Origin of the sequence: Streptomyces agglomeratus, from assembly GCF_001746415.1 — a bacterium.
Taxonomy (GTDB): domain Bacteria; phylum Actinomycetota; class Actinomycetes; order Streptomycetales; family Streptomycetaceae; genus Streptomyces; species Streptomyces agglomeratus.
The window spans coordinates 686,905-741,474 of sequence record NZ_MEHJ01000002.1 but is presented as its reverse complement, the minus strand read 5'-3'; the positions used below and the strand labels follow the sequence as shown (position 1 = coordinate 741,474).

The following is a 54,570-nucleotide window of genomic DNA, read 5'->3' as shown; positions in this document are numbered from 1 at the left end:
CCGGCGTACTCATGGACGGCGACGACATCGACGGTGGCTCCAGCGGCAGACCAGCCGACCGCCTGGGCGCAGCTGTCGAGCGAGCAGCAGGAGCGACTGACCAAGCTGGGCTTGAAGCCCGTTGAAGCTCCGTCTCCGGCCCCGACGGCCAAGCGCTCGGCGAAGGGCCCGAGCAAGGCTCAGCAGGCGTTCCAACGCGGCTGACGGCCCTCGCCCAGTGGACCGAGAGAGAGGGCCAGCGGTCGGTTCCTCGCGGCCACAGCGAAGAGATCGCGGTCGCCGGCGAGACGGAGCCGGTGGCCGTGAAGCTGGTGTGTGGTCTCCAACACCAAATCGAGGCGGGACAAACTCACCCAGGACCAGCTCGACGCACTGCGGAAGCTGGGCATCGACTGGATCTGACGTCGTCGGCCAGGCCCCCGCTGGCGGCCCTCTCGGCCCGAGTCCACACCCCTCCCCCACCTCCCGGACCACTCCACGCGAACGTCCCACACACCAGGTGACGGTTGGTAAAGTCCGTCACCCTCACACGCCAGAACGCCCCTGAAACCGTGGTGAGGGCAGTCAGTGGCAGCGTGCTCCGCCGCACGCTGAGAGCCCCTGAGGTGGCGCGCCCTTCCAGGAATTCGCCCGCCGAAGGAAGCAGCATGGAACACGTACTTGATGATGATCCTCTGTCGGGATCGTTCCTGGCGGAACGCCACCTGCGGCCCCATAGGCGAGCGCGGCTCATCCAGGATGACAACTACTCCCAGTTCGTGGCAGTCGTCGAGCGTACGAACCAGGTATGGGGTGGGGCCCCGGACATTCTGGTGCCCATGACCGCAGATGGGGAGATCCACGAGCCGTATGAGCACCTATTGCAGCAGAGCGAGTTGGACACGCTGCAGCTGCCAAGAGGCGCAGCACTCAGCGAAGCGGCGAAAGCCGCGCTAGAACAGACTTCCCGCCGCCTAAATCTCCCACTGGGCAGCGGGGGTAGCGAGATTCCGGTCATGCTGATCGCTGCCGCTCGAGAGCGCAAGCAGTTGCGTGAGGTGGTGACTGCAACGGTGCCGCCGGACGACATCTGGCACACGAGTTACCTCACCGTATTGGGTGCTCTGCCGCCTTTGCCTGATCCGGAGATGCTGGTCCGCTACGGGGCTCGTGAAGATCTCAGATTCGACGAGATCATCGACGTCCGCTGGGAGAACGTTGCCGAAGGTAGTCTCGGCAATCTGGCGGAGAGGCTGACTGAGGGTGGTCACCCCATCGGACTGAGCCGACTCGGGTTGCATACCCGTCCCCTCAGTACTCAGCAGCACGCCCTAGATGGATGGACACCTGACTCCACGGTTTGGGCCCGCCAGAACGGCGGCGACGTGGTGGTGGTCTACCAGGCAGGGAGTGTGGCAGATGCCTGCCTGCTATGGAATCTGCGCCTGCAGCACGGATGGCCTCGGCAGTTGCCACTAGGCGTACCGGGTGCCTGGACCAAAGACGGTGAGCTCGACGTAGAGGCGACAGCAAGTCGCCTTCGCGAGTTGGTGTCCCAAGTCAATCTGCGGGGCTTGCTGGCACACGGCTTGCCAGCGATGTGTTCCTCCAGTCTCAGTCCTGGGGAGCTGCGCAGTATCGCCTCCGCCGCTCAGGGTGGCCCCGGGGACGAAGAACCTGAGGTGGTCACGGCAGCCGACGTGCTGGTGCCCACGCTCCCGCCAGTACGCACGACCAGCCAGGTAGTCGCTCTTGATCACGGGCGGGGGCACTTTGTCATCCGCCAGGAATCTGACGTCGAATGGCTCACCTGGAGCCGTCATCGCTCGTTGCCTCTATGCGCCACCGTCATCCTGCCCAACCGGCCGGTGGTGCGATCGACAGCGCTGCGGCGCCCGCATGCTGCGCAGTACAGCGGAGGGGGCTACGTCGTCCCCGTCAATGCGAACGACGAAGTGCGCAGCATCCAGTGGCCTCAGAAATGGACGATGTTGCAGGCCCGTGCTCACGACTGTGGGCTCGAAGTAACCGAGTCGGCCAACGGCCGACATGCACTGGCGCTGACCCGTATGGTCCGCAGCCCAGCGTCACTCCGCTGGTTGTGCCACAGAGGCCTCCTTGAACTGCTGTATAAGAAGGCAGCGAGCACGTCCATGAGCTGGTTCAAAGAGCGAGCCACACGCCTGGCACGGCAAGTCGCAGCCTTGCAAGACGATCCAGCTGCCGCGGCAGCTACGTTCATGAACGAGATCGCAAAGATCAACGTCTCGCACGACGCGGAGACCTCCGGCACCCTGACCTTCAGCGAAATTGCCCAAGTACTCAAGCCGAAGACCGTCGCTGAAGCATGGCTGAGCTGGGCCGAACGCACCGGACTCCTGCGCCGGGTAGTGCCCTTCACATGCAGCACTTGCGGCTACAAACTGCTACAGCAACTGGAGCACGCACAATTCGATCCACCGTGTCCACGGTGCGGGAGGTCGATCAGCCACCCTTTCAAGAGCAGCGCCGTCAGCTTCGAGTACCGACTCGCCGAACCCCTACGCAGAGCCATCGATGACGACTCCGTCTACCACGCGCTCATCATGCGATGGCTTGTCGCCGTCCTCGGTGACCGCCGCAACTACCTGGTGGGTGCACACCCCGGAGTCGAATTCCGCAGGGCCGGCCAACTCATCGGAGAAGCGGACATCCTCGTCCTGCTGGCCGACGGAAGCATGATCCCAGTCGAGGTCAAGCGGCATGGGGCAGCCTTGACGACTGAAGAGGTCAGAAAGCTCCGCATCATCGCTGACGCCCTCGGCTCACCCACAATCATGCTCGGTGCCGGAGACAGTCGATCAAACTGCCCCGCCGACACCCTCGCCCTGGACACGGACGATGGACAGTGCCGCATCATCACGCAGGAGTACTGGCTCAACCCCACGCCGCACGCAACCTTCGGGTGGGCAGATCTTCCGCACCCCGCCCCTGCGACGGTGCCAGACGTAACCGCACATGAAGACAACTTCGCCAACCAGCTCGTCGATGCGGAACGCATCAGTTTCGGGGATGTCGATCCCGTACGAAGCTTCTGGTAGGAGGGCAACGCCCTTCCTACCACGACGCAGGCAACTCAGCCGTCCCACGTCGCACGCAAGTCCATGTCGTAAATCCCCAGCTCAACGACAAGAAACACACTCGATGCACCGGTAAAACGGACGAGGCCCACGGAACTGCCGGTGATCTGGGGCGGCCGTGGGCGGCGATCCACGACAACACCCGGATCCCCGCCGACTTCCGGCTCTACCTGACCGCGACCCCGCGCATCCTCGCCGCGGCCCGCCCGCAGAGGAGCGCGGACGGCCAGGAGGCGGAGATCGCGACCATGACCGACGACCCGGAGGGCACGTACGGGGCGTGGCTCGCAGAACTCGGGCTCTCGGAGGCAATCGAGCGGGAGATCCTCGCCGGGTTCGAGATCGACGTGCTGGAAATCCGCGACCCCTCGCCGATCCTCGGGGAGTCCGAGGAGGCGCGGCGGGGCCGGCGCCTGGCCCTGTTGCAGACCGCGCTCCTGGAGCACGCCGCCGCGTGGAATCTGCGCACCGTCATGACGTTCCACCAGAAGGTCGAAGCCGCCGCCTTCGCGGACAAGCTCCCCGAGACCGCTGCCGAGCTGTACGTCGCCGACGCCTCCGACGCCGACCTGGCGGCCGCGGCCAAGCTGCCGAAGTCGTCGATCGACGCGGAGTTCTACGAGCTGGAGGCCGGCCGCCACGTCCCGCCGGACCGCGTGTGGTCGGCGTGGCTGTGCGGCGACCACCTCGTCACCGAGCGACGCGAGGTCCTGCGGCAGTTCGCCAACGGCATCGACCCGACCGGGCGCCGGGTCCACCGCGCGTTCCTCGCCAGCTGCCGCGTGCTCGGGGAAGGCGTGGACATCACCGGCGAACGCGGAGTCGACTCGATCTGCTTCGCCGACACCCGCGGCTCCCAGGTCGAGATCGTGCAGAACATCGGCCGCGCGCTGCGGCTCAACAAGGACGGCTCCACCAAGGTGGCCAGGATCATCGTGCCGGTGTTCCTGGAGCCCGGCGAGGACCCGCAGGACATGGTCGCCAGCGCCTCGTTCCGCCCCCTTGTGGCGGTTCTCCAGGGCCTGCGTTCGCATGACGAACGTCTGGTCGAGCAGCTCGCTTCCCGGGCGCTCACGAGCGGGAAGCGTAAGGTCCACGTCCGGCGTGACGAGAACGGGCGGATCGTCGGGGCCGGCGGCGCGGGTGACGGCGAGGACCAGGAGGACGACACGCAGGCCGCCGCCGAGGCGGCGCTGCTGCACTTCTCCAGCCCGCGCGACGCCGCGACCATCGCGGCGTTCCTTCGCACTCGGGTGTACCGGCCGGAGTCGCTGGTGTGGCTGGAGGGCTACCAGGCGTTGCTGCGGTGGCGGAAGGAGAACGAGATCACCGGCCTGTACGCCGTTCCGTATGACGTCGAGGTCGAGGTCGGCGTCACCAAGGACTTCCCCCTTGGCCGATGGGTCCACCAGCAGAGGAAGGCGCTGCGGGCCGGGGAGCTGGAGGAGCGGCGCAAACACTGCTGAACTTGCCGGAGGCCGGGATGGTGTGGGAGCCGGGCGAAGGGGCGTGGGAGAACAAGCTCGCCGCGCTGCGGTCCTACCGGCGGGCCACCGGACACCTCGCCCCCGGCAGGACGCCATGTGGGGCGAGGACGACGAGATGGTGCCCATCGGCCAGCACATGGCCAACCTCCGCCGCAAGGGCGCGAAAAACGGCCTGGCAAGGACCCGGAACGGGCCGCCGTACGCGCGGCGCAACTCACAGCGATCGACCCCGACTGGAACTGCCCCTGGCCCCTGGACTGGCAGCGCCACTACCGCGTCCTCGCGGAGTTGGTCGACGCCGACGGCGTCCTGCCGGCCATCGAACCCGGAGTGCTGTTCGAGGGCGACGACCTAGGCAAATGGCTGGAACGGCAAAAGCAGCCGGGCACCTGGGCGCAGCTGTCGACCGAGCAGCAGGAACGGCTGTCGCAGCTGGGCGTGCAGCCCACTGAGACCCCGCCTCCCGCCCCGGCAGCCACCAGCTCGGCGAAGGGCCCGGCCAAGGCGCAACAGGCATTCCAGCGCGGCCTGGCCGCCCTCACGCAATGGGTCGAACGAGAAGGCGCCCACCGGCCGGTGCCAAGGGGCCACTGCGAACAGATCACGGTCGACGGCGAGGCGCAGCCGGTGGTCGTCAAGCTGGGCGTATGGATTTCGAACACAAGATCGCGGAGGGACCGGCTTGATGCCGAGCAGCTCGCCGCCCTCGCCAACCTCGGACTCGACTTGAAGTCAGGCTGGCGAATCGCAGCCCCCGAAAACGCCAAGCGGTGATTGCTCGTATGCTGTGGTCGCTTCAGCTGCTTCTCCTCTCAGTTGCCGAACTCCGCAAGGAGAACGGTCAGTTGCGCCGATTCCATCCGGTACCGGTGCACATCCGCCCTAGTCATAGGGCCTGAGAAGAAGGTGAGGCAGTGATGACCACGGACATGAACAAGCAGCCCAGCGGGTGGTCTGGTCCCGAGAGGTGGACCGTTTGGCTGGCCGCGGCGAGCTTGGTCGTAGGGGTCATCGCAGCAGTAGGGCAGTTCTTCCAGTAAGGAGGACTGTGCGGCATGAAGAGCGGTCGTACGGGTTTCGCATACGCAGCGAGCCCGGCCCCAAGGAAGGCGACCGGGCTCATGTAGCTGCGCTGGGGGTCTGCCTCATGCCCGAGGCAGACCCTCTATCACATCTGCGTCGAGCGTATCGAGTGACCACTTAGATGACAACTAAGTGGTCACTGCCCCCGGGCACTGCCCACACCACGAACGGTCAGGGCGCCACAGGGTGGGGAAACTGAACGCTTCACCCGGAGCGCACTCAGCGAGGAGATCAGGTGCATTCTCACTCGTCGCGGCGACTGACCTCGCACTTGTCGAGGAGACGGGCAAAGTAGCTGTAGGCAGCCAGACGTTCCATGCCTTCCTGCTCGCTCAGCTCGTCGCGGGTGTGCGTTGTGACGTTCCTGACCGTGAGATTGAGTCCGGTCGCAAGACTGTTCAGCGCCTTGGCCAGGGGCTCCAGGCCGCCCCGCATACTCCTGTTCGTCTTGTCCGTGGGATCACCGGGCCACGCGAGCTTGGGCCTACCAATCTCGGGTTCGCCCGCCGAGAGAGTCTGCTGCCAGAACACGGTGTCGTCCACGTCATTACGGCCCAGCCGTGTCTTCCAATGCACTGTCAGCGCCTCCGACGCCTCCCGCACCGCGACCCGGTACTGGTGGGTCGTCCAGTGCGCGGCGGCCGCCGTCCAGATGACCGGATGGAGTTCGGACGGGGCGAACCCCGGCGTCGCGGAATCCAAAGCCGCTTCGGCTTCGTCGATCATCGTGCGTAGACGGCCCCGGACCCTGGCCGCCGTAGTGCGGACCTCCTGCGGTGTGAACAGCGCCTTCGGAGTTCTCGATCGGATCGAGGACTCCGATCCCGCCGACCACGATCTGCGCACCCGTGACGGCGACAGACCGCGCAGCTGCACCTGCAGCTTCCGCCACGTCGAGCTCAAGCCTGCGGACCGTCGCCTGATCCTGCCCATCCTTGGTCCGGACAGTGGGATAAAGACCGCGAGAGCTGAGGTGATCCGACTCTATTTGAGTCTCCATCCAGCGCTCGAAGATCTGCTCGAACCTCTCCACGGCGTCAAGTAGCCGCTTCAGGTAGTCGGCACTGTAGGGCGCCACGCGCAACCCCCTCCTCTGGTCGTGTCGGGCCTGCTGTCGAGAGACTAGAAGGGCTCTCGGCAGCTGCTCCGGGTAGGGCCCGCCCTACCGACGTCCTCCGACGATGCTCCACGGGAAATCTGGTGTTGAGGATCAAGGCCACCCATAACCGGCAGAGTGTCGGCGGGAACTACCCACGAGAACAGGACCTGTTGACTGCTGGGCCGCAGACGGACCGGGCCGGGGGAAGAAGCCGGGCCGGTAGGGGGAGGCGCATGGTTACGCGATCGGCTCCAGATCGCCGGGGGTCGGGTCATGAGGGCCGCCGATGCCGGCGGCGTCGAGTTCATGAAGATCCCGGTAGGGGTCCTCGAATGCTTCGCAGCGAGGTCCGTGCTCCTCAGAGAGGCACACCCACGTGCCAGGCTAGGCCGGGTGCCGGTTGGTGAGGGATTCACCGCAAGCCGCGCAGCCGACGGCGGGCAGGCCGTGAGCACGGAGGATGGCGACAGCTTCGGCGCCTTCGGCGATGTTGTGGCCGGTGGAGTGCCAGCTCAGCACCTGATAGAGATCCCCAAGCGGGTGGAGCTCGTCGTACTCGCGCCAGGTATGGAAGCCGGTGGCGGAGAGGCGGCGCCGGAAACCGAAACGAGGAGCGAGGCCGTTGCCGCGCTCGACCACGCACTCGATGCCGGTCAGGTCGGTTCCCTCGGGCAGCAGATGCGGCAGCGTCTGAAGAGTCGCGGCCGTGGCCGTCTCAGGGTTGCAGTGGTTGAGGTAGGCGGTGACCAACGCGTCACGAGCCTGGGTGCTGGGGTACAGGACTACCTCAATAACGGGCTTGCCCTCGAGGAGGACGACACGCTGGACGTAGGCAGTGTGTTCCGACGTGAACAGGGCGACAGTCTCACCGTTACTGGCGGCCTGCACGGCGGCGGTGACAGTCGGGTAGGCGCGGTAGAAACGCACCCACTCCGAAAGAGTGTCCGGGGACGCCAGGTACTCGGCGATCTCCGGGGGGACCTCAGTCATGCGGTGTTCCTCTCGGGCAGGGCGCGCAGCAGACGACTCAGGGTGTCCCACCACGGGGTGTCCGCGCTGGCTCCTGGCCAGATTCGTACCGCTCGTCGAGCGCCAGGGCGGCGCTCAGATATGCAGCGACCGGACGGGCCGCGCAGTTATGCAGCGACCCGACGGGCCGCGCAGTGTCGGTGGGCCTCGAACTCGTCGGCGGTGCCAGCTCTGCAGCTCCCGCCACCGCCGACGCTTGCCGAGAGTCACCTCGGCGTACTGCCAGCGCCACCGGGTCCGTCCGACCCTTCCGAACAGTGGGAGCCTGGCTCCACGGGGACGCGACTTCAGGCAGGCCTCCAGTGGGGGCAGTGTCCGTGGGTGGCACCAGCCTGAAGTTATGAGGACGGCGGCCTTGCCCGGCCTGCGAAGCAGGGACAAGGACCGCCGCGCGCGAGTCCGCGCCTAACGCCCCTTCTGGTGGTAGGCGACCAGGGGCGCGCCTTACAGACCGGTGATCACCTGCTCGTATAGCCAGGCCACGAATTCGACTATCCCGTGCGCAGCCTCGTCGGCGAAGCCGGCCAGAAGAGCCTGGGGTATGCCGGCGAGCAGGGCATCGCGAGCGGTGCCGCGGCTCCTAGCTCGGATACGCGGCGGGCTTTCGTCCTGCGCACTGTCGGCCATCGACGGGTCGCTGTTGCCGGGCGTGTGAGTCCCGCGCCGGGGCCATCGCGCATCGACCGGACGGTTGGAGCGACGGTCAGTCAGGTACTTCGGTGAGGCGAAGGGGAGCGCAGCGATGCGCTTGAAGAGTAGCCGGACGAACAGGGTCGAGAGCTTGACCATCTGGTTCTCCTTGCGGTGGGAGGTGCGGGGCAGCCGGGAGCGGATGGAACTTTGGGCGGAACATGGGCTCGGGAGCGATCACGCAGCGGTGACGCGGCTGCCGAGCGGGAAGTGTCGGGTCGGGGATCGTCCGTACGGACCCGATATGAGGGGGAGAGTGCCCAGGGCGATATGGCGAAAACCGCTGGACCATTTGGTCGGTGCCGGCGTCGGGCCCTAGTACTGCTTGCGGACCGGGTCGAAGGTCCAGTTGGACGTCTCGGTGTCCACGAAGATGATCCGGGCGTCCTGGTACTGCTTGTCGTCGTCGGCCCAGACGTAGTAGTCGCCGTACGGCCCCTCGGGATCGCAGCGCGACTCCTGGAACCACGGATGCTGGTCGCTCGTGTGGTTCATGACCAAGTCGATGATCACGCGCGACCGCGCTGGTGGGCGGCATCCACGAACTCCACGAAATCGGCCAGGTCGCCGAACTCGGGGAGGACGGAGGTGTAGTCGGAGACGTCGTAACCGCCGTCTCGCCGCAGGTAGCCGTCCCGCCGCCACGCCAGAGGCGTCTGCGCGGCCAGATCCAGGGTCGGCGCCACCACCAGCGTCACCTCGCGCGCGAGAGCGATCCGGATCGCGACCAGCGTCTTGGCCGTGCCTGTCGCGGAAATGTACTGCGCCCGGGTACCGGGGCGGCGCAGATGACGCACCGCCGCATCCCTCCCCCGCACCTGATCAGGAGATAGAGGCCACGCGGGCACATGGGACAGGAGGACGTCGGCAGCGGCGGCACTCACCGGCCCATCATCACCCACCCCCCAGGACCGCTGCGGCCATATGCGGTAGGGCCACCCACGCCCACGGCGCCAGAGCGTTCCCGGCTCTGCCGGAGGGGCAGTCAGCCACCGGATTCACCGTACTCCGACGCTAACGGTGTCGGGCCTCACGGCCCCGCAGCAGGACGCGGTACGGCGTCGCCCTGGTGGGCTTCCATGGAATGCTGGACCAGGGCGAGCAGGCCGTCGAGCTGGGCGGGGATGACAGCGTCGGCCGGCGGACCGGCCCGCTGCCGAGACAGAGTCAGCCGCAGTCGGGCCACCGCGTTGCGGTAAAGACGCTGCCAGGAGCCCATATCCCCGGTGAAGCCACAGCCGCGTACGAACGCCTCGACTATCTCCCACTTCGGCACGCCGTTGCCCGACGCCGCCGTGGACAGGGCCGCGGCGGAGTAATGCGAGCGCGCCGACAGGTCCTTGTAGGTGAGGTTGGAACCGCGCCGGAGCGCCCGCAGTTCGTGGGCGAGCTCCGCCACTTCCATGGGTGTCTCGACAGGGATCTCTTTCTCAGGACGCGCCATGGCGTCCCTCCTGCATCGCCGATCGGAGGGTTCGGCCATGGACCCGGGTTACGAACCGCTGCGCGCTCCGGTGCAGATGCCGGTGTCGTGCATGCTGCGGTTCGGCGGCCGCCGTCCGGGCCGGGCCGACCTGGTCCACGTTGGCGGCGGCGGCCGTACGGCGCCGAGTGCACCGTGCGTAGCCCTGGTGCCCGGCGTGGCGAGCACGGCGGACGCCTCGCTCCGCGCCCTCGGTGCTGCCCTTGGCCTCGGCGTGCTCTGCCTCGCCGCTGTCCTCGTTGCCGTAAGCACTGCAGGCCCGGGCAGCGCCCTCGGTGGCGTCGGCCTCTTCGAGTCCCTCGACCTCGACGTCCTCGGCACTGCTCTCGGCGGCGACGACCTGGAGGAGACCTTCGCCTACGGTGCCCCCGACGAACGTGCCGATCATCGCGCTTACTTCGGGATCGAGGCCGAGCGCATGAGCAAGGAAGCCGGTGCCGGCACCGGCGGCGTTCGCCGTGGCGGCGGCGACGAGAATGCGGCAGCGCTTGGCAGTGCGTATCTTCATGGGTCTCCTGTAGCGGGTGAGGGGCCCAGCCCCGGAGCTCGAGTGACCTCCGTAGCGCGGGCCTGGGTGCGGAGCAGTAGAAGCCGTGACCTGCGGGGCAGCAGATACGGCCAGTCGCCGATGGCGGGGAACGCACCCCGCCGATGAGTTCGACCGGGTGGCGGCCGTTGCCCGGGGTCGCGGTTCTTGGCGGGCGTGTCCTCGAACGTGCCGTGGACGGGCTCATTGACGATCATGATGTGGGGGACCCTCCGATCGGCGGGGACGGTCGCAGAACGACGATGTGCGCGGGCGTACGGCCCGGCTCGAGGCGCACATAGTTCGCCCTGCCTCAGTGGTAGGTCTCACCGGTGAGCTCCTCGCCCGGGACGGAGTTGGGCCAGCCGAGGCCGAGTTCCGGCATGTCCAACGAGACCGTGGCCTCCTGGACGAGGTGAGGGTCGAGGTTGACGACCACCACAACGATGTTCGAACCGGAGCGCTTCGAGTACGCGATGACCGCGTCGTTGTCGGCGTGGTGGAAGTGCAGATCGCGCAGCTGCTGAAGCGCCGGGTGCCGACGGCGCACCCGGTTGAGGGTGGTGATCTGGGGATGTGATCGATCATTGGCTCACCTGGGAGCTGTGCGGCCGCGGACGAGCGCGGCTCGCGTTCGGGGGCTCTCTGGGGTCTGTCCTTTTTATCCGCCCCATTGGCGACTGGCGGGGTGCGGGCATCACCGCTCCTGTCCACGTTCACTCGGGTGGACCGACTTGGACCGACTTGGGGCCCACTGGCATGCGTACCGGAGGAGCCTTCCCTCGGACCCCGACTGCGCAATCCGGCGCTTTGTTAACTACCGCCGCGTAAACGGTCCGACAAATGACGGCCCCGCCCATTCCAGGCGGGATCGCCCGTTCTCCGGTGTGCGGAGGTGATATCCGGCCAGTCTTCCTGCAGCAGACGGTGCGATGAGCCGAGACCTTGCCCGTGGCCGCCTTCGTGCTCAGGTCCTGCTGACGCCCGCCGGGTTCGCCGACGGGTAGCCGGCCAGGTAGACCGCCGCCGCGCCGGACGCGCGCGGGATCGCCATCGACGTGCCGGAAATCGACTGCGTCGCCGTGTCACGCGTGTTCCAGGCGGACGTGATCGTCGCACCGAAGATGTCGAGCCGCGGACCCCAGTTGGGGAAGCTCGCGCGCGTGTCCTTGGAGTCCTGAGCGGTGACGTCCTGGAAGTCCCAGCCGCTGCTCGCCCGGCCGCCGAAGTCCTGGTGGGACGCGCGGATGCCGATGTCGATGACGTACGCCAGCACGCCGCCGCCGGCGCTGTCGGGGGACGTATAGGACGTGTCCAGGGGGAGGGCGGGCTGGTCGATCCGGTCCAGGCCCCAGACCGGGTTGGTCTGCGTGACGCTGAGCCACACCTTGGTGTCCTGGACCACGGAGGCGACGTTCGGGTCGGCCGCGAGGCGCTTGGCCTCCGCCTCGTCCACCTTCACCGCGTAACCGTTGAGCGCGGTGCTGTACGTGTGCTTGATCTTCGCCCCGTACTGCCGCGCCAGCTTGCCGCCGACGGAGACAGCGTGGTGGCCAGCACGGCTCGTACCTCGAAGGCGGGGTGGTCGCCCTGCTGGAGGTAGGCGTGCAGGATGTCCGGGGTGTTCACGAAGAAGTTCGGGCGCATGTACGAAGCCGCGTCGCCGGTGAGCTCGGTGAGGTACTCGGTGAGTTCCTGCTTGGTGTTGCGCCAGGTGAAGTACGTGTACGACTGCTGGAAGCCGATCGCTCCGAGCGTGTGCATCATCGCGGGGCGCGTGAACGCCTCGGCGAGGAAGATGACGTCGGGGTCGGTGCGGTTGATGTCCGCGATGACCTTCTCCCAGAAGACCACCGGCTTGGTGTGCGGATTGTCGACACGGAAGATCCGTACGCAGTGGCTCATCCACAGCCGCAGTACCCGCAGCGGCTAGCCGACCAGCCCGGGCATGTCGGCGTCGAACGCGATCGGGACTTCTTCGGCGGGTTCTCCGCGTACGTGATCGAGCCGTCGGCGCGGTGGTGGAGCCACTCTGGGGGGCTCCTTGACCCAGGGATGGTCCTGCGAGCACTGCAGCGTGAAGTCGAGAACGTCTCCATGCGCAGGCACGGGCGCGCGACGAAGGCGTCGAAGTCTGCGAAGGCAGGTAGACCACGTCGAAGCCCATCGCGGCCACGGCGGGCAGCCGCTCGGCGGCCGTCTTGAACGTGCCGCTCTTCCACTTCCCTCTTTTGTCGGTACGTGCGCCCTCCGAGCGCGGGAAGAACTCGTACCAGGACCCGAAGAGCGCCCGCTCGCGCTCCACCAGCAGCGGCATCTCGGGCGAGGACGTCACCAGCTCGCGCAGCGGGTGGCGGGAGAGCGCGGCGTCCGCCTCCGGGCCGAGCGCGGCGGCCAGCCGGACGGCGGGCGGCTTCGTCGTGTCGCGCAGCGCGTCCACGGCGGCCAGGACGGCCTCACGCCCGTCCTTCTTCAGCACGCCGGACGCGGCCCGCTCGTACAGCTCCGCGCCCTCCGCGAGGACCAGCTCGGTGTCCTGGCCCGCCGGGATCTTGATCCGGGCGTTGTGGCGCCAGGTGGCCACGGGGTCCGACCATGCCTCCACGGCGTACGTCCACTGCCCTCGGCCAGAGGCGTCACGCGGGCCCCCCAGCGGTCGGTGCCCGGCGCGAGTTCGCGCATCGGGGTCCAGGGGCCCTCCCGGCCCGCCGGGTCACGCAGGACGACGTTCGCGGCGACGGCGTCGTGGCCCTCGCGGAAGACGGTGGCGGTGACTTCGAACGTCTCACCGGCCACCGCCTTCGCCGGCCTTCTGCCGCAGTCGACGGCAGGACGTACGTCCAGGACAGGGATGCGACCGATCATTGGCTCACCTGAGGGCTGTGCGAGAAGCCCCCCGCCGAGGCGAGCAGGGCGACGAGGACCAGGAGCAGCAGGACGCCAGAAGCACGAGGTGGAGGGCGGCTCGAATCGGAGCCGCCCCTTCGACGCGAACCTGGCGGCCAGCCCCGTACCGAGGGCCTGCGAGACGCGGAACCGCCCCGAGTGGCCACGGCCGCAAGCGGCGCGTGCGCGGCGCGGTGGCCGCGGGCGAGCGACTGGCGCCGAAAGACCTCCACGGTCACCAGTCCACGTCCCCGTCCGCGCGGGCGGTGACCCATGGAAGACATTCGGCACCGTCCACCCTCGAAGGTCCCACGACACAGAAGAAGCGAGGAGGAGAACGGCCGGGCGGGCAGGCGGCCGGGCGGGCGGATCGATCGCTACAGTGGATGCGGTTGCCCACAACACAACTTTGATCATGCTCTGGGTCATTGTCAGTGGTCGGCGGCAGACTGGTGTAATGAAAACGACGGCCTCTGCCCGGCCTGCGAAGCAGGGACAGAGACCGCCGCGGGCGATACCCGCACCTCGCGCCTCTTGGTGGTAGGACACCAGGGGGCGCGTCGCGTTTTACAGAAGGCTGACGACCATCTCGTACAGCCACACCACGAACTGAACGAACCAGTGCGCGGCCTCCTCGGCGAGACCAGCCAGAACGGCCTGGACTACGCCGGCGAGCAGTACATCGCGAGCGGTGCTGCGGCTCTCACCCCGGGCACGCGGCGCGCCTTCGTCCTCCGAACCATCGGACATCGGCTTGTCGCTGTCGCCGGGCATGTGAGCCCCCCATCCGGACCGTCGTACATCAACCGGACGGCCGGGGCGACGGTCCGTCAAAACCCGGCCCTCCAGAAGCTGCACAAGCCCCCGAATGGGTCAGCACAGAGTATCGGCACCCAATGACAACCCGACCGGATCACAATCCCCAGGTGAGGGTTGCCTCGGCGCCCCGCCTGCAGCAGAGTCCCACCTCAACAACCCACAGCGCACATCACCAGGGGCCTCTACCTGCGGCACAGCGAACTGTTGCCGTCTTCGCGGGCCGTCAGCATGCAGTTCTTGTTCTTGCCGACTCTGGGCAGTACGGGGCCCATCTCCCCGATGGCCGAGTGCCTCACCAGCCGATAGAGCCAGCGGGTTCGTCGATGGAGTCGTCGATGAACTCCGTCGACGAATGCATTCGTCTTGGCCAGCATCTCCGGAGTGCAGCTCGAACGAAGGCTTGGCCACCACCCTGGTGAGCGGCATGTGGTCGGTCACGGATGACACGCTGAAGTCGCTGCAGCGCTCCTCCACGTAGACGTTCTTGACCGTGCACACGGTCTTCGTCACCCTCACCGGGTCGTCCGAACTTGGGAAGCATGTCGGTGACCTCGCCCTGGCCCTCCCTGATCGCCACAGGTGCCGCCCTCCACGGCAGGTGATCGCGTGACGATCGACCAGGTGACGTACGTGAAGAACACGTAGCCCTTGGCGTAGTCGAACTTCCCCACCGCGCGGATCTGACCGGCGCTGCCCGCCTGCATCAGGTTCAGGAAGAGCATGCCGCTGGTGTAGCGCTCGACCGCCACGAGCAAAGGTCGGCCTCCAGCGGGTGGTCTTGGCGTGGTGGCCTCCTCGACCCAGGACCTCCTCTCCTCGTCGCGCTTGAGCTTTGTGCCCGCCTCTGTTTGCCGACTCGTCCTCGGCGAACAGCTCCACCTCGATGCCGCAGCCGGACGTGGAGCACCTCGGAACGCAGCAGCGGTCCGGGGTACCCCACGAGCTCCTGGGGAACTACCTCCAGCCGTTTTGTGCGCCTCGTCCACGACGGAACGCCGGCCGCGAACCCGGGCGGAGACGTCACCGGCGAGCCGGCTCGGGCCGCCCAGGCCAGCCACACGTCCTGCCCTCCGCTCAACGGGCAGCTTCGGGTGCCGGGCAGGCCCGGCCGGGGAGGCGCTTTACAGGGCGCTTCGCAGGGCGCCTAACAAGGCGCTCTACAAGGCGCCTTACAGGGCGCTTCACAAGGCGCCTCAACGTCTGTGGCGGGGGGGCGGAGTCGCAGGTCACGGCGCTGGTCAAGGGGTCTGCGGCGCGGCGACTACTTCTCTGAGAGGGGTCGTTGAGAAGAGAATTAAGACCCGGTGCCGTACGTCTGCTTCGACTGGGAGTGAGCCCTGCGGCCCGCAGCGGCGCCGAGCCTGACGCCGTGGTCGGGTTCGCCCGGCGCCGTGGACTGCAGACGCCACGCGTCAGGGGTGCGACGAAGCCTCGGTCGGCTCACAGCGCCGTGATGACGAACGTCAGCAGCGCCAGGGACAGGGTGCCACTGGCCCCGAAGGCCACGGCGCCGCGCAGCATGGCGGTGGCATAGGTGGCTCCGTCGAGGCGTGCAAGGAATCCGGCGGCTGCTCCCACGAGCGTGCAGAAGAGCGCGACGACTGCCAAGGACAGGACCAGGAGCATCAGGTGGCTGGGTGAGGTGTTCATGCCTTCTCCCGAAGTGATTGACGACGACTTCGACGAATTTCGCGGTTCTGGTGTTCACCGGGGTTCAGGCCGAACAAAGATGAATGAAGACGGTCACGCGAGAGACGGAGAAGCAGGACATGGGGGAGGTGCACGAGGATCCGTTGGCGGAGCTCGCACTGCGGTTACGCACGCTCAGGGCCCAGCGGGGTCTGCAGATGGGCGGGTTGCAGCAGCGGACAGGACTGGGGCGGACTACGGTCAGCCAGGCGCTGAACGGACAGAAGGTCCCTTCCGAGGCCACACTGGTAAGCCTGGCGAGGGCGCTGGGTACGGATGCGGAGCCGTTGCTGGCGCTACGTCACGCCGCCGAGGTCTTACCGCAGAGGCGTGAGGACTACCCAATCAGCACTGCTCGCCGGCTACGGCGGCCAGCGGTTCAGCCCTCGTTCCAAGAGCGCTACCTCCGCTACGTGGCGGAGCGGCATTCTCAGCTGACCGTCGTCGGGCTGGACCTGAGCCGGCCGGAGCGCGCGCGCTGGCCGATGGACGCGGCGTACTTGAGTTTGGAACTGGCGGAGCGGTCGGAGGGCTGGCCTGCGCACAGCGAGGAGGCGGACCGGCCCTCTGGCGTGTTGAAGCGTGCCGAGCATGCGCTGGCCGCCTGCCGGCGGGTGCTTCTGCGAGGGCTCGCCGGCAGTGGGAAGACGACGCTGCTGCAGTGGCTGGCCGTCGCGGCGGCGCGCGATGAGCTGCCGGATGAACTGGCTGACTGGCGGGGGCAGATTCCGTTCTTCCTGCCGTTGCGGACGCTGGTGAGGCGTGGGCCCCTTCCAGAGCCGCATGATTTCTTGTCTGCGGTCGGGACGCCGCTGGCCGCCTCACAGCCTGAGGGCTGGGCCGATGGCGTGCTCGCCAAGGGTGAGGCGCTCGTCCTCGTCGACGGCATCGACGAAGTGCCCCAAGAGCAGCGGAGTGCCACACGGGGCTGGCTCGAGCGGCTCCTGGCGGCTTACAGTGACGCGCATTTCGTGGTCACTACACGGCCGTCCGCTGTGCCGGAAGGCTGGTTGGCCTCGTCGCGTTTCACCGAACTGTCGGTGCGACCCATGAGCGCTGGGGACACGGGAGTCTTCGTTCGCCGATGGCATGCCGCCGCACGGCACAGTACGCCCAGCGAGGCCGAACGGTCGCAGTTGCATGACCTCGAGGCAGTGCTCCAAGTGACAGTTCGTGCGCAGCGTGACCTGTCGCAGTTGTCCAGCACTCCCCTGATGTGTGCGCTGATCTGCGCACTGCACCGGGACCGCCGCGGGCACCTGCCGCACAGCCGGATGGAGCTCTACGAGGCAGCGTTGTCGATGCTGCTCGTACGGCGTGACCTCGAGCGCAGCATCGACGTCCCAGAGGGCATTCAGCTCACCGAGCACCAGAGCATCCAGCTTCTGCAGCGTCTGGCCTACTGGCTCATCCGTAACCGCCAGAGCGAGATGGACCGGAGCACCGCGCGAGCCCTGATCGGCGACGCACTACCCGCCATGCAGGCCGTTGCCGAGCAGGGCAGTGCCGACCAGGTCCTGACCCACCTGGTCGGCCGCAGTGGACTCCTGCGCCAGCCCACCGTGGACACCATCGACTTCGTGCACCGCACTTTCCAGGACTACCTCGGCGCCAAAGCCGCCATCGAAGCCCACGACTTCCCGCTGCTGGTCAACAACGCTCACGACGACCAGTGGGAGGACGTCGTACGTATGGCCGTCGCCCACGCCCGGCCGGCCGAAAGCGCTGATCTGCTACGCCGCCTCGTGAAGCGCGGTGATGTCGAGAACGAGCACCGGCCCAGGCTCCACCTCCTGGCGGCCGCCAGCCTTTACTACGCCACAGAAATCGAGCCCGATACTCGCAGGCTGGTCGAGCAGCGCGCCCGCGTCCTGATGCCACCTCGCTCCCGGGACGAGGCGAAGGAACTTGCCGCGCTCGGACCGGGCATCCTGGACCTTCTGCCGGGGCCCCACGGCCTGGAGGGCGATGAGGTGGGTCCCGTCGTCGAAACTGCGGCCACCATCGGGGGCGATCACGCCTACGCCTTCCTCCACCGCTTCGTACAGTCCCTGCCGCGCCACGCATCGGCACCGTTTGAGCTGCTCAACGGCTGGCAGCATTTCGACGCCGACCAATACGCCCGCGAAATCATCCTGCCCCTCCAAGATCGCCTGCCTAAGATCATAGAGGTACACAACAATGGCCAGCTAAACGCCTTGCGTCTCCTGCAACCAATCACCGATATCGCCTTTCGTCAGGCATTCACCGAAGGTGAGATAACGGAACACCTCTCACCCGAACACACCGAAAGGCTGGAAATATACTCCGGCCAACTGCTCACAAACTTGCAGTTCGTTCGCAGATTCCACAACCTCAAGGAACTCGCCCTCTCCGAGTGCACGCAACTCGCACACATTGAAGACCTTGCAGGCATTCCACTTCCCAACCTGCGCCTCCTCCTGATGCCGGACGCATTCTCATTCGACGCACTGGAATACCTGCCCGAACTCACCGCCCTGTCCCTCTACACCCGCCTGCCCTGGGCGAGCCTTGCGGATCTGCCAGCACCGGGAAACCTCACTTCACTCGCCCTGGGTGCTTGGATCGGCACACGTCTCGCCGGCGTCTCCAGATGGCAGCAACTGCGAGAACTGGTAATCAACACTCCCCCCAATAAGGGAGAATGGAAAGAGATTGCCACACTTCCCCACATGAGGGAACTCTACGTATCAGATTTCGATTTCAACCTGGCCGCCCCCATGCGCAGCGTCACCCGCCTCCGCATTATGCCGAATGCGGAAACCCAACTGGATCTAGTCCCGGATCTCTTCCCCAACCTCGAGCAGTTCTTCATCAACTGCCGTGGGACACAAACCACCACCATCGACATCACCCCTCTGAGCAAAATCGACGGAATCCAGATCTCCATCGGAGACTCGAGCAACGTTATCGGCCTCGAGCAGTTCGACCCGGCCGCCGTCAAGCTGTACCCACGACCCCGAACAGCGAGCACCTGAACCGTCCCTCACACCATGGCAGCGACCTTCCCGGCCCGGCCGCCGTGGCAGGCATCCTGCATTTCGACACCCCTGCCTGGACCCGGAACCGTAGAGCAACGCTGACCTGCAACTTCTCGCGGTCCAACGGCTGGGCAGGCGAAAGCCCCCGGCCGGATCGTGACGGCCACGCCGGGGGCTCCTTCGCTCTGCCGATCCAGACGTTGCCACTGATCCGGCGGCTCACCGAGACCGCCGCGCACCGGCTCACCTGAACGGCATCTCCGCACAACCGCTGCCGAGCCTCGCGCACCTGTCCGTTTGGGGCTTGATTCCTCATCCTGCTGGAGGTCGTCATGCCACGCCCCGTCTGGAGCGGCGCCATCTCGTTCGGGCTGGTCACGATCCCGATCAAGGTCCTGCCGGCCACCGAGAACCACAACATCAGCTTCCACCAGTACCACCAGGCCGACATGGGCCGGATCCGGTACCAAAAGGTGTGCGAGCTGGATGGCAAGGTGCTCGACCAGAGCGAGATCGGACGGGGCTACGAGGTCACGAAGGACACCATCGTCGAGGTCACGAACGAGGATCTCGACCAGATGCCGCTGCCGACGGCCAAGGCGATCGACGTGGTCGCGTTCATGCCCGCCGACAGCATCGACCCCCTGCGCATCGCCGAGAGCTACTACCTGGCCACCGCCCGCGCCCGCTCCGCGAGCCGGTCGATGACGTCGGCGCCGTAGGCCCGTATCGCTGAGTCCCGCCACCGCTCGCGCAGCTTGGTCAGCGACAGCAACTCCGTGCGCTTGGGCGGGCGCGTCTGGTCGGCGGCCTGGCAGCCCAGCGCGTAGGAGGCCTGCTCCCCCGGCGCGTGCCCGTGCTTCTCCTCGTACCTGGCGGTGAGGACGGGCAGTGCGTCCTCGATCTGCTGGCGGCGGATCGACTGCCAGCCGATGAGCCGCTGGTTTATGCCCGCGACCTCCATGACCGGCCGACGTCCGGGCGTCACCTCGCACGGCTCCCAGGCCCACCCGAACCGGACGGACACCTCCTCCATGACCGGACGGACACCTCCTCCATGAATAGAGGGTGTAGAGGGTGTCGGCCGCGAAGATGTGGGCCAGCATCGAGTCCGCCGACAGGTTGCCCCGCGTTCCCTTGCCGTCCGGCCGCCGGGCGCGGATCGAGATCATCGCATGATCGCGGAGAAGGGGCTTCGACTCTGCGGCTCTGGACTCGTAGTGCCGGAAGACCGCAACGATCAGCCCGTCCTTGACCGGGGCGCGGTGCTTGCCGCCGCCTTTCCAGCGGATCTGTGCGACCGCATCCTCCAGCCACGCCAGCGTCTTGTCCCGGGCGATGTCCTGGCACAGCTCCAGCACCCGGCGTGTGGGGTCATCAACCAGCGCCCACGCAGCCTGAGCAATTGAGGGCGCCCGGTACACCAGGTCCATAGCGAGCCACGGCGACTTGATGTGCTCGATGGGCCCCCCAGCACCGTCGCCCGTTGAGGTGCTCCCTCCCGCTCCGGCGGTGTCGCCTACAGCGAAGGGGTCGAGCAAGGCGCAGCAAGCGTTCCAGCGGGGCCTGGCGGCCCTCACGCAATGGGTGGAGCGGGAAGGCGCGGACCGGCCGGTCCCCAGGCCACGGCGAAGAGATCACAGTCGACGGCGAGACCGAACCGGTGACCGTCAAGCTGGGCGTATGGATTTCGAACACGAAATCGATGAGGGATCGGCTGGATGCCGACCAGCTCGCCGCGCTCGCGAAGCTGGGCATGGATTGGGCGAGGCCGGTGACGGTCCCGCAGGCTGCTCGGGACGGCCTCTGACCGCCTTCTTGCGCCGTGACCGGACCTCGGGCCTCTTGGATGTTCGGGGTCCGGTGCTGTGGCCGTGGTTCGGTCGGTCTTCGCAGGTCAGGGGTGCAACGCGGACGCTGTTGCACCCCCGTGTTGCGGGGCGGTGTTGCACGAGGCGCTGTGAGCCGCCGTGCGGTCGGGCCCACGCGGGCTACCAGCGGCGCAGGTCTTTGGTGAGTTCGCGGTACCACTCGGTGCGGCGCGGCACGTACTCGTCGGGCGCCGGTCCGAGCGCGACGACCTGGTCTGTGATCCCGTAGGTGACTCGGTAGGCCAGGACCTGGGTGGCGAGGTCCATCCACTCCTGCGTCTTGTGTGCCGGCGGCACGGGACCGAGCATGGTCACGAACCACATGGGCAGCAGGGCGCGGTCGCGGATGGCGTCGGCCAGACGGCCGCGCAGCAGCCAGTTCAGCTTCCGCTCCGCCTTGTCGCCCTGCTCGATCAGCGACGCCTTCGCCTGCCTGAGAGTGTCGTCCTGGGCCAGTGCTGCCTGGGCGGCCTGGGCGGGGCCGGCCAGTTGCCGGGCCCGCTGATCGTGGCTCTCGGCGAGGGTGCGGGACATGCCGAAGTCCATGACGGCCTGCTTGAACTCGCGGGACGTGCGCGGCTGAGTGGCCAGGATGCCGGCGGCCTCCACCACCGTGTCGCGGTGCTCGTCGCGTTCGGCGATCGCGCCTTCGTACGCGCGGACCTTGAGGCGGTGGGCCTCGCGCTGGTGTTGGGGGAGCAGGCCGGAGCGTACGTTCCAACCGTGGTTGGCGGTCCTGGCCAGCTTCATCCATTCCGGGTCGATGGTGTCGAGGTCGGCGTGTGGGGCGCCGCCCGCGGCAAGCAGATGCGCTTCGAGTGCCTGGACGCGGCCGGTCAGCCGCTTGAGGGATTGATCAGTGTCCTGGATGTGGTCGCGTACGTCGTCGTCCAGCTCGGTGAGGTCGTTGCGGACGGTGCTGAGGTCGTCCTCGAGGCTGCGGATGTCGCCACGGATGTCGCGCAGCTCGTAGTCGAGGTCTTCGACCTCCCCCAGCTTCGAACGCAGCGAGTGCAGCTCGTGCTCCATACCGCCGGTCCGGGTCTCCAGGCTGCGGACCTGGTAGCTGTAGTCGTCGCTCACCGCCGCGCCCCCTTCGCGCCCGTGTCCGTGCTGTCCATGGAGGACCCGGCGACAAACGCCCAGCCCACGGCGGCGGCGATGATGAACCACCGGCTGATCACGCTCAGGCTGATGAGGGCCATCAGGAGCGCGACCACGTGCAGTGCGACGGCTCCGAAGCGACGGTCGCGGTGCTGTTCGGCATCGACCTTCTGGAAGCAGCCGGCCAACGTTCCCACGAAGTGCGGGACCAGCAGGACCAACCACCAGCTCGAGCGGTCGAGGACGAAGACGAGCGCGATCAACCCCGCGCCGACGGCCGCCTGGCCGCGCCAGGACCACGTCACGATGCGCTCACTGCGTCTGCGATCGGGTTCGGCCAGACGCTCGGGGATCGTCTTCTCGAACTCCACCAGCTTGCTGGTGACGTTAACCAGCCGGGCGTACTCCACCGCGAACTGGTCACCGTCGGAGTGCTTCAGCACCTCGGCATGGCAAGCACCGGCCTTCTGCTGAAACTGCGCGAACTGCTCCTCGATCTTCTGCTCGGCGCTGACCACCGAACCACCCCCACCCGCAATGCGACGACACGCCGACCGGACACTTCCCACCGGCAGCCACCGCCAGCCATCAAACTGATCGACCGTACCCGCAGCTGTCCAAGACCCGCCGGGCAATCAGATGCAGTGGCCGAAAACCATGCCGACCCACGCCGTACATCGGAGCCGAGGCCCGTGGTCGCCTGGGTGAAGTTCTCGAAGTGCCGGAGCCGGCTACCGCGTAACGGCCGGGGTCGCAGCGTCGTTGGGCGGTGCGACCCCCGAGCCGGGCCCCAGGGACGTCATGGCTGATCCCCCGGGGCCCCTGGCGTGTCCGGTTTACCAGTAGCAGCGGGTCGGGCCCGGTTCCTGGGGGCGGGCAGCAGCACGTTTCTCGTCCGCGATCCGCTGCTGGTCTCGCCGCAGAGCGTCCGCTCGGGCCTCGGGGGTGACGGCTGGGCCGAGGGTGATCGCCTCGGTGCCGGTCACCAGGGCCAGCGAGTACCGCAAGGGCGATTTGCTGGACCGCGTGGGCAGGTGGAGACGGGCCACACCGGCCGGGAGCTCGGCACGCAGCGCTCCGTGCCAGCGGATCCACAGCGCGGGGCGGCCGCGGAGTGCTTCGTCTCGGAGCTTGTCCACGGCGGTGCTCTCGTCCGCGCGGTCGATTTCCACGGCGATCGGTGGGCCGTCTTTGCGGATCACGCGCAGGTCCAGGTAGGCAGACCAGGGCGGCGACCAGTAGGCGATGCAGCCTCCGTTCTTCAGGCGGGGCGGGTCGATGTAGCGCATCTGCGCCTCTGCTCTGCACCCCCACCCTGACGCTCCCACCCACTGCACCACCGCCCGGGTGATGGACTGGGTCGCCTCCTTGCCGGTCAGGCCGCTGAAGGAGAAGCCGGTCTCGGCGCGACCGTGGTTATGTACGGCCCCGGTTCCTGGGTTCAGGTCAGGGTGATAGGGCGGGCTGAGGAGCAGGTGCAGGTGCAGGTGCAGGTGCAGGTGCAGGTACAGGCGCAGGTACAGGCGCAGGTACAGGCGCAGGTACAGGCGCAGGTACAGGCGCAGGTACAGGCGCAGGTACAGGCGCAGGTACAGGCGCAGGTGCAGGCGCAGGTGTCGGCGCGGGTGTGACAAGCGGGTGGTGAAAAGGGGTGAACATCTGCCCTCCAGGGGCATGTCGAGGCTCGCGTCAGGCGAGCCAGTGGCAAGGTCACCCGCATGCCAGACGCGGACGAACTCTTGGAACGCATTCGCACCGCCAAGGACTGGGCTACAAGTGAGAGCGGTGCGGAGCGCACGCAGGCCGAGCAGCTTGGCGGCGAAGATGGTGCGGCTCACCGGTCTCTCGCAGTGACCTACCTAGCGATCGCCCTCGTGCTCGACAAAATTCTTCAGCCTCCCCAGCACTAGCGGCCCGCCCGGATCTGCTCACGCGCAGGCTTGCGGTGTAGATGGTCGGCGACGAGCCCCTGGGGCTGCGGGGTGCCGAAAGAGGTGGTGGCGGAGAGGAGGGCGCCGGGACCGTGGTCGCGGTGATGCTGTTCAGCCCAGTCCCGGGCCACGGGCTGCGACCACAGAGGTCCGTTGGCGCCGTGGGCCTGTGGTTCGGGCATCTTGTGGTCCTCGTACTCGGGGACCGGAAGGTCGTCCTCAGCGATGTTCGCGATCTTCGCCAGCCCGGCGCGGTCCACCAGGAGGCCCGGCTCCAGCTCGGGAGCCTTCAGGTCGACGACGCACTCGTCCAACGGCCGTGCGTCCGGCACACGCCGGCGGTGCTCCGCCCACAACGCCAGATGATCACGCCAGTTCGGCAGGGCAGTCTTGGGCGCGGTGAACCCGGCGATGGTGGCGATACTCGCCTTGCCCGGGTCGGCGGGGTGGACCAGGAGGTCGGCGGCCGTGACGGTGAGCGCGTCCTGGACGGGGCGGGCGTCGTAGCGCTCGTAGGCGCCGTCGAAGACCACGCCGGGCCGGTGCCAGGCGGTGCCGTCCCACCAGTAGCCGCCGTGCCGGTAGAGGAAGCCGGTGTGTCCGTACACCCAGTCGTGGTGGAGCCCGCTCCAGCTGCCGTCCGTGACCAGCACCACCGTGCGGCCGTGCTCGGGGTGGTAGTGGACGGCCCACGCGTACGCGCGGTTCTTCGGCTCGGTCGTGAACGCCACCCAGCCGCCTCCCGGTAACGGGTCGGTGCGGCCCCACAGCCCCTCGCCCTGGTCCCGGCCGGTGCGCTCGATCGCGTCCGGATTGCCGAGCGGCAGCCGTTCGTCGTTGATGAACGGCAGACCCGGAACGGGATGATCGGTGCGAAGTCCGTTGGCCACCGGACGGAACTCACCCAAGATCGTCTCTCCCTTGCGGCATGAATCCCCGTACAGCACGGGGGTAGTCCTCACATCTCTGCGGCAGCACCGGCTCTGCTAAACCGATCAGCGGACAGCGCGAACACGTCGTTGTTCGCGGTGCGCACCCTCGCCTCCGGCCGGGTCGTATATCCGGCCGGAGGCACAAGCCGCCCGGCTACCGGCGGCGCGTGATGCCGAACCGGCCGCGGAACCAGCCGGCTCCGATCCGGCTCCTGGTCGTCCTCCGGCCGCCGGGCCGCGTGCCGGCTACCGGCGGCGTCCGAACAGGCCGCGGTTCTTCTTCACGTCCGCTTCGGCCGCCTCCCGGGCCGCGGCTTCCTCCGCCTGGCGCCGCGCGGCCTTCTCCGCCTGCACCTGTTCCCAGTGTTCGTGCAGGCACGGTTCACAGAGCTCGCGGTGCTGCTGCGCCGGGTAGTGCCGGATCGTGTCCCAGCGGTCGTCAGTGAACTTCGCTCCGCAGCGCCTGCACACGGGCCGCTGCGCCTCGCGGGCCGCGGCTTCGCGCTCCTTCTGGCGCTTGCGGGCCTGCTCTGCCTGCACCACGTACAGCCGGTCACCGTCGGAGTTGTCCAGGGCCTCCGTCAGCGTCTGCCACTCATCGCGCCCGAGCCTGCGCCACACCTTCCCCGCCGCGCCATCCGGATCGGCCGTGATCCGCTCCAGCTCGGTGACGACCACGGGCACCGCCTGGTGGTAGTCGACGGCCGTAATGCCCGCGCCCGGGTACTGGGTGCCGGCGAAGTAGGAACGGGCCGCCTGCTCCAGCCGCCGCATCTTGCTGGCCCGCTGCGCCTTCGTCTTACCCGTGAACACGAACGCGAGGGGCACGTAGCCCTCGTGGCCGGTCGCCGGGTAGATCCGCGACCACAGCCGGAAGTCGTGCACCTTCGCTCCCCCGTAGGAGCAGGCCGCCCGCTCGTGGTTCTTGTCGGCCTTCGGCGCCAGGAGCTCGAACCACTCGGTGTAGCGGCGCACCTTGTCCACCAGGACGTCGACGGGCTCATTCACGCGGTCGACCTCCAGGAGCATCGCGGGCACGCCGACCTCCGGGGCCCGCATCGTCAGGTCGGCGTACTGGGTGTAGCCGTACGGGAGGCGGTGGGCGATCTCGGTCTGCCAGGACAGCGGCGTGCCGAAGCCGGCCTCGGTGAGGACCGCAGCGGTCATCGTGACGGCGGCCGCGTGTTCGTCGTAGCCCTCGCCGGTGACCAGCTCGCCGTCGTCGTCGAACTCGAGCTTGCGCAGCGCGGAGACCCGGACGTTCCCCGGCAGCAGCTGCTTGGCTTCCTTGTGTCCTCGCTCGGTGAGCACCCACAGTTGGTGGTTCGACTCCAGCCGCGTCTCCACCCGGACCTTCCCGTCGTCCTTGAGGGCGTTGAGGGTGTCCCTCGTGCACCGGTCGTGCGAGTCTCCGGGGCGCAGCATCCGCCACAGGTGTTCAGCGGTAGCCCTCTGGAAGATCCCGAGAGCCTTCAGCACTTCCTGCTTCCTGGTGTGGGTTGGCTTCCATGTCTGCTTAGAAGACTTAGAAGGGTTGTCGAACGTGCCGGGGGTCCTGTTCTGCCGGGGCTGACCTGTGGGTACGCGCCTGGCAGGCGAAGAGGCCGTGGAGGGGGCAATGGAGGGGCCCGTAGAGGGGGCCGGCGGCACCTGGTCCAGGTCCTCGCCGGGCGCCTGGTCGTCGGTCTCCTGCGGTTCGCGGGCGGAGTCGGGCGTGAAGTCGACGGGCACGGTGTCCTCGATTCCTCCGGCCGGCTGGCCGGGACGGTGAGCGTCCGGCCCGCACGCCGATGTGCGCACGGGCCGGAGCCACCGTCGGGAAGACCCCCTTGTCCGCTGTCTGACGCTCAGCACCGATCAGTGTCTTCTATGCCTCAGAAACGCCTTGACCGGGGCGATTTATCCGTGACCAGCACCACACATGCTCCTTGGAGTTTCCGGGTCCGGCGGGGAGGGAGAGTTCTCCCTCCCGAGCACCGTCCTCTGTCCACAGGGCCACCGCTGGAGGCTCGTCTTGAGGCCGCCACGATCAGCGAGGCGGCCCGTACGTGAGGAGCTGTCATGCCCGAAACACCGTCACCACGCCGCTCGCCCCGATGGAGCCGGAGGACGTCGCCGACGCCTTCGCCTACATCCGGGCGATGCAGGCCGACGACATCGACACCGCCTGCGCGATTGCCGACGACACGGGCCCGGAGCTGCACCGGCTGCTCTTGGACGTCGCCGCGCGCATCGTCATCCCGATCACCGCAGTGGACGACCACGACGGGGAGCCCTGCGCGCATTCCTTCCTGGCGGCGGCGCTCGGACGGCTTCTGCTGGAGCTCCTCTGCGACGGCGAGTGCCTGGCCGGTGCGCCGGGCATCGCCCAGACCATCGTCCGCTTCACCGAGAACATCCTCACCGAGGAGCACGGCGACGTCGCCGATGTCCTCCGCCAGCTGGAGGCCGCGGGGATGAAGCAGGCGATGGAGGCGCACCGGGTGCGCCGGACCACCGCGTAGCCGCACCTCCGGGACGGCGGTGGTGCGGTGCGGCGCGCATCCCCGGGCGCACATCCGCTCCGGCGTGGTGCGCTCCACCGCAACCACCGCACCGCACCGCTCCACCGTGGTGCGCTCCACCGCGCCATGGCACCGCACCGCCGGGAGCCGGCGGTGTGGTCCCCCGGCATCGCCGCACGGCGCCGGGGCGCGCCACGGCCGGGCGGGCTCCTCTATCACACACCCCCTTGACCGCGGCCTGATCGCGAGCCGAAACCGGCGATGTCAAGGAGAAGCGTCGCGGTAGCAGAGCTGGACAAGGGGGTGTAGCGGAGCCGGACAAGGGGGTCGCGAGCGCCCGGCCGCACCCGGACAAGGGGTCGCCGGCGGCGGGCGAACCGGTGCGGTGCGGAGCATCGGGTGCGGCGCACCGGCGCGCGCGAGAGTGCCGGGCATCGTCGGAGTGGTGCGGTGCCGGAAGCGGTGGCGCACCATCGCGGTGCGCACCACGATGGAGTCCATCGTCGTCCGGCGCACCGGAGTGGAGTCCACTCGGTGGAGCCCACTCGGTGGAGCCCATCGAGTGGAGCCCACTCGATGTTCTGCATCCGGTGGCGATGCGCGGCATCGGGTGGACTCCACTCAGTGGACGGTGTCCGGCATCGTCACCACAGCCAGGCGTTGGAGTGCCGCACCCGGGACAGTGCGCGGGCGTCGCGGCGCGCGGCCGCGTTGCCGATTCGGTTCTGCCGGGAGCGGGGCCGGCGCGACTGCGAGGCGGCGAGTCGGCGCTTCCCGGCGCCCTGGAGTCGCTTCCGCTGCTTGCGCAGTTCCGCCTTCGCGGCCTTCGACTTCGGCGTCCGGGGGCGCTTCCAGATCGGTTGCCACCCCAGGGGCTCGTCGGGGTCGGGCTCCTGGCCCTCGGTGAGCGCGGCGGCCATCTTCGCGCGGGCGGCACGGGCGCGGGCGATGGCTTCGTCGGGGTTGGGGCGTTCTTCCGGGGGGGTGGTGCTCACGTGACTCCTGTGGCTCGGCCCGGCGTGTGCTGGGTGAGGCCGGCGTAGGCGGCGAGGTGGCCTGCGGTGGCGAAGCCGCTGCCGTCGCCGACGTCGATGAGGATGCGGGCGGCGGTCCTGATCCCGATGCCGGGCATCGAGATCAGGACCTGGGAAAGAGGGTGGGCCTCCAGGAGTTCCTCGATCCGCGCGGCGAGGACTTTTCGCTGGTCAAGGACGGACTGAAGCGACCTGGCGAGGCTGGGGACGATCAGCGCGGCAGCCTCCGTTCCCGGGACGACGACGGTCTGCTCGTCGAGTGCGGTGAAGATGTCCTCGACCAGTCGCTCGGCCATCCGCGGCGCCTTGGGACGTATCAAGGTCACGAGGCGACGGCGCCCGGCCTTGCGGATCCGGGCCGGTGATCCGAACTGGTCCAGCAGTCTGAGCACGGCCGGGTGCTGGATCCGCGGGCCCAGGACCCGCTCGAGCGACGGGTGGATCTGGGTGAGGAGGCCGCGGAGCCGGTTGGCGATCCGAGTGGACTCACCCGCGAGATCGTCGTCGAACCCGGCGATCATCGCGAGCTCGGCAACGGCTTCGTCCGAGGGATCAATCGTCCTCAGGGTATGTGGCATCCCTCTGGCGGCATCCGCGATGATGAACGCGTCGCGGGCGTCGGTCTTCGCCTCCCCAGGATAAAGATCGGCGATCCGCCGCATCGTGAGTCCGGGCAGGTAGGCGACCTGACATCCCGAGTCCCGGGCGACCGCCAGCGGCAGGGCCCCGATGGAAGCCGGCTGGTCGACGACCACCAGTACCGTTCCGTGCTTGGCCTTCAGCTTGTCGAACAGCTCCCGCAGCTTCGGTTCGCTGTTGGGCAGCGGCTTGTCGAACACCCTTTTTCCCGCCGGGTTCACGGCGGTGGCGTGGTGAACCCCCTTGCCGACGTCCAGGCCCAGATAGACGTCGATGCCAGTCTCGTCCAACATGCCCTTCGCTCCCGCGCTCGCCTGTTCCCCGGCCTCGCCTGCGGCATCAGCGTGCCGGCATCCACGTTACGAAGAGACTGCCCAAGGGGCGCTCGTGCCTCTAATCAGCGGTCTGCCAATGCCTCCGGCACCGGCGACACCACCTTTTCGATCATCTCGACTGGGGCTCAAGTCATACCGGGGCCGAAGGCCGGGAGCCTCATTGCGAGGCCACGAAGAAGGTAACGGGGCCACTGACGGGACCGAATCCGACCGATCGCGGCAAGTTGGGATCGAAGATCCACCTGATCACCGACCGGAACGGCCTGCCTCTTTCGCTCGGCATCTCCGGCGCCAACATGCACGACAGCCAGGGCCTTGAACCGCTCGTGCGCGGCATCCCGCCCATCCGCTCCCGTCGCGGCCCGCGCCGCCGACGGCCCGGCAAGCTCCATGCCGACAAGGGCTACGACTACGACCACCTGCGCCGTTGGCTCCGCAAGCGCGGCATCCGCCACCGCATCGCCCGCAAGGGCATCGAGTCCTCACAAAGGCTCGGCCGCCACCGATGGGTAGTCGAAAGGACCGTGTCCTGGCTGGCCGGCTGCCGACGCCTCCACCACCGCTACGAACGCAAACCCGAACACTTCCTCGCCTTCGTCGGCATAGCCGCAGCCCTCATCTGCCACCGCCACCTCACCAACTGAAACGACGTCTCAGTCGGCAGATCTCGCGCAGCGCGAGGGCGAGTTTGTCGGCCCGCAGCAGCGGCGGGGCGGTCTCGGCTGGGGCGCTGATCCAGTGCGCGGCGGGGGTGTCGTGCGGGGTGCAGGGCAGGAGCAATTGCTGGGCGCGGGAGAGCACCCGTGTGCCCGGTAGTTGGGCGGTGTGACCTGTGCCGGCCGGCACCATGACAGAGCCGGTCTCTGATGTGGTCGGCGAGCACCGGGTGGCCCGAGCTCGGGTCAGCGCCCATCTGGCCCAGGGCGTCCAGGCCGAGGCTCATCGGTTCGATGACCACGACATCCCACGTTTCACCACACCGTGCCCAACGCGTTGAGTTGCCTCCCCTGGACCACAGGGCACGCGTCCAGGAATCGACCGCCTTCTTCGCGGCCCAGGTCAGACAGCCTTGTGGTGTGGCTTCTTCCGGCACGATGAACTCCCTGCGATCGCCCGTCACCTCTCGTCATACAACGTGCGCCAGGCGGGACGGACTCAAGCCGAAAAGCCGACCGAACCCACCGTACGGATGGAACCCACCCCGATGCCCGAACGCTGCGCCGCGCAATCCAGGAGATCGCCTCCGAGGCAGTCCTTGCCGACCACGAGGGGTGCGCTACACCGAGCCCGACGTGGCGCACGACTGGTCAGCTGGCGGGTCGGGGCAGTGCGGCAAGGCGGGGGAAGCCAGTACCCCCTGTGGTGGCGTCAACGGCGCTGAGCTACCGGAGTTGTGTCCAGAAGATCCTCGGTGTGGCTCGTTGTGCGGACATACTCATACAAGGAGCCTGATGTTCCATAAGAAGCCCTGGACAGCTCAGGTGGCCATCCGCTATGCCGCCTCGGGAGCGTCCGCTCACCGTGGAGGCGACATTGGCGCTGCGCAAAGACCCGCGAGGGCATGGTGGTCGTAGATGTGTGGGAGATGCGCCATGACCGGACTCGTCCGCCGCTCAGCTTGCGCCCCCGCGGGCAACCCGCAGGGGTCTTCAGTCTTGTGGGACCAGTGTCGTTGACACGGGATTGACCACATGTCAGTGACAGGACGGCAAGCCGTCCGGCTCCTGGTCGTGGCGCTCCTCGGCGCTGTGGTCGCGCTTGTTTTCGCTGCGGTCGGGCCGCAGGGCGGGGGGAGGTACGGGACGGTGTCGGGGCAGGCGGCGGAGGTCGCGGCCGCGAGAGCTGCTGCAGAGCCTTCCCCCGAGCCCGACTCCGACGGGGACTACTGCACCGATTGCCCCTCGTGCGAGGGTTGTCCGGTGGACCCGGTGGACCCGGTGGACCCGGTGGATCCGGTGGACCCGGTGGATCCGGTGGACCCGGTGGACCCGGAGGACCCGGAGGACCCGGAGGACCCCGTGGACCCGGAGGACCCGGAGGACCCGGAGGACCCGGTGGACCCGGAGGACCCGACCGACCCGGAGGACCCGGCCGACCCGGAGGACCCGACCGACCCGGAGGACCCGACCGACCCGGAGGACCCGACCGACCCGGAGGACCCGACCGACCCGGAGGACCCGACCGACCCGGAGGACCCGACCGACCCGGAGGACCCGACCGACCCGGAGGACCCGACCGACCCGGAGGACCCGACCGACCCGGAGGACCCGACCGACGGCCCCGGCACCGAGGACCCGACACCCAGCGGTGGCGAGGCGTCCGGTCCCTGGCCGATCGTGCTCGTGCTGCTCGGCACCGCGATGGTCACCACGGCTGCCGTCGTCGGCGTCCGTCATCGGGGGCCGCGCTGGGTACGCCGCCATGTGCACGCTGTACTGCGCAGCGGCCCCGCTCTCCACAGCGTGCGCGAGAGCCGCGACTCCGATGCGCCGGACCGCACGGTACGGCTGGAGTCTCACCGCGACCCCGGCGAGCAGAACATCCAGGAGGAGGACGATCGATGACCGTGACGAGTCCCACAGAGCACATGACCGTACGGGCCCTCCTGTTCGGCGAAGAGGGCGGGAGTGCCACCGATGCCCTCGCCGGTCATCTTCATGAGCGCGATGTCGCGGAGACGCTGTCGCACGGTGCGCGGGGTATGGCGGGTTCGGCTGGCCGCGCTGTCGAGCGTGAAGTCGCCACCGTCGTCGACGGTTTCCTCGCGATGGACCTGATCGACCTGTTGGGCGCGGGCTGGCGCAAGCACTCCGCTCTCACGGCTGCCGCTCGCCGTACGCGCGACACACCGGACAGCGAGGAGCTTGTCGCTCTGGTGAGCCATCACATCACGTCAACCCACCGTCCCTGCGTCGACTTGATCATCGATGGGGTCAACGTCGGGACCATCAACCTGGCGATTACCGTCGACTTCGACCTCAACGGAGTTATCGCCATCGTCCGTGACGCCCGTTTGGCCGCCCTGCGATCCGGAGAGTGCACGGCCACCGGAACCCTCGCCATCGAGGAGAACACGGTGGCCAGCCGGAACCGCCGCCTCGATCTCCCGGGCATGATCCGGCTCCGGTCAGGAATCCCCCTGCTCACCGCGGAACACCTGGCTTCTGGGGGCGGCCCCACCCCCGAATCCATTGCCGCAGTGACCGGCTTCCGTACGTGGCTCGAAACCCACGCCGAGGAGAACGAGGCACTTGGCGACCTGGCCCGGGCCAACGCCGAAACGCTGGAGAACCTGCTGAGGGCAGGGGAGCACTACTGGGACGGCACGCGATAGGCGCGGGGCGCCGAAGCGGACGGGGCCGAAAGGCCAGTACATCAGCGGCGGCACCAGCGGTGCGGCCGTTCCCATAAGGGCCGGGGCAGCGGGGGAGCAACCTCTATAGAGCGTGTTCGATGCCCCCTGGTCGAGGGGCTTGACGGTGCTGGATGCTGTTGGTCGTGGCATGTGGTGGGACCGGTCCGCGGTATTGCCGCGAGTGCTCTGATCCTCTGCCGCCGGGGATGCCGAAGACGGCGATGTTCTGTTCGTCGAGGTGACAGTTCACGGCGGTGGTGGAGGCTTCAGCGGGCCCGTGAGCGGGTGATCGCGATGAAGCTGGGCGAGCAGGCGGAGTGCCCGGGTGCGCGGCCGGTGCTGGACAGTGGGTGTCGAGCGGGCCGGTCGGCAATCTGGCCCCGCGGCGGCCGGCCCCGCACCGACAGCTGGACCAAGAAGCAGAAACCCGCGCACTGATCACCCTTCCGGTCGGGCGGCCAGTACTCGCATAGCAACCATTCGCCACCCAAGCGTCTGTTCCCTACATCGAGCAGGACGTCTGCAATGGAGAAGTGTTCCTCCAGCGCGGCCCGTAGTGAGGACAACGACGTACGGATCTGAGCAAGCTGCTCGCGCAGCTCCCGAAATCCGCAGGCGGAGCGGCGCCCGTCGCGGGTGAGGCGGGCGGCGACCTGCAGCAGCCGGCAGCGGAGTTTCTTGGGTTTGGCGGCGGCGAGTTCGCCGTCCAACACGAGGACGCGGGCCAGCCGCGAGGCTGATGGGCAAATGGCCGTCGCCTGCCCCGGCCACGGTGCGCCGGAAGACGGGTCAGCCACCCGTCCACGGCTCCCGTGACCGACTGCTGACGGGAGCCGACCGGCGCCCGTTGAAGGGGGGAGATCCCCTCTCCCCAGAGAGAAGATGCCAGCGCCGGATCGGGCGGTTACCGCCGGCCCTGACCTGCGTAAATACGCCACGAGCCGTACCGGGGCCCGGTACCTGCGGCGGTAGCAGCGCCGGAACCACGGCTGGTAGCAGCGCTGGCAGCGGCGCCGGTACCGACCGGGGGGCGCAGCGAAAGTAGGAAAGCCCCTTCAGCGATCTTGGACATACGGCCAGGTCAGACCTGCAAGCAAGCCTTTGGGGGCGGCGACACCCCTCTACCAGCAGCAGTCTGGGAGAGGTCACGGCGCGCATGCCGCCTGGGCCGGGCGTGCAACCCGTGCGCTTCTCGCGCCCCCTGTCCGGCCGGCCTCGCGGTGAGGATCCTTGAGTTGTGGCTATTGAGGATGAAGAGAATCAGGGCACGGCGCTGGAACCGGCCGGACGGGCCGACGCGGTCCGGCTGACCGAACAACTGGAGCGGGCAATCGCTGACGCGGAGCGGCATCCCGGTGACACGACGGTGGGAGGGCGCCTGATCGACGAAATGGCCGCAGCCGGCGGCCGGCTCGGACAGGCCGCCTTGGACCTCGCTCCCGCGTTCTGGTCCGAACAACAAGCCGTCGACAAGATCCTCGCCCGGTACGCCAACGACAGTCGACAAGATCCTCGCCCGGTACGCCAACGACATCGGCGTCGATGTCGAGACAGTGCTGGCCGCACGCCGCTACGCCCTCACCGGCGACCGCCGCGCCCTCGACAGCACCTGGCTCTGACCACCGGCATGCGGCAAGGAGCGGCAGGGATACGTAGAGCCGGGCCGTGACCGAACGACGCCCACGCCGTTGGTTCTGCGGCGCGTGCATGAAATCCGTCCCCCACGGTGCGCGCTCCTGGGGCCCTGACACCGCGCCCGGCTCAGGGCCCCGTGCCGAATCGGTGGCGGCGTCCCGGACCGGCAGAGCTCCGGCGTCAGCGGCGGAGGAAGCCGAAGATTCCGTTCTCCTTGCGCCACGCCTCCGCTTCCGCCTTCGCCTGCGCCTGCACCTCTTCAGCCGCCCGTTCCTCCGCCGCCAGGCGCTCCCGCTCCTTGGCACGGGCGCACACGGAGCAGTCGCTGCCCGCCGGTACGGACTGCCAGTCGTCGTCCGAGTACACCTCACGGCCGCAGGTCGGACACGCCCACGCGGCGGCCTTCTGCCGCCGCGCGGTCTCTTCCCGCTCCCGCTGCTCGCGCTCCTCCTGGGCGCGGCGCAGGAGGCGGCGTTCCTCTTCCCGGGCTCGGAAGGCGCGGTGGTCGTCCGGGTTGTCCAGAGCCGCTTCGAGGGTCTCCCACGTCGAGTGGCCGTAGCGCCACCAGATGGGTCCGTGGGGTCCGTGCTGTTGTAGGCGGGCGAGGGTGGTGACGATGACGGGGACGGTGTCGTCGTAGTCGCGGTAGCCGTCCTTCACATCGGTCCCGTAGACGCTGCCGCCCTGCCAGTACCAACTCCACCCCCCACCAGCAGGCGCCCTGAGCGCCATCGATATCCCTGCTGAGGCCCCAGCCGGTGAGGCGCCTTGTCTGGAGTGTGACGGTAAGACTTCCGAGAGTGATCACATAGAGCTACTCTTTCCTCCTTGCAGGTGAGGGGGGTATGTGCGGTACGAGCAGCGCGCCTACGCACGCGTTAAATTTCTCGAACTCATGGCGGAGTTATACGAGAACGAGTTCGAGGACTTCTTCCACCGGCTCATGTGCTCGAGGTACCCAGACTTCCTGGATGTTCGCACTGCGGGCAGTCTGGGCGATATGTCGGCAGACGGTCTTTCCTTGCACTCCCGCAAGCTGTACGCCTGCTATGCCCCGCAGACGGTGAAGTCGAGCAAGATCCGCAAGAAGTTCGACGGCGACCTGGCGGGTGCGCTCGCCAAGCGCAGGGGGCAGTTCGACACGTTCGTGTTCGTGCATAACGATCGACGTGGTGTTCATCCCGAAGTGACAGCAATGCTGTCCGAGGCTGCCGCCAGCACGCCAGCTCTGGGCTTTGAGCAGATGGGCGGCCGACGCTTGTGGCATGAGTGCATGCAGTTAGATCACGTGACGGCGGAAGATGTCCTCCGGTGTGAGATCCCGATCAAGGAGATGACGTTCGGAATCGGGATGGATGATCTTGAGCCTCTCCTGAAACAGCTGCAGGAACTGCGCACTGCCCCTGATCCGCTCATGCCGCTGCCAGACGTACGCGTCGAGAAACTCGACTTCAACCGGCTCGAAGGCGAAGCGCGTGAGGATCTGCTCCGCGGGATGCGGCAAGCCCACCTCGTGGACGCCTTCTATGCGGGCAGTATGCGAGAGCTGGAACACGACGAGGTCGCCCAGGGCTTCCGCGTGTACTACGAGCAGGTGCGCAGGGACTGGAGCGACCCTGAAGACGTGCTGTGGCAGCTCCAGATGTACGTGCTGGGCAACGCGCAGCCGCGACCGAAGGTGCTGCGCGCGGCCCTCGTCGTACTCGCACACTTCTTCGGGCGGTGCGACATTTTCGAGGCGCCTCCTGCTGGCTGGCAGCCTGGTATCGGGATATCTGCGTGATCACTCCGACGAAGGGCATCGCACCCGACCGCTGTCTATTGGCTGTCGGCGCCCAGATCCTGCTGCAGTTGGACGAACCGCGATCAGTCAGTCAGACGTGGGCCCGGCTGAGGACATGGCGGGCCGAACACGGCCACGCCTCGCCCGTATCGTTCGGCTGGTTCGTTTTGGCACTGGACGTGCTCTACAGCATGGGCGCCGTAGAGCTGGACCAAGACATCCTCGTTGCAAGGAGCATGCATGCTGCGCCGCTTGAGCGCTGACGACGAGCGCTTCAAAGAGGTGTCCTTCGTCGAGGGCCTGAACCTGATCGTCGCGTCCACCACCGCCTCATCCGCAGACACTGACAGCCGCAACAGCGCCGGCAAGTCCAGCCTGATCGAGCTGATCCACTTCCTGCTTGGGTCTCGAGCGACGAACACCGCGCTCGCCATGAACAAGGCACTGCGGCACATCACATTCAACCTTGAGATGGACTGGCCGGGCCTGAGCAGCCCAATCAGTGTCCGCCGCAGCGGACAGCGTGCCGGATTCGTGACGCTCAACGAAGACGTGACCGGGACGGACGACGGCGCCATGTTTCCCCGCACAGGTCCCGTAGAGCTGCCCGCGGAGCGATGGACGCAACTGATCGAGCGGGACCTCTTCGGTCTGCGCGGTGACCATCCGGGCGTAAGCGGAAGGGTGCTGCTCTCCTTCCTCGCCCGGCGTATTTCGTCGCACGGCTTCAATGAGCCGACCCGCACCTTTTCGCGGCAGTCCGCCCCGGAAGCCGCCTCCAACCTCGCCTACTTGCTGGGCTTGGATTGGCAGCTCGTCGACGAGTACAGGCAACTGGCCGCCCGCAAGGCGACGCGTACCCAGCTGAAGAAGGCGGTCGATGACCCCGTGTGGGGGCGCATCGTGGGGTCTACCGCAGACCTCAGGGGCCAGATCACACTGGCCGAGGCGCAGGTAGAACGGCTCCGTGGACAGGTTGCAGCCTTTCAGGTCGTCCCCGAGTACGAGCGGCTCAAGGACAGAGCGGATCAGGTCAGCCGACGCATCAAGCAACTGGCCCAGGAAGATGTGATCGACCAGCACAACCTCGAAGAGCTCCAGGCAGCCGTCACCGAAACCACGGACTTCGAGGTCGACTATCTCGAGCCGGTCTACCGCGAACTCGGCGTCGTCCTGAACGATCAGGTCCGCCGACGGTTCGAAGACGTGAAGACCTTCCATCACTCCGTGATCCGCAATCGTCGGCGTTTCCTTGAAGAAGAGGTAGCCGAACTCACTGAACGGCTCCAGTCACGTCGTGCCGAGCGGGCACGCTTGGGCGAGGATCAAGCCCGTCTCCTTCGAGGTCTCGCCGAGGGAGGGGCGCTGGAGGCGCTGACGACCTTGCAGACGGCTCTCGGGCGCGAGGAGGCCGCGCTCCAAGCGCTGCGGCACCGTTTCGAAGCGGCGCAGACGCTTGAGGCCAGCGCCCGGCAGATCACCGCGAAGAGTGTGGAACTGCAGCAAGCTGTCGACACCGACCTCCAGGAGCGCCGCCGGCAAACCGACGAAGCCATCCTGCTGTTCTCTCACTACGCCCAGCGCCTCTACGGTGAAGGGCGCGAGGCCTACCTCGCCATCGAGGCCGGCCGCAACAGCCTGACCATTACTCCGCGGATCGACAGCGACGGCAGCCGCGGCATCAGCAACATGGTCATCTTCTGCTTCGACCTGACTCTTGCGGTCCTGGCACACCGACACGGACGTGGCCCCGACTTCCTCATCCATGACAGCCACCTCTACGACGGTGTCGACGACCGGCAAGTTGCCGCTGCCCTGAAACTCGCCGCCGAAGTCACCGAGGAAGAGAACCTGCAGTACATCGCCACGATCAACACCGACAGCCTCGGCATGGCCTCCCAACGCGGCTTCGATCCCGAGCCCTACATTCGAAGCCCTCGCCTCACAGACGAACACGAAACCGGCGGCCTCTTCGGCTTCCGCTTCAAAACCACCGGCAAGAGATAGACGAGGTGGCCGATGCCAACAGGATTGCCCCTGAGGCCAGTCACGCGCCTGAGATCTTCCGTGTCGCTCCTCTCGCTGGGGATACGACGTCGTCGCTGATCTGCCGCATCGCGAGCCGCTACGGGCTGGAAGCGAATGTGTTGCGGTCCTGCTGGCACTGGCGCAACCACCAGCCCAAGCACGAGGACGGGCCTGTCGGGCCGACGCTGAGGTGCTGATGAACACGGCCGGACGGCAAATCCTGGCGGGCCTGTTCGGCGTCACCGAAGACGGGCCGGCGCGGGCGTTGCCGTCCTAGGGCGTGATCGTCCGGTTCGTCCGTGCGATGCTTCCCCCTTTTCGGCCGGTGGCGGCGGAGTGCTGGTGGGCGCGGACGATGGTGGAGTCGATCTGGACCAGCCAGTCGATGTCGTCGGCGGCGTCGGCCTGGGCTTGGATCTGTTGCAGGGCCTGGGTGAATACGCCGTCGATGGCGTAGCGGCGGAAGCGGGTGTAGACCGTCCAGGGACCGTAGCGTTCCGGCAGGGAGGCGACCGTCCACGACATGCCCCAGCGCACCGCGAAGAAGGCCGCGCAGAAGAAGGCGGCCAGGAGCCCGGCGAAGAAGACCGGTGGCCGTAAGCCGCGGTCGGCGTAGCCGGGCGCCCGGTGACGTCGGCACACGGGCACACGGGCACACGGGCACACGGGCACACGGGTGATGCTCGGGGCACGCCGACCCAGTGCAGCCCAGGCAGGCCGAAGGGTGTCGGGCTCTCACTGGGGTGGTCCGGGCGGCTGCCTCGTTCGGTGCACGCTGTGGCCGTGTCCCGGCGCGTACGTTCTGGTGGGAGGGCAGGCTGGGGAGCGGAGTCCGCTGGGGAGTCCTTCGCACGTCGACCGGGCGGACCGCTTTGCGTTGGTCTACAGGGTGCGCAGGACGGCGACGACCTTGCCCAGGATGACGGCATCGTCGCCCGGGATCGGCTCGTAGGCCGAATTGTGGGGCACTAGCTAGCTAGACGCGCGCAGCCCGGCGCATAGGTCACAGACCGTGCCGCCTGAGCTCGTCCGCCTCGCCACCGCGACCCAACTCGTCGAGTAGCTTGATCAACTGGTCAAGGGAGTAGCTGTTCCCGCGGCGCGCGGCCTCGCGCAGCGGCTCCTCGGCCGCGTCCGGGCGGCCGATCTCGCGGAACAGGTCGGCGAGTACGTGAAGCGGCCCGGTGCCGTTCTCCTCGTCGTCGATGCGCGCCCGGACGAGCCGCTCGGCCTCTTCGTGCTCACCGCGTCGGCCGAGCAGGAGGCTCCAGCACCGCAACGCGCTGGAGTAGCCGAACTCGTCCATCGCCTTCCAGAGCGCCTCGGCGCTCTCGTCGTCGCCCTCCGTCTCCATGATCTCGCCGAGCTCCTCCAACGCGTAGGTCGCCGTCGACGAGCAGTGCGAGTCGATCCGCCAGTCGGGCGGCCGTGGCGGCCTCTCCAACAGCGACACCATGCACCGCACGTACGGGTGGTTCCACCCCTCGACGGCTTTGCGGAGCCAGCCCTTGGCCTCCTCGACACGGTCCTCGCGACGCAGGTCCCGAGCCAGGTCGAGCATCGCCTCCAGGTCACCGGCCACCGCTCCCCGCCGCAGCCAGTGGGCGGACCCCTCTTCGTCCCCCGCCTCGGCCAGCCCGAAGCAGAGTTGGCGCATCGCATTCCAGTCGCCGGCCTCGGCGTCGGCCAGCCAGCTTTCCTTGAGTCGCCGGACGGCCTCGTCGGGATGGCGTTCCTCCAACAGCTGGACCGCGTCGCTGCTGCCCTCGCGCGCGGCCTGCCGGAGCATGGCGTCCGCCTCGTCGGCCCGGACCATGCGCTCCTGCAGCAGTGCCATCTCGTACATCGCGCCGGTCCAGATCAGGTCGATGCTCGGTGGGTGGGCCGGCGCCTGGTCACCGAGGTCGAGAAGGGTGCGTAGCCATCGCTCACCCTCGGGGGCCCGGCCACGGCGCCACAAGGTCGCGCCCAGGTCCAGCATGGCGCTGCGGTCGCCGCGTTCGGCGTGCTCGCGCAGCACCGCGACTGCGTCATCGTGTCGGCCGTGCTTGTCCAGCAGCTTGGTCAGCTCACTCATCGCGAGGATGTCGCCAGCGTCGAGAGAGACGCGCAACGCGGCCTCGGCACCAGCCACATCGCCACGGCGGTCCAGCAGCAGGCCCAGCCGGCGTGCGTCGTCGCCGTCGGTCGGCCCGGCGGCTCGCAGCAGCTGCTCGGCGAAGCGGAAGAACCCCCGCTCCTCTGCGCGGCGCGCTGAGGCGCTGCGTTCCTCCGCTGGAACCAGGTGGTCGACCAGCGCCTGCGACACGTCGGCTGGCACCGGGCCGGAGGCCCGGGCGCCGCGCCCGTGCTGGGCGAGGTAGTCGGCGAGCAGATAACCGTCGGCCGGTCCGACGGTGGGCACGGAACGGGTGGGCGTCAGTGCGGCCACGCCGTTCACCGTCGCGGTGGCCCGGCCGATGGCTGCGGCGAACCAGGTCGCCGCTGCGACCCGCTGCGGCCCGGTGAGGTAGGCCCCCGCCGCGGCCTCGAAATAGGTCTGCGGCAGCGGCCCGGTGAAGCCGAGCCAATGCGCGTCCATGGCAGCGCTGATTAAGGCCCGGCAGTGCGGGTCGAGGACCCGTTCATACCGGTCGACCAGCGTGAGGCCGCCGGACAGCGCCTGGATCACCTGGCCTCGGGGTGCCCGGGCCGCGACGGTCAGTCGCTCGTCGTGCTGGGCGGCCTCCTGTAGCTGCGCCAGGTCGGCCGGCTCCTCGAACGCCTCCGGAACGACGACTACCTCGGCGCTGTTGAGCAGCTCGCGGGATTCGCCTTGCCCGTCGTGGCCCTGCGCCACGACCGAGGTGAGGTCGTAGAAGTAGTCGGGCCAGAGCGTCCCGAGCGCCACCGACCGGCCGTGCCGGGTCAGCCAGCGGCGCAGTTCCAGGGCCGTCTCGGGGCTGTCCAGAAATCGCTGCATCTCGTTGAGCCACAACACTACTGGCCGCTGCTCCGCCGACCAGTCCCGCAGTGTGTCCCGCAGTTCGTCGGCCTCGAGCGGCACCACCAGCGGATGGTCCGGCAGACAGGCTCGGACCGCCTCCAGAGCGCTGCGGCTCTTACCGGTCGAGGAGCCACCGACGAGTACGAGCAGGTGGTGCTGGTCCTGCTTGGTCGTGGCGGCCAGCGCGTTCCGCAGCTGGAAATCATGTCTCCGAGGGACGAAGGGCGGCAACTCGGAGCTCGCGTCGCGGCCAACCGACACCGCCTGGTGCACGCCGAGCACGTACGGGTTCCAGTGCGCCACCGGCCGGCCAGCGACTGCCGAGGCAGCGGCAGCGGACGGGGCAGCCGGCACCGGCGGGGATGGCGGCTCGATCGGGCGCATCAGCTGTGCGACCTGCGCGGCGGCCTTGTACTCATCCTGCCTGCAGTCTCGGGCCAGCATTCGGGCGACCGCGCGGACATCGTCCAGGCTCGCTGGCCCACCCCGGGAGATGATCTTGTGGATCTGGTCCTTCTTCGGTGAACTGTCGAGGCGGTCATCCACGCGGATCCGCTTCTCCAAGTCCTCCAGCGTGGGCCGGCCGGCATTCTCATGCAGGTCGTACAGCATGTCGCGGACCTCCTGCTGCGGCCCGGCGTCAAGTTCGGGCCGGGCCAGCTTCCGCGGGCGGCGCACACGGTTGCCGGCCGCCGCCGGCTGGCGGCGCACCGGTACACGCTTGCCGGCCGCCGCCGGCTGGCGGCGCACCGGTCGGGACTCGTCGGCATCCATCGCCTACCGATGATGCCCTGCCGCTGCCCACCGGGTGGCGTTATCGGCGTAGTTGGCCCCACTTACCCGGCCTGACCTGGCCCGAGGACAAACCCGGCGCAGCCACTTCCGGTCAGGACCGGCCCCGCCACCGAACAGGAGAACGGCCTCCCGCGGGGCCGACTCAAGCCGGAACCGAACGACTACGTGAGTCCAAAGCGGACCGACTCCGGTGTGGCCAATGGCACCGATGAAGCCAGCCGGGCACTGCTCGACACCCGTCGGCACTGAGGTCGAGCCCCACGAGGAGCCCCGAGGCTGAAAGCGCAAGCCGGCGCCGGCTCCGCTTTCGTCTCAGACACCCAGGGAGCATCCGATGACCCGATCCCCGCAGCACCCCCCCGGCCCCGATGAGCGCCGCACCCGGATCACCCTCGCAGTGATCGCTGGCCTGCTCGCTGGCGCCACCCGCGCCCTGGCCGGCTGGCTACTCGAGCACCTGACGACCGGCAACTAACCGGCCCGGGGCGGGATCCCGTGCTGTACCGCGGGATTCCGCCCCCACTCGTACCTCTCCGAGCAGGAAGCCGTCGACACCATCCTCGCCCGGCTCGCGAACGACATCGGCAGCCCACCGAGACCATCCTGGCCGCACGCCGACCGCCGTGCGCTGGAAGGCACCTGGGGTCGGACACTGTCACGCGGCGGCCTTCTGCCGCCGCTTGGTCTCTTCCCGCTCGCGCTGCTCACGCTCCTCCTGGGCGCGAAGCTCGAGGCAGCGTTCCTCCAGATGGCCCGTGCGGTCCGTGCGGACTACCGCCCAGACCAGCAACCAGGGGTACCTGAATGAATGTCAGGCTATGCCTGACGCGGCGGCTTGTCAGGCATACCCTGACGCCATGACAGACATGGATGTTGACCGCGCCGAGAGCACGCCGGGGGAAGGCCCGGAGGTCCTCTCGCCGCGGGACGAGTCGCGCATCAACTTCGCGCAGTACGCGTTCCTGCTAGGTCATGAGGCCATGGGACTCATGCCCACGGCCCCCAAGACGTCGACCGGGGACTTCCTGGCCGGCGCCCTGGGGCTGCGCAGGAGGCTCGATCAGCTGATCAAGGCCGCCGTGATCGCGGAGCGCGAGTGCGGAAGCACCTGGGAACAGATCGCTCAGACCGCCCAGATGACGCGCCAGTCGGCTCACGAGAAGTGGGCCCCTCAAGTGCAGGCATGGGCGGCCACCGGGCGCCAGGTCCGGCCGGCGGGCTCAACCAAGCGCTCCATGGAGACCGCCCGCTGGTACGACAGCCAGTACGAACTCCTGTGGCCCGACGAGCCCCAGGCTGTCACCGCGGGGCTGGACGCCAGCCGTCATCCCGGCTCCGACGCCTACGAGGACGCGCAACGCAAGCGCGGCGCCAGCCTGCACGCCCGCTTCAAGGAACTGCGAGAGCAAGGCAAGACACTCGACGCCCAGTACCAACAGCTCAAGGACACCAAAGACAGCGACGGCCTCGCCCGCCTGGCCGACGTGCTCACCGCTACCGCCGCCAACCACGACGCCCAGGCAAACGTCTACGACCAGCTCGTCACCGCGGAGCCGTCCCTGTCCGACGAACACCGCCACGATGCCGAGCAGCAGCGCACCAACGCCTACAGCGCCCGCAAGTACGCCGTCCTCGTCACCAGCAAAGCCACCTCGGCCAGCACCCGGACGTCCTAGACCGGAAAGCGCCGGCACTGACGGGAACGGCAGCCACACCGCTCAGGCCCCTCAAGATCGTTCTTGGACAATTGCCCAAGAACGATCTTGAGGGGCCGCCGTGCTTGTCGCAGTATCGGCGCTAATTCCGCCGGATCAGGCCCGTGACGCGGAACCCGCCACCACTGTATCCGGTACGGCGCGGCGCACGAAAAGAGCCACCGTGTGCGCGCCCGATGGGGCCCTGGTAACCCTGCCCGGCCCAGGGCCCCATCTCCCACCATCACGACACTGACCCCACCAACTCCCGGCCCGCCCTGGCGTCGCTGTCCCAGGGTGGCGCCCCAGACCGAGTCGGGGCTGATGGGGATCTTTGAAAACGGCTCTGGCCGCAGTTCCGTGAATCCCCAGGTCAGTGAGGGGAACGAGGGATCGTTTCGGCAGAGTGTTTCCTGCCATGGCGAGCAAGACGGTCGAGGCTGTGCTGTTTCCCGGGATCGATATGCGAGTGGATCGCGTCAGCGCCTCCACCGACGTCCTTGTGGTGGAGGCGGTGTCCACCGCTCGCCCGGGCCGGTGCCCGGACTGTCGGAAACAGGCAAGGCGTAGACACAGCACGTACCAACGCACTCTGGAAGAAAGGCCGTTGGGATCTCGCCGGGTCATAGTCCGGCTGCGGGTCCGCCGGTACTTCTGTGACCGGAAGAGTTGTTCCCGCAAGACGTTCGTCGAGCAGGTGCCGGGTCTGTCCGAGCGGCACCGCCGCTCCAGCACCGGGCTGACAGGCTGGCTACGGTCGAACTCGGCGGCCGCGCGGTTGTGCCGCCGCCTGCGTCTGGTCGCTGGCCGGACCCGGCTGCTCAGGCTGCTGAAGGCGCCGACGGTGCCGGACCGTGCCCCACGGGTGCTGGGGGTGGACGAGTTCGCCTTCCGCAAGGGCTGCACCTACGGCACCTTGCTGGTCGACGTCGAGGCCGGCCGGGTCGTGGATGTGCTGCCCGACCGCACCTCCGAAACGTTCGCGGCCTGGCTCACCGAGCATCCCGGCGCCGAGATCATCTGCCGGGACCGGGCCAGCGCCTACACCAAGGCGGTCAAGGAAGCCGCACCTCATGCCCTGGAAGTCGCCGATCGCTGGCACCTGTTGCAGAACCTGTCCGCCGCGGTGGAGAAGACCTGCCACCAGCACCGCGACTGCCTGCGCAAACGTGCCGAGGAGGAGACGGTGACCGAGGTGCCGGAGCCGCCCCCGATGCTGTTACCGCCCGCGGAACTGCCCCGCACCCAGATCATCGAACGCACCCGCCACCGCTACGAGGACATCCACCGCCTGCTGGAGAAACACTGGACGATCAGCGCCATCGCCCGCCGTCTGAACCTCGACCGCAAGACCGTGCGCCGCTTCCGCGACACCGACCTCGACGAGCTGCTGGCCTCCGCCCGCGACCGCTGCCCCAACGGCGTCCTGGAGCCGTTCAAGGCATACCTGAATGCCCGCTTCACCGAAGCTCAAGGCCAAGTCAGCGGCACACATCTGTTCCTGGAGACCCAGGCGCGCGGTTACCGGGGCAGCCGCCAAGTCGTCCGCAAACACCTCGCCGCCCTGCGGGCGGGCACCGCCGAACCGGTCCGGGCCGACATCCCCAGCCCCCGCAAGATCACCTCCTGGATCATGCGGCCCCGGGAGACGCTCACCGCGAGCCAGAACAAGCGGCTGCTTCAGGTCCGGCTCGCCTGCCCGGCCATCACCCGGGCCTGCGACCTCGCCCGAGCCTTCGCCGATCTCGTCCGTCACCAGCGCGGATACCTGCTGCTGGAGTGGATCCGGCAGGCCGAACAGGACGCACCGAAGCCGTTGCAGGGCTTTGCCGGCTTCCTCCGCCAGGACATCGACGCCGTCACCGCCGGCCTCACACTCCCCTGGAGTTCCGGCGTCGTCGAAGGACACGTGAACCGGGTGAAAACGCTCAAGCGAGCCATGTACGGCCGAGCCTCGTTCGAACTCCTCCGGACCCGCATCCTCACCCAGCCATGACCCTGGAGCTCGAGCAGAGGCTGGTTTTCAAGAAACCCGCCGTGGCACAGCAGCCATCTACCAGGCTGTATGCCATGGATGGAGTAACTGCAGGCACAGTTCTCGCCCTGATCGGTGTCCTCCTCGGGACTGCGGGGACCCTCGTAGGGCAGTACCTGGCGACGCGTGTCGAGGTGCAACGTGATCGGCGGCAACGCACGGACGCAGAACGCGCTGAGCGCAAGGAAGCCATCTTGGGGTTCCTCGCGGCCGCGCAACGCGTCGAGCTGATACTAGATCGTCGAGAACTGGGCCTCCCGACTTCCGAAGACCCCGCAGACGAGAAGCTCCACGACCTGTGGCTGGCGAAGAAGGCCGTCGAGTTGGCTTGTGCGCATGAGACAGCCCAGGCCGCCCATGACTACACCACGGTGCTACACACCCACATGCGCAACACCGTTTCGTCCGAACAGAATCCCGGCAAGCGCGAATATCGCTACACCTTCATGGAGGCGGCACGGAACGCATTGGAGAGCGGCCGCCCCAGGATCAGGCGCTGACCCTCGGGCGTTCGGGACTCTTACCATCATCAGGTCATCACGAAACTGCGGCCAGAGCCTTGAAAACGGCCGGGGCCGCTCCTCGCCTCACTTGCTTGATCTCTGAACTGTGAGCTTGCTCCGCTTTTACGGACACCGTTGGTGTGGTGGTCAGGCTGCGAGTGCGGTTTCGTATTCGGCGGGACTGCGGTAGCCGAGGAAGCCGCTGCAAGTTCTACCAGCTCCAGATCCATTCGAAGATCGCGGTGCGTGCGAGAGTTCTGCTGGGCCAGGGTTTCGTGCCGAGCAGTTCCTGTTTCTCCGTCGCGAAGAAGGATTCGGCGAGGGCGTTGTCCCAGCACTGTCCGGTGCGGCCGACCGACAGTAGGACGTCGAACTCGGTTGCTAGGGCGGAGAATTGTTGGCTGGTGTACTGGCATCCGCGGTCCGAGTGGAAGATCACCGGACGGGTGGGGCGGCGCCGTCGGCAGGCGGCCTTGAGGGCGTCGGCGACCAGGTCGGTCCGCAGATGATCGGTGGTGGCCCAGCCGACGACGCGGCGGGAGGCGATGTCGATGACGGTGGCCAGGTAGAGCCAGCCCTGATCGGTCGGGATATAGGTGAGGTCGCCGCACCAGCGGATGTCGAGTGCGGCCGCGTCGGGTGCGAAGTCGCGCCCGATGAGGTCGGGCCTAGCGGCGGCCCGCGGGTCGGGGAGGGTGGTCAGGTGTCGGCGCCTGCGGTGGCGGCCTTGGAGTCCGGCTCCCGCATCAGCCTGGCGACGCGGCGCCGTCCGCATCTTTCACCCCGTTGCAGGACGGCGTGGACGCGCGGGGCCCCGTAGGTGCCGCGGGAGTGCTCGTGGGCTTCGGTGATCTTCTCAGTCAGCTCCAGGTCGCGGACCGCGCGGGAGCCGGGAGTGCCGTTGCGGCGGGCGTATAAGAACTGCTATCGAAATGACTTCAGGCGCCGCCAGCAGATGAGTGAGCAAGCGAGGCTGAGGAACGCCTCGTGGATGTCGTCGCGTACTTCCCAGCGGATCCGCAGCCGGCGGAACCAGTGGGGATGAGCGAAGGTCCGCTCGACGACCCAGCGGTCGGTGCCGAGGCCGGATCCGTGAGGGACACCGCGTCGGGCGATGACGGGTTTCACGCCCAGGGCCCAGGCCAGACGCCGGTACTTGTCGTGGTCGTAGCCGCGATCACCCAGCACGGTGTCGGGCCGTCGGCGGGGCCGGCCGCGCTTGCCACGGACCGGCGGGACGGCCTGAAGCAGGGGAATGAACTGGGTGACATCGTTACGGTTGCCGCCGGTCAGTGTGGCTGCAAGCGGAATGCCGGTGGCGTCGGTGAGCAGGTGATGCTTGCTGCCGCTTCTGCCCCGGTCAACGGGGCTTCGTCCGGTCTTGGATCCCCTTTTAACGCGCGTATGTGAGAGCCGTCGACCACCGCCCGCGAGAAGTCCAGAGCGTCCGCTCCGCGGAGCCTGGCCAGAAGGGTCTCGTGCAGCCGCGGCCAGACGCCGGCTTCGGTCCACTCGGCCAGACGCCGCCAGCAGGTCATGCCCGAGCCGAAACCCAGTTCCTGTGGGAGGTGTTCCCACGCGATCCCGGTATGCAGGACGAACAGGATCCCCTGGAACACCAGCCGATCCGGATGCCGCTTCCGACCCGGATGACGAGCCCGACGCTCCACCCTCGGCAGGAGTGGCTCGATCACTGCCCAGAGCTCATCGTCCACTTCCCATGGCTTCCGCCGAGCCACCCCGCACCCCCAGATCAACGTTCTGACGGCCATCCAACCAGCTCAAAGATCATTTCGTTAGGGGTTGTTAGTGGCAAGTCGTGATGGGCATCACCGTCACCGCGGCCGTCCCACTCGCGGCCGGCTATCTGCTCGGCTCGCCAGGCGGCGACTCCGAGCTCGGTGCAGGTGCGGTGGATGAACTCAGGGACGGCTGGCTCGCGCGGCCAAGGCTGCGGGGCATCGGACGCGTCCTCATCGCTTGAATCCTCGAGGCTGAAAGCCAAGGCTGGCTCGGAGAAGCCGGTCGCCTCATCGTCGGCGTCGCCGAGTTCATCGCCCCAGTCCAGGAAGGCGCTTTCGCGTGCCAGCCAGCGTCCGGATCAGCCCCAACCGAAACGGCGAGGCTAGGGACGGACCAAGGCTCGTTTGCGATCTGCTGCAGCCGTGCCCGGACCGTAGCCAGTTGTTCATCACGCAAGTGTCTTGCCATTTGCCCACCCTCCGAAACGGTAATAGCACATTCCGTGGCATAGCGGGGAGTTGCTTGGATACGCTCCCTCTCAGCTGAGTGGTCTCCACGGCGTGATCAGTGCTGGCGGCGGCCGAAGCGGACCCGGAGGTGGGGAACGTATGGCCGAATCCAATGAAACGGCGCAAAGGCTGGCGATCGTCTGCGCGAAGGCGGAGAACATCCGCCAGCGTCTGTGCAGCCTGGCCGGGAGTGACACGCTTCTCGAGGAGCTGCTCGCTGCGGCACGCAGCGGCGGAGAGATAGCGGAACCGGTGGATGTGCTGCACGCCGTCCTTCAAGGCTTCGGCGATGCCCAGGGGCTCTATGCGTACAGCGACAGCGGGCGCACGGGGGACCGCAGCGTCCGTGCGGGGGGTACCAACCGTGAATGCTCCCCCGAGCTTGTGTACCTGTGCCCGGCCGCACGGTGCACACGCTCCTGGTGGCCACAAGGCCCCGTTCCCGTGCCCCGCTGCGCGATCAGCGGGGACACTCTTCGCCGGGACCGGTTGTAGCCGATGGGCGGCATGCTGACGGAACTCGGTAAGAAGCTCGCCGAACGGTGGCTTTCCCTGCTCGTCCTGCCCGGTGCCCTTTACCTGGCCGTCGCCGCCACCGCCTACACCCTCGGCCACGCGCGCCCATTCGACCTGCACCTTCTGACCGATCAGATCACCACCGGGGCCAAGGCCCCCGCCGTCGCTACCGCTGGAGGCCAGGTGGTGCTGCTAGCCGCCGTGCTGGCCGGCGCCGCAGCCGTCGGACTGATGGCACAGAGTCTCGGTTCCCTAGCCGAACAGCTCCACCTCGCCGCCGACTGGCAAACCTGGCCCGCCGTGGCCCGCCGGGTCGCAGGCTTGGCCACCAAATACCGGCGAAGGCGCTGGAGGACAGCTTCCGAAGACTGGCACCGCCTTCGGCAGGATGCCGCCACCGCCCGTACCAGGGGCACACGAGCCGACCCCGCCGCACGGCATGCTGCACGTGCGGCGATGACTCGCATCTCCCCCGAGCATCCCGACCGTCCCGGCTGGAGCGGCGACCGTATCCATGCCGCAGCCGTGCGCTTGGAGCGGGACTTCCACATCGACCTGGCTGTCCTATGGCCGCACGTGTGGCTGATCCTGCCGGACACCGTACGCACCGAGATCACAGCAGCCCGCCAAACCCTTGCCCGGGCCACCACGCTGACCGCCTGGAGCCTGCTCTACCTGCCCCTCGCCGCATGGTGGTGGCCCGCCACAGCCATCACGGCCGTCCTCGCGTTCACCAGCTGGCGCCGCACCCGAACCGCTGCCGACACCTACGCAACTCTGCTGGAGGCCGCCACCCGCCTGCATGCCCGTGACCTTGCCGAGCACCTTGGCCTGGACCCGTGCCCCCTAACCCAGGACGTCGGCGACAGCCTCACACGCCACCTATCTCCCAGCCCGCCCCCACCCCCGCCTCCGGACAATGCCCCCGCCACCGGCGTCTGAAGACGGCCACTCGTCAACCGTCGCCGGGCGACTCCCGGGAGTCGGCTCGGGCCGATCCGCGGCCAGCGACATGTGGATCAAAGACACTCCATGTCGCCAGCCCTGCGAGGACCAAGTAGCTCCACGAAGCCGAAGCGGCCGCCGTCAGATCTGTTCGTCCTGTCTGTCGGCGCAGAGCACGGCATCAACTAATAGAGCCGCCGACGACTACCTCCATCCCGGGTAGGCAGCAAGACCGATTCACGTGCCAGCGTGGAGATGGGCGGCCCATAGCAGGGGGGCTCGCGTCCGGTCGAACCCGGCCGGTAGGCCGTGGCCGTCGCGTACGCGGCGTAGGGCATGGTGGAGAGCGTGGGCCGCTCGGTCGGGGTCGAGTTCTGTTGCGTCGCTCTGCAGGCCGGCGTAGAAAAGGTCAGCGATGGTGACGGCGATCTGGTCGTCGATTTCCCACAGGGTGCCGATTACGTGGGGAAAGCCGGCGAGTTGGAAGGCGGAGGTGAGATGGATGGCCTCGTCGAACAGCTCGGCAGTGTCGATGGCCGCGGTGCGGCAGGCGGACAAGTAGGCCAGCTTAGCCTGGTCGAGTGCGACAGGGGCCAAACTGGCCACCGTCAACGGATCGTCCTCGTGGTCGTGGAGCAGCAGTCGGCTGTTGGACGGATCGGCGGGGTCGCTGGCACCGTGGCATGCGAAGTGCGCGATCGCACACTCCGCCAGACGCTCGAGCACGTTGGCTTTCGTCGGGGCGGACAGGGAAGGACTGGCAGGGCTCGGCTCTCGCAGCAGCACAGGGCCGGGCAGGCGGTCCTGCAGCATCGCGGCTTCGGCCTCGACGAAGTGAAGGTCGGGCTGCTCGGGTGTGGTCGGCATCGCCACGATCAGACTCCGCACAACTGGCGGGGACTCCCCGGCGGGGGGCAGGGCGCGCTCGCGGGCGTAGCGCAGCGCGCGGACGGTTGGCGTGTAGGAGGAGACGACCTGGTCCATCACCGTCCGTGGACTACCACCTGGATCTGTGTGGTAGCCGGCGGCGTGGACGGGCAGTAGTCCGAGCAGGCCGCCCGGCGCCCACCACACCCGAGGCCAGACCTTCTTTCCTTCTTCGCCTGGCCGATGGTGATGTCCCAAGGCTTTCAGTACCGGGCCGCTGGCTGTATCCCACAGCCACTTCAGAACCTGGGCGAGCGTGGCCTGCGCCTTCTCTCGCCCGGCCTGGTCGTTACCGGATATCGCCAGATGCTGCGCGCGCCGGAAGGTGGTGACCTGCTGGAGCACCTTGTCGGGGGTGAGGCCGGGCAGTTCCAGACTGGTGATGCCTTCGGTGGTCAGCAGCAGGGCGTCGCTGCGGTGATCACTGACGTTGAACACCACCACCGGGCCGTGGGACGCCTGAGCGAGGAGTTCATCCGTGGCGGGCGGAAGTGCGAAGGAGGAGAAGCCGTCGAGGCCACGGATCCCGGCCAGGAGGTCGGTGAACTGCCCCGCCATCCGCTGCCGGTCCCCCACCAGGCGCCCCTGGTCCAGCCCCAGGTCACTGGTTTCCCTGCCTGCGGTGTAGCCGGAACTGCCCACGGGTCCATCGAGCAGCTCCCGCAGCTCGGTGAACTGGCGGGCGAGCTCGGGATGGTGCTCACGCAGGTCGGTCAGATCGCTACGGGTCTCCAACGCCTGACTGAGCAGTACCGCCCGGCCGACCTCCAGCAACCCCAAGGCACGCTCCGCGCGTTCGGAAGCGGTCCCGCCCGGGGCCTCGAGCGCGAGGGCTGCGGCCGTAGCGGCCAGGCCGGCGAAACTACCGACCGCATACTGCTGATCACCACGCTCCAGACGGCGCGGGGCCACCTGGGGCAACAGCCGCACCGCCGCTTCCGCAGCCGCTGCCGCCCGCACCGCATCACCGGACTCTGCCAACAAGCCAGCCGCCATCACCCCCGCCCGGACACGAAGGGAAGGCGCCGCCGCCTCGACCTCTGACGCCCGCAACCAGCAGGCCACTGCCTCATCAGGGTCTGACACCGCTCGGGTCCGTGTGAACCGGAGCTGCAGCGCGCTCCCAAGATTGGACAGCCACAAAACGAGGTCGGGGTGGTCGGCTGGAGTGGCGTCCACAGCCTGGCGAAGGTGGTCAACAGCGATGTCGAGATCCTGCAGCGCTCCGGTCCGCTCGAACCGGGCTCGTAGCGCCACCCCAAGGTTGGACAGCCACATCGCGCGGTTGGGATGGTCTGTGGGGACTACGGCTATCGCCTGCCGGAGGCGGTCGATGGCGGCCTCGAGGTCATTCAGCGCTCCGGCTAGCTCGAAGTTCCGAAGCAGGGCACCCCCAAGGGCGGACAGCAATACCGCACGGTCGGTGTGGTCTGGAGGGGAGGCGGCCACCGCGTCCTGCCCTACCGTGATGGCTGCCGCCAAGTCATCCAGCGCGCGGGTCCGTTCGAATCGGCGCTGCAGCCCGCTCCCAAGGTTGCCTAGTGTCGTGGCGCGGTTGGGGTTGTCCGCCGGGATGGCGGCCAACGCCTCTCGGAGGTGTTCGATGGCGGTGTCGAGATCCTGTAGCGCTCCGGTCCCCTCGAACCGGACTCGTAGGGCGTTACCGAGGCCGGACAGCCATATCGCATGGTTGGGGTGGTCGACTGGGGTGGCTTCCACGGCCTGCTGCAGGCGGTCGATAGCACTGTCAAGGTCCTGCAGAACTCCAGTCCGCTCGAACCGGGTCCGTAACGCGAGACCAAGATTGGATAGCGACGCAGCGAGTGCCGGGTGGTCGGCTGGGGTGGCTTCCACGGCCTGCTGCAGGCGGTCGATAGCACTGTCAAGGTCCTGCAGAACTCCAGTCCGCTCGAACCTCCTCACCAGGGCACCCCCGAGGTTGGACTGCCACAACGCATGGTTGGGGTGGTCGACTGGGGTGGCTTCCACGGCCTGCTGCAGGCGGTCGATAGCACTGTCAAGGTCCTGCAGAACTCCAGTCCGCTCGAACCGGGTCCGTAACGCGACTCCGAGGTTGGACAGCAGCGCCGTACGGCCGGGGTAGTCGGCGGCGGCTGCGGTTACAGCCTTTCCAAGGTGTTCGATGCCAGCCTCAAGGTCCTCCAGCGCTCCCGTCCGCTCGAATCGGGTCTGCAGGGCGCTTCCCAGGTTGGATAGCCACGCAGCGAGTGCCGGGTGGTCGGCTGGGGTGGTGTCCACGGCCTGCTGCAGGCGGTCGATAGCGGTGCCGAGGTCCGGCAGCGCTCCGGTCCGCTCGAACCTCCTTACCAGGGAGATTCCGAGGTTGGACAGAATCAACACGCGGTCAGGGTGGTCTGCAGCGCTGGCTGCCCACGCCTCTCGGAGGTGTTCGATAGAGGTGTCGAGGTCCTGAAGTGCTCCGGTCCGCTCGAACCGCATTTGCAGGGCGATCCCGCAGAGGGACAGCCACCTCGTGCGGTCGGGGTGGTCGGCGGGAGCGGCCCGAACAATGCGCTCCCACAGGTCTGTCGTTGCAAATAGAAGTCTGGTGTCAGGTTCGACCTCCGAGTGCTGGAGCATCTGAATGGCATGCGGAGCTGCGGCCTCGGCGAGCAGTGGCAGCAACGGTTCCGGCACGCTTGCGATGCCGGCGGCGAAGCACAGGGCGAACGCCTCAACGGCGGTCCTTAGGTCTGCTTGGTTCTCGCCAGTGGGCAGTGCGCAGAAGCGGTACCAGTGGAACCAGCCGAGCAAGTACCGGGCTTCCAGGTCGCCCTCGCCGTGGTTGTCCGCGAGTTGCTCGGCTTCGCGGCGGGCCTCGGGTTCTAGCACTGAGGATAGATCACGACTTTCGGCGATCCGCTGCAGCCGTGCCCGCATCGCAGCCAGTCGTTCATCACGCATAGCCCCCCCGATCACTCACGCTCTGAAATGGCAGTAGCACAATCTGTTGCATACCGGAGGTTACTCGGATAGGCCACGATGACTGGCAGGATTGAGCATCCTGGGTCTGCGAGAGCGAGTACGGCAACGGTGTTTGTGCTGATTGTTGAGCACCTTCAGGGGCATCCGCGTCGTTTGTAGTGACTGGTGAGGGCTTGGTGTTGGCGTGGGCCGGTGGGTGTGCAGGTGATCAAGCTGCTGAGGCTGAGGTGGATGAGCTCGGAGGATCCGTTTCTGCCATCCCGGCATCCAACTGGCGGGCGCACGACGGCCAGGCAGGCGTGGTCGACCATGGCCAGGGTCTGTGACCGTGCCACCCGGGTAGGGCGGGACCTAGTAGCCGTCCAGGTCGTACCCTGCGTTGCGCAAGCATTCCTCGCTCGCCCAGCAGCTGCCCGCGAGCTGGCACGCGACCGGCAACTGGACGAAGGACGTCACGGTGGCCGAGGTGGCCGCCCTCGTGCGGGCCTTCGTCGACGCGGCCCTCGCCGCGCAGGAGAGCCAGCCCTCTGCTGATCCCGCGACTGGTGCGGGTGACCGGCGTGGGGTGGCGTCGTTGACTACGGCATCGCGTGCATGCAAATCCGTCCCCCACGGGCACGCGAGTGAGGCTCTGCTTTCGTAGGCATTTCCGCAGGTCAAGGTTGCAACGCGGACTCTGTTCCACTCCCGTGTTGCAGGGCCTGTGAACTCACCCGAATCTCACGCTGTGGGGAACAGGAGCCCCACCTGGCCTTACCAACGCGGGGCCCGCCACCCGGACACGCGTGCGTCGCGCTCCTCGAGAGCATCACTTGCCGCGCGCGGCGCGGGCCGTCCGTACGCTCTCCTCCAGCGCGGCCATCAGGTCCACGGCCGGCTGCGGTACGGGCAGCTCGGCTACCTCACCGCCCTCGACTCTGGCAGCCACC

General features: G+C 67.9%; 44 protein-coding genes and 12 pseudogenes (1 of these 56 only partly in view). 22 read left to right on the top strand and 34 right to left on the bottom strand.

Annotated features, from left to right (window positions below):
- The 3 genes and pseudogenes from AS594_RS47100 to AS594_RS39965 all read left to right on the top strand — a co-directional run.
- Window positions 1-402 (top strand): annotated as a pseudogene (locus AS594_RS47100) (helicase associated domain-containing protein); the annotation flags it as partial.
- Window positions 403-647: 245 nt separating this feature from the next.
- Window positions 648-3,059 carry a hypothetical protein gene (locus tag AS594_RS44255; RefSeq protein WP_141747274.1) on the top strand — a complete coding sequence of 804 codons (2,412 nt, stop codon included), beginning with the start codon at window positions 648-650 and terminating at the stop codon, window positions 3,057-3,059.
- A 119-nt stretch (window positions 3,060-3,178) separates the two neighbouring features.
- Window positions 3,179-5,359: pseudogene (locus AS594_RS39965) on the top strand (helicase associated domain-containing protein); the annotation flags it as partial.
- A 552-nt stretch (window positions 5,360-5,911) separates the two neighbouring features.
- Here the strand turns inward: AS594_RS39965 and AS594_RS47095 are convergent.
- Complete coding sequence (locus tag AS594_RS47095; protein ID WP_240509403.1) at window positions 5,912-6,394, bottom strand: TIGR02391 family protein; 483 nt, start codon at window positions 6,392-6,394, stop codon at window positions 5,912-5,914.
- 52 nt (window positions 6,395-6,446) lie between these two features.
- Between AS594_RS47095 and AS594_RS47090 the strand changes: the two genes are divergently transcribed.
- On the top strand, window positions 6,447-6,713 hold the full coding sequence (locus AS594_RS47090; protein WP_240509402.1) for a hypothetical protein: 267 nt from the start codon (window positions 6,447-6,449) through the stop codon (window positions 6,711-6,713).
- Window positions 6,714-7,151: 438 nt separating this feature from the next.
- Here AS594_RS47090 and AS594_RS39955 read toward each other — a convergent pair whose 3' ends face one another.
- From AS594_RS39955 to AS594_RS39900, 11 genes and pseudogenes are all read right to left on the bottom strand, one after another.
- Entirely contained in the window at window positions 7,152-7,757 is a 606-nt protein-coding gene (locus AS594_RS39955; protein ID WP_069936305.1) for a hypothetical protein, read from the bottom strand.
- A gap of 483 nt (window positions 7,758-8,240) precedes the next feature.
- A complete protein-coding gene (locus AS594_RS39950; RefSeq protein ID WP_069936304.1) occupies window positions 8,241-8,585 on the bottom strand; it encodes a hypothetical protein in 345 nt (114 codons plus the stop codon).
- 219 nt (window positions 8,586-8,804) lie between these two features.
- A pseudogene (locus tag AS594_RS42490) lies at window positions 8,805-9,106 on the bottom strand (alpha-amylase family glycosyl hydrolase); the annotation flags it as partial.
- A gap of 410 nt (window positions 9,107-9,516) precedes the next feature.
- The gene (locus AS594_RS39935) at window positions 9,517-9,930 is read right to left on the bottom strand and encodes a helix-turn-helix domain-containing protein (RefSeq protein ID WP_069936301.1); all 414 of its coding nucleotides are present in this window, start codon (window positions 9,928-9,930) and stop codon (window positions 9,517-9,519) included.
- The gene (locus AS594_RS39930) at window positions 9,917-10,477 is read right to left on the bottom strand and encodes a hypothetical protein (protein ID WP_069936300.1); all 561 of its coding nucleotides are present in this window, start codon (window positions 10,475-10,477) and stop codon (window positions 9,917-9,919) included. The genes AS594_RS39935 and AS594_RS39930 overlap by 14 nt, the downstream gene beginning before the upstream one ends.
- A gap of 232 nt (window positions 10,478-10,709) precedes the next feature.
- Window positions 10,710-11,069 (bottom strand): annotated as a pseudogene (locus AS594_RS39925) (alpha-1,4-glucan--maltose-1-phosphate maltosyltransferase); the annotation flags it as partial.
- A 393-nt stretch (window positions 11,070-11,462) separates the two neighbouring features.
- Window positions 11,463-11,957: a S8 family serine peptidase gene (locus AS594_RS39920; protein ID WP_107393296.1), complete on the bottom strand. Its 495-nt coding sequence runs from the start codon at window positions 11,955-11,957 to the stop codon at window positions 11,463-11,465.
- Between the two features lie 53 nt (window positions 11,958-12,010).
- Window positions 12,011-13,360, bottom strand: a pseudogene (locus tag AS594_RS39915) (maltotransferase domain-containing protein); the annotation flags it as partial.
- A 588-nt stretch (window positions 13,361-13,948) separates the two neighbouring features.
- Complete coding sequence (locus AS594_RS39910; protein WP_069936297.1) at window positions 13,949-14,155, bottom strand: hypothetical protein; 207 nt, start codon at window positions 14,153-14,155, stop codon at window positions 13,949-13,951.
- A gap of 557 nt (window positions 14,156-14,712) precedes the next feature.
- Complete coding sequence (locus tag AS594_RS48325; protein ID WP_141747273.1) at window positions 14,713-14,949, bottom strand: hypothetical protein; 237 nt, start codon at window positions 14,947-14,949, stop codon at window positions 14,713-14,715.
- A 691-nt stretch (window positions 14,950-15,640) separates the two neighbouring features.
- Window positions 15,641-15,850, bottom strand: a complete 210-nt coding sequence (locus tag AS594_RS39900; protein ID WP_069936295.1) for a hypothetical protein — start codon at window positions 15,848-15,850, stop codon at window positions 15,641-15,643.
- An 83-nt stretch (window positions 15,851-15,933) separates the two neighbouring features.
- On the opposite strand from AS594_RS39900, the gene AS594_RS39895 reads away from it, so the two are divergent.
- Both AS594_RS39895 and AS594_RS39890 read left to right on the top strand, forming a co-directional pair.
- The gene (locus AS594_RS39895) at window positions 15,934-18,888 is read left to right on the top strand and encodes an NACHT domain-containing protein (RefSeq protein ID WP_240509401.1); all 2,955 of its coding nucleotides are present in this window, start codon (window positions 15,934-15,936) and stop codon (window positions 18,886-18,888) included.
- A 335-nt stretch (window positions 18,889-19,223) separates the two neighbouring features.
- A pseudogene (locus tag AS594_RS39890) lies at window positions 19,224-19,565 on the top strand (Ku protein); the annotation flags it as partial.
- On the opposite strand, the gene AS594_RS48320 reads toward AS594_RS39890, so the two are convergent.
- Both AS594_RS48320 and AS594_RS48315 read right to left on the bottom strand, forming a co-directional pair.
- Window positions 19,556-19,927, bottom strand: coding sequence for a relaxase domain-containing protein (locus AS594_RS48320; protein ID WP_420877924.1), 372 nt, complete (start codon window positions 19,925-19,927; stop codon window positions 19,556-19,558). The pseudogene AS594_RS39890 and the gene AS594_RS48320 overlap by 10 nt on opposite strands.
- A 94-nt stretch (window positions 19,928-20,021) precedes the next feature.
- A pseudogene (locus AS594_RS48315) lies at window positions 20,022-20,324 on the bottom strand (relaxase domain-containing protein); the annotation flags it as partial.
- 64 nt (window positions 20,325-20,388) lie between these two features.
- Here AS594_RS48315 and AS594_RS42485 point away from each other — a divergent pair.
- A pseudogene (locus AS594_RS42485) lies at window positions 20,389-20,701 on the top strand (helicase associated domain-containing protein); the annotation flags it as partial.
- 181 nt (window positions 20,702-20,882) lie between these two features.
- On the opposite strand, the gene AS594_RS45660 reads toward AS594_RS42485, so the two are convergent.
- The 3 genes from AS594_RS45660 to AS594_RS39870 form a co-directional block, all read right to left on the bottom strand.
- On the bottom strand, window positions 20,883-21,845 hold the full coding sequence (locus tag AS594_RS45660; protein ID WP_206281775.1) for a hypothetical protein: 963 nt from the start codon (window positions 21,843-21,845) through the stop codon (window positions 20,883-20,885).
- Entirely contained in the window at window positions 21,842-22,384 is a 543-nt protein-coding gene (locus AS594_RS39875) for a hypothetical protein (RefSeq protein WP_069936294.1), read from the bottom strand. Before AS594_RS39875 ends, AS594_RS45660 begins: the two co-directional genes overlap by 4 nt.
- 318 nt (window positions 22,385-22,702) lie before the next feature.
- Window positions 22,703-23,500 (bottom strand): hypothetical protein, encoded by a 798-nt coding sequence (locus AS594_RS39870; protein ID WP_069936293.1) that lies wholly within the window; start codon window positions 23,498-23,500, stop codon window positions 22,703-22,705.
- Between the two features lie 84 nt (window positions 23,501-23,584).
- On the opposite strand from AS594_RS39870, the gene AS594_RS39865 reads away from it, so the two are divergent.
- Window positions 23,585-23,776, top strand: coding sequence for a hypothetical protein (locus AS594_RS39865; protein ID WP_069936292.1), 192 nt, complete (start codon window positions 23,585-23,587; stop codon window positions 23,774-23,776).
- Here AS594_RS39865 and AS594_RS39860 read toward each other — a convergent pair.
- Entirely contained in the window at window positions 23,773-24,705 is a 933-nt protein-coding gene (locus tag AS594_RS39860; protein WP_141747272.1) for a hypothetical protein, read from the bottom strand. The genes AS594_RS39865 and AS594_RS39860 overlap by 4 nt on opposite strands.
- A 270-nt stretch (window positions 24,706-24,975) precedes the next feature.
- Window positions 24,976-26,460, bottom strand: coding sequence for a replication-relaxation family protein (locus tag AS594_RS39855; protein WP_240509400.1), 1,485 nt, complete (start codon window positions 26,458-26,460; stop codon window positions 24,976-24,978).
- 317 nt (window positions 26,461-26,777) lie between these two features.
- On the opposite strand from AS594_RS39855, the gene AS594_RS39850 reads away from it, so the two are divergent.
- Window positions 26,778-27,233, top strand: coding sequence for a hypothetical protein (locus AS594_RS39850; protein ID WP_240509399.1), 456 nt, complete (start codon window positions 26,778-26,780; stop codon window positions 27,231-27,233).
- 644 nt (window positions 27,234-27,877) lie between these two features.
- On the opposite strand, the gene AS594_RS39845 is transcribed toward AS594_RS39850, so the two are convergent.
- Window positions 27,878-28,153: a hypothetical protein gene (locus tag AS594_RS39845; RefSeq protein ID WP_240509412.1), complete on the bottom strand. Its 276-nt coding sequence runs from the start codon at window positions 28,151-28,153 to the stop codon at window positions 27,878-27,880.
- 31 nt (window positions 28,154-28,184) lie between these two features.
- Window positions 28,185-29,199, bottom strand: a pseudogene (locus AS594_RS39840) (IS110 family RNA-guided transposase); the annotation flags it as partial.
- Between the two features lie 215 nt (window positions 29,200-29,414).
- Here AS594_RS39840 and AS594_RS39835 point away from each other — a divergent pair.
- A pseudogene (locus tag AS594_RS39835) lies at window positions 29,415-29,885 on the top strand (IS5 family transposase); the annotation flags it as partial.
- On the opposite strand, the gene AS594_RS44250 reads toward AS594_RS39835, so the two are convergent.
- A complete protein-coding gene (locus tag AS594_RS44250) occupies window positions 29,875-30,090 on the bottom strand; it encodes a hypothetical protein (RefSeq protein ID WP_141747271.1) in 216 nt (71 codons plus the stop codon). The pseudogene AS594_RS39835 and the gene AS594_RS44250 overlap by 11 nt on opposite strands.
- An 848-nt stretch (window positions 30,091-30,938) precedes the next feature.
- On the opposite strand from AS594_RS44250, the gene AS594_RS47080 reads away from it, so the two are divergent.
- Window positions 30,939-31,805, top strand: a complete 867-nt coding sequence (locus AS594_RS47080; RefSeq protein WP_240509398.1) for a hypothetical protein — start codon at window positions 30,939-30,941, stop codon at window positions 31,803-31,805.
- Window positions 31,802-32,575 carry a hypothetical protein gene (locus AS594_RS39825; protein ID WP_069936287.1) on the top strand — a complete coding sequence of 258 codons (774 nt, stop codon included), beginning with the start codon at window positions 31,802-31,804 and terminating at the stop codon, window positions 32,573-32,575. Before AS594_RS47080 ends, AS594_RS39825 begins: the two co-directional genes overlap by 4 nt.
- A gap of 287 nt (window positions 32,576-32,862) precedes the next feature.
- On the opposite strand, the gene AS594_RS47415 is transcribed toward AS594_RS39825, so the two are convergent.
- Both AS594_RS47415 and AS594_RS39810 read right to left on the bottom strand, forming a co-directional pair.
- Window positions 32,863-33,393: a hypothetical protein gene (locus AS594_RS47415; protein ID WP_167368181.1), complete on the bottom strand. Its 531-nt coding sequence runs from the start codon at window positions 33,391-33,393 to the stop codon at window positions 32,863-32,865.
- A gap of 1,018 nt (window positions 33,394-34,411) precedes the next feature.
- Window positions 34,412-34,963, bottom strand: a complete 552-nt coding sequence (locus AS594_RS39810) for a hypothetical protein (RefSeq protein ID WP_141747269.1) — start codon at window positions 34,961-34,963, stop codon at window positions 34,412-34,414.
- A 115-nt stretch (window positions 34,964-35,078) separates the two neighbouring features.
- On the opposite strand from AS594_RS39810, the gene AS594_RS39805 reads away from it, so the two are divergent.
- From AS594_RS39805 to AS594_RS39795, 3 genes are read left to right on the top strand one after another with little or no spacing between them, the layout of a single operon-like run.
- Entirely contained in the window at window positions 35,079-36,014 is a 936-nt protein-coding gene (locus tag AS594_RS39805; protein ID WP_079148952.1) for an ABC-three component system protein, read from the top strand.
- Window positions 36,011-36,277, top strand: a complete 267-nt coding sequence (locus AS594_RS39800) for an ABC-three component system middle component 6 (protein WP_069936283.1) — start codon at window positions 36,011-36,013, stop codon at window positions 36,275-36,277. The genes AS594_RS39805 and AS594_RS39800 overlap by 4 nt, the downstream gene beginning before the upstream one ends.
- Window positions 36,255-38,021: an ABC-three component system protein gene (locus AS594_RS39795; protein ID WP_069936282.1), complete on the top strand. Its 1,767-nt coding sequence runs from the start codon at window positions 36,255-36,257 to the stop codon at window positions 38,019-38,021. Before AS594_RS39800 ends, AS594_RS39795 begins: the two co-directional genes overlap by 23 nt.
- Before the next feature lie 294 nt (window positions 38,022-38,315).
- Here AS594_RS39795 and AS594_RS42470 read toward each other — a convergent pair whose 3' ends face one another.
- The 3 genes and pseudogenes from AS594_RS42470 to AS594_RS39785 form a co-directional block, all read right to left on the bottom strand.
- Complete coding sequence (locus AS594_RS42470) at window positions 38,316-38,684, bottom strand: transposase (RefSeq protein WP_141747268.1); 369 nt, start codon at window positions 38,682-38,684, stop codon at window positions 38,316-38,318.
- 240 nt (window positions 38,685-38,924) lie between these two features.
- Window positions 38,925-39,014, bottom strand: a pseudogene (locus AS594_RS43675) (transcriptional repressor LexA); the annotation flags it as partial.
- Between the two features lie 31 nt (window positions 39,015-39,045).
- Window positions 39,046-41,802, bottom strand: a complete 2,757-nt coding sequence (locus AS594_RS39785; protein WP_069936281.1) for a tetratricopeptide repeat protein — start codon at window positions 41,800-41,802, stop codon at window positions 39,046-39,048.
- Window positions 41,803-42,157: 355 nt separating this feature from the next.
- Between AS594_RS39785 and AS594_RS45270 the strand changes: the two genes are divergently transcribed.
- Window positions 42,158-42,298: a hypothetical protein gene (locus AS594_RS45270; RefSeq protein ID WP_167368180.1), complete on the top strand. Its 141-nt coding sequence runs from the start codon at window positions 42,158-42,160 to the stop codon at window positions 42,296-42,298.
- Between the two features lie 180 nt (window positions 42,299-42,478).
- Here AS594_RS45270 and AS594_RS47410 read toward each other — a convergent pair whose 3' ends face one another.
- On the bottom strand, window positions 42,479-42,613 hold the full coding sequence (locus tag AS594_RS47410; protein ID WP_276207486.1) for a hypothetical protein: 135 nt from the start codon (window positions 42,611-42,613) through the stop codon (window positions 42,479-42,481).
- 67 nt (window positions 42,614-42,680) lie between these two features.
- On the opposite strand from AS594_RS47410, the gene AS594_RS39780 reads away from it, so the two are divergent.
- The 3 genes from AS594_RS39780 to AS594_RS39770 all read left to right on the top strand — a co-directional run bounded on the left by AS594_RS39780 (window position 42,681) and on the right by AS594_RS39770 (window position 46,052).
- Complete coding sequence (locus AS594_RS39780) at window positions 42,681-43,499, top strand: hypothetical protein (protein ID WP_141747267.1); 819 nt, start codon at window positions 42,681-42,683, stop codon at window positions 43,497-43,499.
- Window positions 43,500-43,935: 436 nt separating this feature from the next.
- The gene (locus tag AS594_RS39775) at window positions 43,936-45,513 is read left to right on the top strand and encodes an ISL3 family transposase (RefSeq protein WP_069936279.1); all 1,578 of its coding nucleotides are present in this window, start codon (window positions 43,936-43,938) and stop codon (window positions 45,511-45,513) included.
- Entirely contained in the window at window positions 45,510-46,052 is a 543-nt protein-coding gene (locus AS594_RS39770) for a hypothetical protein (RefSeq protein ID WP_069931455.1), read from the top strand. Before AS594_RS39775 ends, AS594_RS39770 begins: the two co-directional genes overlap by 4 nt.
- 214 nt (window positions 46,053-46,266) lie before the next feature.
- Here the strand turns inward: AS594_RS39770 and AS594_RS39765 are convergent, their stop codons facing one another.
- From AS594_RS39765 to AS594_RS42460, 3 genes are all read right to left on the bottom strand, one after another.
- On the bottom strand, window positions 46,267-46,830 hold the full coding sequence (locus AS594_RS39765) for an IS3 family transposase (RefSeq protein WP_079148950.1): 564 nt from the start codon (window positions 46,828-46,830) through the stop codon (window positions 46,267-46,269).
- Window positions 46,755-46,919: an IS3 family transposase gene (locus tag AS594_RS48310; RefSeq protein ID WP_420877929.1), complete on the bottom strand. Its 165-nt coding sequence runs from the start codon at window positions 46,917-46,919 to the stop codon at window positions 46,755-46,757. Before AS594_RS48310 ends, AS594_RS39765 begins: the two co-directional genes overlap by 76 nt.
- A 60-nt stretch (window positions 46,920-46,979) precedes the next feature.
- Window positions 46,980-47,827, bottom strand: a protein-coding gene (locus AS594_RS42460) for an IS5 family transposase (protein WP_420877923.1) whose coding sequence is annotated in 2 segments (ribosomal slippage) — window positions 46,980-47,452 and window positions 47,452-47,827 — 849 coding nt in all. Because the reading frame shifts where the segments join, the coding sequence is not laid out codon by codon here.
- 50 nt (window positions 47,828-47,877) lie between these two features.
- On the opposite strand from AS594_RS42460, the gene AS594_RS45265 reads away from it, so the two are divergent.
- Window positions 47,878-48,039, top strand: a complete 162-nt coding sequence (locus AS594_RS45265) for a hypothetical protein (RefSeq protein ID WP_167368179.1) — start codon at window positions 47,878-47,880, stop codon at window positions 48,037-48,039.
- Window positions 48,040-48,814: 775 nt separating this feature from the next.
- Window positions 48,815-49,765, top strand: a complete 951-nt coding sequence (locus AS594_RS39750) for a hypothetical protein (protein WP_141747266.1) — start codon at window positions 48,815-48,817, stop codon at window positions 49,763-49,765.
- A 240-nt stretch (window positions 49,766-50,005) separates the two neighbouring features.
- Here AS594_RS39750 and AS594_RS39745 read toward each other — a convergent pair whose 3' ends face one another.
- Window positions 50,006-53,620 (bottom strand): CHAT domain-containing tetratricopeptide repeat protein, encoded by a 3,615-nt coding sequence (locus AS594_RS39745; RefSeq protein WP_079148949.1) that lies wholly within the window; start codon window positions 53,618-53,620, stop codon window positions 50,006-50,008.
- Between the two features lie 229 nt (window positions 53,621-53,849).
- Window positions 53,850-54,064: pseudogene (locus AS594_RS47070) on the bottom strand (IS701 family transposase); the annotation flags it as partial.
- On the opposite strand from AS594_RS47070, the gene AS594_RS42455 reads away from it, so the two are divergent.
- Window positions 54,021-54,284: a hypothetical protein gene (locus tag AS594_RS42455; RefSeq protein WP_079148948.1), complete on the top strand. Its 264-nt coding sequence runs from the start codon at window positions 54,021-54,023 to the stop codon at window positions 54,282-54,284. The pseudogene AS594_RS47070 and the gene AS594_RS42455 overlap by 44 nt on opposite strands.
- 165 nt (window positions 54,285-54,449) lie before the next feature.
- Here AS594_RS42455 and ku read toward each other — a convergent pair whose 3' ends face one another.
- Window positions 54,450-54,570, bottom strand: the end of a protein-coding gene (ku, locus tag AS594_RS42450; protein ID WP_079148947.1) for a non-homologous end joining protein Ku. Its footprint extends 512 nt past the window's final position; only the last 121 of its 633 coding nucleotides appear in the window; its start codon lies beyond the right edge, outside the window — the gene reads right to left on this strand; it ends in the stop codon at window positions 54,450-54,452.

Coding starts and splice junctions, on each gene's coding strand:
- AS594_RS44255 (WP_141747274.1), top strand. CDS start 648: ATGGAACACGTACTTGATGATGATCCTCTGTCGGGATCGTTCCTGGCG.
- AS594_RS47095 (WP_240509403.1), bottom strand. CDS start 6,394: ATGATCGACGAAGCCGAAGCGGCTTTGGATTCCGCGACGCCGGGGTTC.
- AS594_RS39955 (WP_069936305.1), bottom strand. CDS start 7,757: ATGACTGAGGTCCCCCCGGAGATCGCCGAGTACCTGGCGTCCCCGGAC.
- AS594_RS39950 (WP_069936304.1), bottom strand. CDS start 8,585: ATGGTCAAGCTCTCGACCCTGTTCGTCCGGCTACTCTTCAAGCGCATC.
- AS594_RS39935 (WP_069936301.1), bottom strand. CDS start 9,930: ATGGCGCGTCCTGAGAAAGAGATCCCTGTCGAGACACCCATGGAAGTG.
- AS594_RS39930 (WP_069936300.1), bottom strand. CDS start 10,477: ATGAAGATACGCACTGCCAAGCGCTGCCGCATTCTCGTCGCCGCCGCC.
- AS594_RS39910 (WP_069936297.1), bottom strand. CDS start 14,155: ATGCCCGGCGACAGCGACAAGCCGATGTCCGATGGTTCGGAGGACGAA.
- AS594_RS39900 (WP_069936295.1), bottom strand. CDS start 15,850: ATGAACACCTCACCCAGCCACCTGATGCTCCTGGTCCTGTCCTTGGCA.
- AS594_RS39895 (WP_240509401.1), top strand. CDS start 15,934: ATGAAGACGGTCACGCGAGAGACGGAGAAGCAGGACATGGGGGAGGTG.
- AS594_RS48320 (WP_420877924.1), bottom strand. CDS start 19,927: ATGGAGGAGGTGTCCGTCCGGTTCGGGTGGGCCTGGGAGCCGTGCGAG.
- AS594_RS39865 (WP_069936292.1), top strand. CDS start 23,585: ATGCCAGACGCGGACGAACTCTTGGAACGCATTCGCACCGCCAAGGAC.
- AS594_RS39845 (WP_240509412.1), bottom strand. CDS start 28,153: ATGGCCGCCGCGCTCACCGAGGGCCAGGAGCCCGACCCCGACGAGCCC.
- AS594_RS44250 (WP_141747271.1), bottom strand. CDS start 30,090: ATGGTGCCGGCCGGCACAGGTCACACCGCCCAACTACCGGGCACACGG.
- AS594_RS39825 (WP_069936287.1), top strand. CDS start 31,802: ATGACCGTGACGAGTCCCACAGAGCACATGACCGTACGGGCCCTCCTG.
- AS594_RS39810 (WP_141747269.1), bottom strand. CDS start 34,963: ATGGCGCTCAGGGCGCCTGCTGGTGGGGGGTGGAGTTGGTACTGGCAG.
- AS594_RS39795 (WP_069936282.1), top strand. CDS start 36,255: ATGCTGCGCCGCTTGAGCGCTGACGACGAGCGCTTCAAAGAGGTGTCC.
- AS594_RS39785 (WP_069936281.1), bottom strand. CDS start 41,802: ATGGATGCCGACGAGTCCCGACCGGTGCGCCGCCAGCCGGCGGCGGCC.
- AS594_RS45270 (WP_167368180.1), top strand. CDS start 42,158: ATGACCCGATCCCCGCAGCACCCCCCCGGCCCCGATGAGCGCCGCACC.
- AS594_RS39780 (WP_141747267.1), top strand. CDS start 42,681: ATGACAGACATGGATGTTGACCGCGCCGAGAGCACGCCGGGGGAAGGC.
- AS594_RS39775 (WP_069936279.1), top strand. CDS start 43,936: ATGGCGAGCAAGACGGTCGAGGCTGTGCTGTTTCCCGGGATCGATATG.
- AS594_RS39770 (WP_069931455.1), top strand. CDS start 45,510: ATGACCCTGGAGCTCGAGCAGAGGCTGGTTTTCAAGAAACCCGCCGTG.
- AS594_RS39765 (WP_079148950.1), bottom strand. CDS start 46,830: ATGCGGACGGCGCCGCGTCGCCAGGCTGATGCGGGAGCCGGACTCCAA.
- AS594_RS45265 (WP_167368179.1), top strand. CDS start 47,878: ATGGGCATCACCGTCACCGCGGCCGTCCCACTCGCGGCCGGCTATCTG.
- AS594_RS39750 (WP_141747266.1), top strand. CDS start 48,815: ATGCTGACGGAACTCGGTAAGAAGCTCGCCGAACGGTGGCTTTCCCTG.
- AS594_RS39745 (WP_079148949.1), bottom strand. CDS start 53,620: ATGCGTGATGAACGACTGGCTGCGATGCGGGCACGGCTGCAGCGGATC.